General features: G+C 71.3%; 52 protein-coding genes and 1 pseudogene (1 of these 53 cut by a window edge). 29 read left to right on the forward strand and 24 right to left on the reverse strand.

Annotated elements, in window-relative coordinates; all coding sequences use genetic code 11:
• Positions 1–80 precede the first annotated feature (80 nt).
• Positions 81–1,019: an ABC transporter permease subunit gene (locus ABZU76_RS43260; protein WP_220242017.1), complete on the reverse strand. Its 939-nt coding sequence runs from the start codon at positions 1,017–1,019 to the stop codon at positions 81–83.
• A complete protein-coding gene (locus tag ABZU76_RS43265; protein ID WP_354881692.1) occupies positions 1,016–3,907 on the reverse strand; it encodes an alpha/beta fold hydrolase in 2,892 nt (963 codons plus the stop codon). The genes ABZU76_RS43260 and ABZU76_RS43265 overlap by 4 nt, the downstream gene beginning before the upstream one ends.
• 417 nt (positions 3,908–4,324) lie before the next feature.
• On the opposite strand from ABZU76_RS43265, the gene ABZU76_RS43270 reads away from it, so the two are divergent.
• Complete coding sequence (locus tag ABZU76_RS43270; RefSeq protein WP_354881695.1) at positions 4,325–5,290, forward strand: TerC family protein; 966 nt, start codon at positions 4,325–4,327, stop codon at positions 5,288–5,290.
• A 38-nt stretch (positions 5,291–5,328) separates the two neighbouring features.
• Positions 5,329–7,287 carry a S9 family peptidase gene (locus tag ABZU76_RS43275; RefSeq protein WP_354881698.1) on the forward strand — a complete coding sequence of 653 codons (1,959 nt, stop codon included), beginning with the start codon at positions 5,329–5,331 and terminating at the stop codon, positions 7,285–7,287.
• 4 nt (positions 7,288–7,291) lie between these two features.
• Here ABZU76_RS43275 and ABZU76_RS43280 read toward each other — a convergent pair whose 3' ends face one another.
• The 3 genes from ABZU76_RS43280 to ABZU76_RS43290 form a co-directional block, all read right to left on the reverse strand.
• The gene (locus ABZU76_RS43280; RefSeq protein ID WP_354881701.1) at positions 7,292–7,948 is read right to left on the reverse strand and encodes an RES family NAD+ phosphorylase; all 657 of its coding nucleotides are present in this window, start codon (positions 7,946–7,948) and stop codon (positions 7,292–7,294) included.
• A gap of 50 nt (positions 7,949–7,998) precedes the next feature.
• Positions 7,999–8,580: a DNA-binding protein gene (locus ABZU76_RS43285; RefSeq protein WP_220242012.1), complete on the reverse strand. Its 582-nt coding sequence runs from the start codon at positions 8,578–8,580 to the stop codon at positions 7,999–8,001.
• A gap of 408 nt (positions 8,581–8,988) precedes the next feature.
• A complete protein-coding gene (locus ABZU76_RS43290) occupies positions 8,989–9,966 on the reverse strand; it encodes a LacI family DNA-binding transcriptional regulator (protein ID WP_354881704.1) in 978 nt (325 codons plus the stop codon).
• Between the two features lie 90 nt (positions 9,967–10,056).
• On the opposite strand from ABZU76_RS43290, the gene ABZU76_RS43295 reads away from it, so the two are divergent.
• On the forward strand, positions 10,057–11,556 hold the full coding sequence (locus ABZU76_RS43295) for an FGGY-family carbohydrate kinase (RefSeq protein ID WP_354881707.1): 1,500 nt from the start codon (positions 10,057–10,059) through the stop codon (positions 11,554–11,556).
• Here ABZU76_RS43295 and ABZU76_RS43300 read toward each other — a convergent pair.
• On the reverse strand, positions 11,538–12,209 hold the full coding sequence (locus ABZU76_RS43300) for a helix-turn-helix domain-containing protein (RefSeq protein ID WP_354881710.1): 672 nt from the start codon (positions 12,207–12,209) through the stop codon (positions 11,538–11,540). The genes ABZU76_RS43295 and ABZU76_RS43300 overlap by 19 nt on opposite strands.
• A gap of 39 nt (positions 12,210–12,248) precedes the next feature.
• Between ABZU76_RS43300 and ABZU76_RS43305 the strand changes: the two genes are divergently transcribed.
• The 3 genes from ABZU76_RS43305 (at position 12,249) to ABZU76_RS43315 (ending at position 14,195) form a co-directional block, all read left to right on the forward strand.
• Positions 12,249–12,647: an NUDIX domain-containing protein gene (locus ABZU76_RS43305; protein WP_354881713.1), complete on the forward strand. Its 399-nt coding sequence runs from the start codon at positions 12,249–12,251 to the stop codon at positions 12,645–12,647.
• A 194-nt stretch (positions 12,648–12,841) separates the two neighbouring features.
• Entirely contained in the window at positions 12,842–13,339 is a 498-nt protein-coding gene (locus ABZU76_RS43310) for an MmpS family transport accessory protein (RefSeq protein WP_354881716.1), read from the forward strand.
• Between the two features lie 49 nt (positions 13,340–13,388).
• Complete coding sequence (locus ABZU76_RS43315) at positions 13,389–14,195, forward strand: ABC transporter permease (protein WP_354881718.1); 807 nt, start codon at positions 13,389–13,391, stop codon at positions 14,193–14,195.
• Here the strand turns inward: ABZU76_RS43315 and ABZU76_RS43320 are convergent.
• Entirely contained in the window at positions 14,171–14,857 is a 687-nt protein-coding gene (locus ABZU76_RS43320) for a histidine phosphatase family protein (RefSeq protein WP_354881720.1), read from the reverse strand. The two genes, ABZU76_RS43315 and ABZU76_RS43320, sit on opposite strands and share 25 nt — an antisense overlap.
• Positions 14,858–14,897: 40 nt before the next feature.
• A complete protein-coding gene (locus ABZU76_RS43325) occupies positions 14,898–16,772 on the reverse strand; it encodes a Na+/H+ antiporter (RefSeq protein WP_354881723.1) in 1,875 nt (624 codons plus the stop codon).
• A 96-nt stretch (positions 16,773–16,868) separates the two neighbouring features.
• Here ABZU76_RS43325 and ABZU76_RS43330 point away from each other — a divergent pair, with 96 nt between their 5' ends.
• Positions 16,869–18,287, forward strand: a complete 1,419-nt coding sequence (locus tag ABZU76_RS43330) for a carboxylesterase family protein (RefSeq protein ID WP_354881726.1) — start codon at positions 16,869–16,871, stop codon at positions 18,285–18,287.
• 46 nt (positions 18,288–18,333) lie between these two features.
• On the opposite strand, the gene ABZU76_RS43335 is transcribed toward ABZU76_RS43330, so the two are convergent.
• The 4 genes from ABZU76_RS43335 to ABZU76_RS43350 all read right to left on the reverse strand — a co-directional run bounded on the left by ABZU76_RS43335 (position 18,334) and on the right by ABZU76_RS43350 (position 21,674).
• On the reverse strand, positions 18,334–18,717 hold the full coding sequence (locus ABZU76_RS43335; protein ID WP_354881729.1) for a YchJ family metal-binding protein: 384 nt from the start codon (positions 18,715–18,717) through the stop codon (positions 18,334–18,336).
• Entirely contained in the window at positions 18,704–19,174 is a 471-nt protein-coding gene (gene rnhA, locus ABZU76_RS43340) for a ribonuclease HI (protein WP_354881732.1), read from the reverse strand. The genes ABZU76_RS43335 and rnhA overlap by 14 nt, the downstream gene beginning before the upstream one ends.
• Positions 19,175–19,195: 21 nt before the next feature.
• The gene (locus tag ABZU76_RS43345) at positions 19,196–20,671 is read right to left on the reverse strand and encodes a glycosyltransferase family 39 protein (protein ID WP_354881735.1); all 1,476 of its coding nucleotides are present in this window, start codon (positions 20,669–20,671) and stop codon (positions 19,196–19,198) included.
• An 88-nt stretch (positions 20,672–20,759) separates the two neighbouring features.
• Positions 20,760–21,674: an alpha/beta hydrolase gene (locus ABZU76_RS43350; RefSeq protein ID WP_354881738.1), complete on the reverse strand. Its 915-nt coding sequence runs from the start codon at positions 21,672–21,674 to the stop codon at positions 20,760–20,762.
• 120 nt (positions 21,675–21,794) lie between these two features.
• On the opposite strand from ABZU76_RS43350, the gene ABZU76_RS43355 reads away from it, so the two are divergent.
• On the forward strand, positions 21,795–22,589 hold the full coding sequence (locus ABZU76_RS43355; protein WP_354881740.1) for a DUF1684 domain-containing protein: 795 nt from the start codon (positions 21,795–21,797) through the stop codon (positions 22,587–22,589).
• A 3-nt stretch (positions 22,590–22,592) separates the two neighbouring features.
• Here ABZU76_RS43355 and ABZU76_RS43360 read toward each other — a convergent pair whose 3' ends face one another.
• Genes ABZU76_RS43360 through ABZU76_RS43370 form a run of 3 tightly spaced genes read right to left on the reverse strand, consistent with a single transcriptional unit; the run spans position 22,593 to position 25,966 of the window.
• The gene (locus tag ABZU76_RS43360) at positions 22,593–23,354 is read right to left on the reverse strand and encodes an enoyl-CoA hydratase-related protein (protein WP_354881743.1); all 762 of its coding nucleotides are present in this window, start codon (positions 23,352–23,354) and stop codon (positions 22,593–22,595) included.
• A 37-nt stretch (positions 23,355–23,391) separates the two neighbouring features.
• Entirely contained in the window at positions 23,392–24,780 is a 1,389-nt protein-coding gene (locus ABZU76_RS43365) for a 4-hydroxyphenylacetate 3-hydroxylase N-terminal domain-containing protein (RefSeq protein ID WP_354881746.1), read from the reverse strand.
• 31 nt (positions 24,781–24,811) lie between these two features.
• Positions 24,812–25,966: an acyl-CoA dehydrogenase family protein gene (locus tag ABZU76_RS43370; RefSeq protein WP_354881749.1), complete on the reverse strand. Its 1,155-nt coding sequence runs from the start codon at positions 25,964–25,966 to the stop codon at positions 24,812–24,814.
• Positions 25,967–26,121: 155 nt separating this feature from the next.
• On the opposite strand from ABZU76_RS43370, the gene ABZU76_RS43375 reads away from it, so the two are divergent.
• The 3 genes from ABZU76_RS43375 to ABZU76_RS43385 are packed head-to-tail and all read left to right on the forward strand — an operon-like array spanning position 26,122 to position 28,566.
• Positions 26,122–27,093, forward strand: coding sequence for a nitronate monooxygenase family protein (locus tag ABZU76_RS43375; protein WP_354881751.1), 972 nt, complete (start codon positions 26,122–26,124; stop codon positions 27,091–27,093).
• An 11-nt stretch (positions 27,094–27,104) separates the two neighbouring features.
• The gene (locus tag ABZU76_RS43380; protein ID WP_354881754.1) at positions 27,105–27,860 is read left to right on the forward strand and encodes a 3-hydroxyacyl-CoA dehydrogenase; all 756 of its coding nucleotides are present in this window, start codon (positions 27,105–27,107) and stop codon (positions 27,858–27,860) included.
• A gap of 43 nt (positions 27,861–27,903) precedes the next feature.
• Positions 27,904–28,566: a TetR/AcrR family transcriptional regulator gene (locus ABZU76_RS43385; RefSeq protein WP_354881757.1), complete on the forward strand. Its 663-nt coding sequence runs from the start codon at positions 27,904–27,906 to the stop codon at positions 28,564–28,566.
• A gap of 6 nt (positions 28,567–28,572) precedes the next feature.
• On the opposite strand, the gene ABZU76_RS43390 is transcribed toward ABZU76_RS43385, so the two are convergent.
• Positions 28,573–29,211 carry a TetR/AcrR family transcriptional regulator gene (locus ABZU76_RS43390; RefSeq protein ID WP_354881760.1) on the reverse strand — a complete coding sequence of 213 codons (639 nt, stop codon included), beginning with the start codon at positions 29,209–29,211 and terminating at the stop codon, positions 28,573–28,575.
• 211 nt (positions 29,212–29,422) lie between these two features.
• On the opposite strand from ABZU76_RS43390, the gene ABZU76_RS43395 reads away from it, so the two are divergent.
• The 9 genes and pseudogenes from ABZU76_RS43395 to ABZU76_RS43435 all read left to right on the forward strand — a co-directional run bounded on the left by ABZU76_RS43395 (position 29,423) and on the right by ABZU76_RS43435 (position 38,214).
• A complete protein-coding gene (locus tag ABZU76_RS43395) occupies positions 29,423–30,934 on the forward strand; it encodes an acyl-CoA synthetase (protein ID WP_354881763.1) in 1,512 nt (503 codons plus the stop codon).
• A gap of 35 nt (positions 30,935–30,969) precedes the next feature.
• Positions 30,970–32,073 (forward strand): NAD(P)-dependent alcohol dehydrogenase, encoded by a 1,104-nt coding sequence (locus tag ABZU76_RS43400; RefSeq protein ID WP_354881766.1) that lies wholly within the window; start codon positions 30,970–30,972, stop codon positions 32,071–32,073.
• Positions 32,074–32,077: 4 nt separating this feature from the next.
• The gene (locus ABZU76_RS43405) at positions 32,078–32,269 is read left to right on the forward strand and encodes a ferredoxin (protein ID WP_354881769.1); all 192 of its coding nucleotides are present in this window, start codon (positions 32,078–32,080) and stop codon (positions 32,267–32,269) included.
• Positions 32,266–33,480, forward strand: coding sequence for an FAD-dependent oxidoreductase (locus ABZU76_RS43410; RefSeq protein ID WP_354881772.1), 1,215 nt, complete (start codon positions 32,266–32,268; stop codon positions 33,478–33,480). Before ABZU76_RS43405 ends, ABZU76_RS43410 begins: the two co-directional genes overlap by 4 nt.
• The gene (locus tag ABZU76_RS43415) at positions 33,480–34,928 is read left to right on the forward strand and encodes an aldehyde dehydrogenase (protein WP_354881775.1); all 1,449 of its coding nucleotides are present in this window, start codon (positions 33,480–33,482) and stop codon (positions 34,926–34,928) included. The genes ABZU76_RS43410 and ABZU76_RS43415 overlap by 1 nt, the downstream gene beginning before the upstream one ends.
• Positions 34,925–36,187, forward strand: coding sequence for a cytochrome P450 (locus ABZU76_RS43420; RefSeq protein WP_354881777.1), 1,263 nt, complete (start codon positions 34,925–34,927; stop codon positions 36,185–36,187). Before ABZU76_RS43415 ends, ABZU76_RS43420 begins: the two co-directional genes overlap by 4 nt.
• A 42-nt stretch (positions 36,188–36,229) precedes the next feature.
• Entirely contained in the window at positions 36,230–36,637 is a 408-nt protein-coding gene (locus ABZU76_RS43425; RefSeq protein ID WP_354881780.1) for an SCP2 sterol-binding domain-containing protein, read from the forward strand.
• Positions 36,638–36,659: 22 nt separating this feature from the next.
• A pseudogene (locus ABZU76_RS43430) lies at positions 36,660–37,726 on the forward strand (ATP-binding cassette domain-containing protein).
• On the forward strand, positions 37,723–38,214 hold the full coding sequence (locus ABZU76_RS43435; RefSeq protein WP_354881783.1) for a hypothetical protein: 492 nt from the start codon (positions 37,723–37,725) through the stop codon (positions 38,212–38,214). The pseudogene ABZU76_RS43430 and the gene ABZU76_RS43435 overlap by 4 nt, the downstream one beginning before the upstream one ends.
• A 623-nt stretch (positions 38,215–38,837) precedes the next feature.
• On the opposite strand, the gene ABZU76_RS43440 is transcribed toward ABZU76_RS43435, so the two are convergent.
• On the reverse strand, positions 38,838–39,515 hold the full coding sequence (locus tag ABZU76_RS43440) for an MBL fold metallo-hydrolase (protein ID WP_220241986.1): 678 nt from the start codon (positions 39,513–39,515) through the stop codon (positions 38,838–38,840).
• Positions 39,516–39,602: 87 nt separating this feature from the next.
• On the opposite strand from ABZU76_RS43440, the gene ABZU76_RS43445 reads away from it, so the two are divergent.
• Positions 39,603–40,832, forward strand: coding sequence for an acyltransferase (locus ABZU76_RS43445; RefSeq protein WP_354881786.1), 1,230 nt, complete (start codon positions 39,603–39,605; stop codon positions 40,830–40,832).
• A gap of 76 nt (positions 40,833–40,908) precedes the next feature.
• A complete protein-coding gene (gene uvrA, locus ABZU76_RS43450; RefSeq protein WP_354881789.1) occupies positions 40,909–43,770 on the forward strand; it encodes an excinuclease ABC subunit UvrA in 2,862 nt (953 codons plus the stop codon).
• Positions 43,771–43,820: 50 nt separating this feature from the next.
• On the opposite strand, the gene ABZU76_RS43455 is transcribed toward uvrA, so the two are convergent.
• A complete protein-coding gene (locus ABZU76_RS43455) occupies positions 43,821–44,507 on the reverse strand; it encodes a fibronectin type III domain-containing protein (protein ID WP_354881792.1) in 687 nt (228 codons plus the stop codon).
• A gap of 351 nt (positions 44,508–44,858) precedes the next feature.
• Here ABZU76_RS43455 and ABZU76_RS43460 point away from each other — a divergent pair, with 351 nt between their 5' ends.
• Genes ABZU76_RS43460 through ABZU76_RS43470 form a run of 3 tightly spaced genes read left to right on the forward strand, consistent with a single transcriptional unit; the run spans position 44,859 to position 46,567 of the window.
• Positions 44,859–45,407 carry a sigma-70 family RNA polymerase sigma factor gene (locus tag ABZU76_RS43460; RefSeq protein ID WP_220241983.1) on the forward strand — a complete coding sequence of 183 codons (549 nt, stop codon included), beginning with the start codon at positions 44,859–44,861 and terminating at the stop codon, positions 45,405–45,407.
• Positions 45,404–46,120 (forward strand): zf-HC2 domain-containing protein, encoded by a 717-nt coding sequence (locus ABZU76_RS43465; protein ID WP_354881795.1) that lies wholly within the window; start codon positions 45,404–45,406, stop codon positions 46,118–46,120. Before ABZU76_RS43460 ends, ABZU76_RS43465 begins: the two co-directional genes overlap by 4 nt.
• 3 nt (positions 46,121–46,123) lie before the next feature.
• Positions 46,124–46,567 (forward strand): SRPBCC family protein, encoded by a 444-nt coding sequence (locus tag ABZU76_RS43470; protein ID WP_354881798.1) that lies wholly within the window; start codon positions 46,124–46,126, stop codon positions 46,565–46,567.
• On the opposite strand, the gene ABZU76_RS43475 is transcribed toward ABZU76_RS43470, so the two are convergent.
• Positions 46,555–47,967 carry an MFS transporter gene (locus ABZU76_RS43475; protein ID WP_354881801.1) on the reverse strand — a complete coding sequence of 471 codons (1,413 nt, stop codon included), beginning with the start codon at positions 47,965–47,967 and terminating at the stop codon, positions 46,555–46,557. The two genes, ABZU76_RS43470 and ABZU76_RS43475, sit on opposite strands and share 13 nt — an antisense overlap.
• Positions 47,968–48,080: 113 nt before the next feature.
• On the opposite strand from ABZU76_RS43475, the gene ABZU76_RS43480 reads away from it, so the two are divergent.
• A complete protein-coding gene (locus ABZU76_RS43480; RefSeq protein ID WP_354881804.1) occupies positions 48,081–48,473 on the forward strand; it encodes a helix-turn-helix domain-containing protein in 393 nt (130 codons plus the stop codon).
• A 116-nt stretch (positions 48,474–48,589) separates the two neighbouring features.
• On the opposite strand, the gene ABZU76_RS43485 is transcribed toward ABZU76_RS43480, so the two are convergent.
• Complete coding sequence (locus tag ABZU76_RS43485; protein WP_354881807.1) at positions 48,590–49,975, reverse strand: cation:dicarboxylase symporter family transporter; 1,386 nt, start codon at positions 49,973–49,975, stop codon at positions 48,590–48,592.
• Positions 49,976–50,155: 180 nt separating this feature from the next.
• On the opposite strand from ABZU76_RS43485, the gene ABZU76_RS43490 reads away from it, so the two are divergent.
• From ABZU76_RS43490 to ABZU76_RS43500, 3 genes are all read left to right on the forward strand, one after another.
• On the forward strand, positions 50,156–51,760 hold the full coding sequence (locus ABZU76_RS43490; protein ID WP_354881810.1) for a sensor histidine kinase: 1,605 nt from the start codon (positions 50,156–50,158) through the stop codon (positions 51,758–51,760).
• A complete protein-coding gene (locus tag ABZU76_RS43495; protein WP_354881813.1) occupies positions 51,757–52,425 on the forward strand; it encodes a response regulator in 669 nt (222 codons plus the stop codon). The genes ABZU76_RS43490 and ABZU76_RS43495 overlap by 4 nt, the downstream gene beginning before the upstream one ends.
• Positions 52,426–52,625: 200 nt before the next feature.
• Positions 52,626–53,054: a hypothetical protein gene (locus tag ABZU76_RS43500; RefSeq protein WP_354881816.1), complete on the forward strand. Its 429-nt coding sequence runs from the start codon at positions 52,626–52,628 to the stop codon at positions 53,052–53,054.
• A gap of 3 nt (positions 53,055–53,057) precedes the next feature.
• On the opposite strand, the gene ABZU76_RS43505 is transcribed toward ABZU76_RS43500, so the two are convergent.
• The 4 genes in view from ABZU76_RS43505 to ABZU76_RS43520 are tightly spaced (at most 2 nt apart) and all read right to left on the reverse strand, a layout consistent with a single transcriptional unit that may run on beyond the window.
• Positions 53,058–54,446, reverse strand: a complete 1,389-nt coding sequence (locus ABZU76_RS43505) for a beta-N-acetylhexosaminidase (RefSeq protein WP_354881819.1) — start codon at positions 54,444–54,446, stop codon at positions 53,058–53,060.
• Between the two features lie 2 nt (positions 54,447–54,448).
• Positions 54,449–55,339 carry a carbohydrate ABC transporter permease gene (locus tag ABZU76_RS43510; RefSeq protein ID WP_354881822.1) on the reverse strand — a complete coding sequence of 297 codons (891 nt, stop codon included), beginning with the start codon at positions 55,337–55,339 and terminating at the stop codon, positions 54,449–54,451.
• Positions 55,330–56,286: a sugar ABC transporter permease gene (locus ABZU76_RS43515; RefSeq protein WP_354881825.1), complete on the reverse strand. Its 957-nt coding sequence runs from the start codon at positions 56,284–56,286 to the stop codon at positions 55,330–55,332. Before ABZU76_RS43515 ends, ABZU76_RS43510 begins: the two co-directional genes overlap by 10 nt.
• Positions 56,286–56,728 carry the 3' portion of an extracellular solute-binding protein gene (locus tag ABZU76_RS43520; RefSeq protein WP_354881828.1) on the reverse strand. Its footprint extends 850 nt past the window's final position, so the window shows 443 of its 1,293 coding nt (coding positions 851–1,293); its start codon lies beyond the right edge, outside the window; its stop codon occupies positions 56,286–56,288. Before ABZU76_RS43520 ends, ABZU76_RS43515 begins: the two co-directional genes overlap by 1 nt.

Raw genomic sequence — 56,728 nt, forward strand, 5'->3', positions numbered from 1 at the left:
GCGGGTCGCGGTTGGCCGCACCGATCAGGCAGGTCACGGTGCTGCCGGCCGGCCCCGCGCGGGGCGGCCGGACGCGCCCGTCAGCTCGTGATGTCCCTCGTCGCGAACCGGCGACCGGCCAGCAGCAGGAAGATCGTGGTGTAGATGAGCGACGACAGCACGCCGCTCGCCATGTCCGACCAGTCGATGTCGGTCGAGATCAGGTCGATCCAGGCGAACGAGAAGTGCGTGGGCAGGTAGTTGCGCAGCCCTTCGAGCGCGGTGATCTGGTCGAGGATCTGCGACAGGATCGCCACCAGCACCGTGCCGCCCACCGCGCCCAGCGGGGCGTCGGTGGAGACGCTCAGCAGCAGCGCCAGCCCGGCCACCCACGCCAGCTGCACGATGATGTACACAGTGGACAGCACGAGCGCGATCATGCTGTCGCCGAAGGTGACCGCGTCGCCCGTGGGGCTGATCGCGTCACCCGCGCCGTACCAGATCACGCCCACCAGCAGCGACACCAGCGGCAACAGCACCAGTGCCGCGGCGGACAGCAGGCCCGACACGATCGCCTTCTGCCGCAGCAGGCGGTGCCGCGGCACCGGGATCGCGAGCAGGTACTTCAGGCTCGACCACGACGACTCGCTCGCGATCGTGTCGCCGAAGAACAGCGCCACGATCATCGGCAGCAGGAACGTGCCGGACACGAACAGCGCGAGCACCACGAAGTTCGGCGCGCTCGCCGTCGCGAGGTCCACGAACCCGCCCGAGCGGCGGTTCGGGTTCGACTGCCCGACCTCGAACGCGATCACCAGGATGAACGGCAGGATCGCCACGAATCCCAGCACCAGCTGGGTGCGCCGCCGCTTGAACTGCCGCTTCAGCTCCACGCCGAGGCGCAGCGTGCGCTCGGCGCGGTAGCCGGCGACGGCGCCGTCCGGGCCGACCTCCGCCTGCTCGGCCGTCGCCAGCTCGCTCAGCTCCCGCAGGGCGGCGGGGTCGGTGTGGACCCCGCCCGAACCGTTGGTGTTGCTCATGAGTTGTCTCCGACCAGCTGCAGGAACGCGTCTTCCAGCCGGCGCCGAGGCCCGGCCTGCTCCACCGCGACACCCGCGCGCACGAGTGCCGCCACCGCGTCGGCGCGGGCGAGCCCGTCGAGGTTCGCGTGCACGAGGTCACCCTCGACGTCGATGTCCGTGACGCCGCCGATGCCCTTGAGCGCCGCTGAGGCCGCCGCCGGGTCGCCGACGCGGAACGTCGCCTCGCCGCTCGCGGCCGCCAGCTCGCCGACCTCGCCCGAGGCCACGAGCGTCCCGCGGTGCATCACGACCACGTGCGAACACGTCTGCTCGACCTCGGCCAGCAGGTGGCTCGAGACGACGACCGTGCGCCCGGTGGCGGCGTAGCGCTGCAGGACCTCGCGCATCTGGTGGATCTGGGGCGGGTCGAGCCCGTTGGTGGGTTCGTCGAGCACCATGAGCTCCGGCAGGCCGAGCATCGCCTGCGCGATGGCGAGGCGCTGGCGCATGCCCTGGCTGTAGTTCTTCACGCGGCGGTTCACCGCGTCGCCCAGGCCCGCGATCTCGAGCGCTTCCGAGAAGTGGGCCTTCTCGGCGGGCCGCCCGGTCGCCGCCCAGTACAGCTCGAGGTTCGCCTTGCCCGACAGGTGCGGCAGGAACCCGGATCCCTCCACGAAGGACCCGATGCGCGACAGCACGGGTGCGCCGGGGGAGATCTTGTGGCCGAACACCCGGATCTCTCCCGCGGTCGGCGTGATCAGGCCCATCAGCATGCGCAGCGTCGTCGTCTTGCCGGCGCCGTTCGGGCCGAGCAGGCCGAGCACCTGGCCCGGCTCGACGCGGAAGGACAGGTCCTTCACGGCCACGAACCCGCCCGCGTACTGCTTGCGCAGCCCCTTGATCACGAGCGGCGTACTCGCCAGGTCCGGGTCGACGTCGTGCGCGCGCCGGCGGCGGATCGCGGCGAACACCAGCGCGAGGATGCCCACGAGCAGCGTCACGGCGATGCCGATCAGCTGGCCCTTCGGCGCCGGCGTGCCCACCGACGTCCCCGGCACGATCGGCACGGCGAGCGACGAACCCGACGCCAGCGCGATGCGGAACACTCCCGGCGCGGTCGGCGTCGAGAACGACTGGTCCGTGGTGCCGACCACGAGCCGCAGCGAGTGCCCGGCCTCGATCGGGCGCACGATGCCCGGCAGCGTCACCGTCACGTCCACCGGGGTGCCGTTCGCGGGCAGGTTCGCCACGCGGAACGGCGCGACGGCGTTGGCCGGCAGCACTCGGGTGCCGTCGGGGCCGACGTCGTAGAGCTTCGCGAACAGCACCGCCTCCGGCAGCGGGTGCGCCGGGTCGGTCGCGACCTGCAGCCGCACGGTGCTGGAACCCGCGATCAGGACCTGGCTGTCGAACGGCGCGCTGCGGAACTGCGCGGCCTGGCCCGGCGGGTCGGTGCTGAACAACGGCGCGAGCCGTGACGAACCCGCCGCCAGCCCGTTGAGGCCGGGGATGCCGCTCACGGCCGCGGGGTTGGCGCCCGCGGGCCGCACGGCGGGCTGCGGCGGACCGGCGAGCGCGACCTGGCGGCGTTCGGTGCCCGCGCCCGCGAGACCCGGGTACGCGTCGGTGCTGACCGTCCGGACGGACGGCGCGCCGTTGGCCCGCAGCGTGCCCTGCACGTCGTAGCTGAAGCCGGTGCCCGGGTCGCCGTCGCCGGTCAACGCCGCCCACAGGAAGTCGCCGATCTTCGCCCGCAGCTGCGGGCCGGGGACGCCGCCGTCGTGGCCGCCGGTGTACCAGATGGTGCGGACCTTGCCGCCCGCCGCGGCGATCTGCCGCGCGGTGGCGTCGGACTGGTCCAGACCGAACAGCGTGTCGCTCTCACCCTGCACGAGCAGTGTCGGCACGGTGATCTTGTCCGTGACGGACACAGGCGAGACGCGGTGCAGCAGCGCGACGGTCTGCGCGCTCACCTTCCCGGTGGTCGCCAGCTCCGTGTACGCCTGGCAGACCTGGGCGGTGAAGCGGCCGCACGGGTCCGCGGCCGGCGCCTGACGCGGCTGTGCCTGTCCGGCGACCGGGGCGGTGGCGGCCTCCGGATCGGTGCCGCCACCGGTGCCTCCGGTGCCGCCGACCGAGCCGCCGCTGCCGTCGGTCTCCTGCCCCGCCTCGGGAGCCTCGGCCGAGGAGGACGCACCCGCGCTCGGCGCGCCCGAACCGGAGGAGAAGAAGATGCCCGCCCAGCTCTTCTTGAACACGCCGTCGGGCGCGAACTCGCCCGCCGCCGGGGTCTTCGCCGCGGGCGGCGCGGTGGCGCCGGCGTTGGGGATCAGGCCCTGGGCCAGGTCGTTGTAGGTGATCACCGGGGCGACGGCGGCCACGCGCTTGTCGGTGCCGGCGAGCAGCAGCGACAGCGCGCCGCCGTAGGACGCGCCGGTGACGGCGATCTCCGGCGCGCCGCCCGCGCGGGTGGCGACGTCGTGGCTCGCGACGAGGTGGTCGATGAGCCGGCTCGCGTCGGCGACCTCCGCGTCGGGGTCGTTGAGGCCGATCTTGCCGGTGCTGCGGCCGAAACCGCGCGCCGACCAGGTCAGCACGACGAACCCGCGCTCGGCCAGCTCACGGGCCTGGGGGTCCACGCTGGACTTGTCGCCGCCGAAACCGTGGGCCAGCAGCACGGCGGGGGCGGGGGTCTTCTCGGGGTAGTAGGTGGTGGTGTCGATGCGGACCTGCTCGGCCGAGCCGGGCGCGGCCGGCATCTGCAGGAAGGCGTCCTGGGTCCGGACGGGCGAGGGCTGCGAGCCGCTCGTGGTCCAGACGGCCACGACGGCGGCGACGACCACCACGACCGCGGCCAGCGCGGTCAGCCGGGCACCGCGCGTGCGCGGCAACGGGATTCGGGGCACGTGCTGACGTTATTTGAGCTTCGCTGAGAGCCGCGCGCGGGGCTCACACGGATCAGACATCTTTTTTACTGATCCGACCAAAAGCAGGCCGACCCCACGCAGCACGTAACGCTGCTACGAGGCCATTCGGCCGTGACTGTGGTCGGATCAGTAACGATCGGCACAGTCACGCGAGCACCGGTGATCTTCGGTCCCGGTGACGGAGGTAACACCGCCGGTTCGGTGACGAGGGCAACCTCCGCTGGCGTTCGCGCGCCGTAACCGGCAAACTGGACGCGCTGTGAGGGGAGTATTCCTTCGCGGCGGTGTCGTCAGCACGGTGGCGTGGCCCCCGGCACCGTCGGCCGGTAGAAAGGAACCGGCGGAAGAGACCTCCGGTTAGTTGCTGCTACGCGCTATCCGGAGGTATGTGCTGTGATGACTGTTCCCTTGTGGTTATGGATCGCGACGGTCGGTGGCCTGCTGGCCCTGATCGCACTCGATCTGGTGATCGTCGACCACAAGCCCCACGCGATCAAACCGGCCGAGGCCGCGCGGTGGGTGATCTTCTACATCGCCTGCGCCGTCGTGTTCGGCATCGGGATCTGGGTCTTCGCCGGGCACGACCCGGGCGTCGAATTCTTCACCGGGTACATCACCGAGTACTCGCTGAGCGTCGACAACCTGTTCATCTTCATGATCATCATGGCGTCGTTCAAGGTGCCGGCCATCCACCAGCACCGCGTGCTGCTCGTGGGTATCCTGCTCGCGCTCGCGATGCGCAGTGTGTTCATCGCGGTGGGCGCGGCGCTGATCGCGCAGTTCGTGTGGGTGTTCTTCCTCTTCGGCGCGGTGCTGATCTGGACCGCGATCAGCATGCTGCGCAAGAAGGACGAGGAAGAGGAGTACCACGAGAACGCCGTGACCCGCTGGGTCCGCAAGGTCGCCCCGGTGACCAACGACTTCCACGGCCACAAGTACACGGTCAAGGTCGACGGCAAGCGGATGATCACGCCGATGCTCGTGGTGATCGTCGCCATCGGCTCGGCCGACCTGCTGTTCGCGGTGGACTCGATCCCGGCCATCTTCGGGATCACCCAGGAGGCCTTCCTGGTGTTCACCGCCAACGCGTTCGCGCTGATGGGTCTGCGCCAGCTGTACTTCCTGCTCGGCGGGCTCGTCGAGAAGCTGGTGTACCTGTCCTACGGCCTCGCGGTGATCCTCGCGTTCATCGGTGCGAAGCTGGTGGTGCACGCACTGCACGAGTACCACGTGGCGCCCGACTGGCTGGACATCAACAACTGGGTGTCCCTCGGCGTGATCGTGGTCGTGCTGGCGATCACCACCGTGGCGAGCCTCGCCAAGGCGAAAAAGGACGAGCGGGCGCGCGTACCGGCGGAATAAGTCTTTCGCTTAGCTAATGATCCGGTACGGTCGTCGGCATGCGACCAGCCGACATCGAAGCCCTCGTCGTCCCCGGCCGCCCCGCACTCCGGGGTGACCTGCTCCTGACCGCGGTCAAGCACCCCGACCTCGAGTCCAACTCCAACCACAGCGCGCTGCGGCGGGTGGGGCTCGGGGGAGGGGACACCTCGTGGACGCAAGGCCCGCACGACGCGGCCCCGGCGATCTCGCCCGACGGGCGCTGGGTCGCGTTCCTGCGGGCCGGCGACGGTCAAGGCGCCGAAGGCAGTGCGCAGGTGCACGTGATGCCGGCCGCGGGCGGCGAGGCCAAGCGGCTGACGGCGCTGCACCTGGGCGCCGACGCGCCGGTGTGGGCGCCGGACTCGCGGCGGCTCGCGTTCACGGCGCGCCTGCCGGAGGCGGGCCGCTACGGCACCGAGGACGCTGACGGCGAGAAGCCGGAGCCGCCCGCCGAGGCGCCGCGTCGGATCACCCGCTTCGACTACCGCATCGACGACGTCGGTTTCCTGCGCGACCGGATGAAGCGGCTGTTCGTGCTCGACGCCGTCGCGGCGCTGGAGGCAGCCGAACTCGCCGCGCTAGAGCCGATCTCGCCGGTCACCTACGACGTCGACAATCCCGTGTGGACGCCCGACGGCGAGCGCGTGGTCGTCGTGGTGCCGCAGGACTGGGACCGCGTGGAGACCGACTACCGCGACCTGGTCGCGTTCCCGGCCGGCGGCGGGGAGCCCGAGCTGCTCGTGGCGTGCCACGGCTACGCGGAGCAGCCCGTGTTCGGTCCCGACGGCACCCTGTTCTTCTACGGTTCGTCCTACGAGGACGGCCACCGCGAGGCCTGCAACGCCGGCCTGTACGCCGCCACGATCGGCACCGGCGGTCCCGTGAAGGCGCGGCGGCTGACCGACATCGAGACCGTCGACGTGGAGAGCGGTTCCGGCCCCGCCATTCCCGTGAACGGCGAGGTGCTCGTGGCCGTGCGCAACCGCGGCGCCGTGGAGCTGCGCGCGGTCCCGGCTTCCGCCGACGCGGCCGTGCTGGCCGACCTGCGCGTGCTGCACGACGGCCACGTGGTGGTCCGCGGGTTCGCGGCCGACGGCGACACGATCGTCGCCGTGGTCGCCACGCCGGAGTCCTCGGGCGACGTGGTCGTGCTCGACGCCGGCGGCCCGCGCGTGCTCACCGACTACTCGAAGCCGTTGCGGGACAAGGGGTTGCGCCCCGTCGAGGAACTCGCCACGACCTCGCCCGACGGCCACCCCGTGCACGGCTGGCTCGTGCTGCCCGAGGGCGAGGGCCCGCACCCGGTGCTTCGGGTCGTGCATGGCGGGCCGTTCGCGCAGCAGGACTGGGCCGTGTTCGACGAGGCCCAGGTCTACGCCGCGGCCGGCTACGCCGTGGTGCTCGGCAACCCGCGCGGTTCGGCGGGCTACGGGCAGAGCCACGGCCGCGCGATCACCTTCGGGTTCGGCACGGTCGACGTCGACGACGTGCTCGCGCTGCTGGACAAGGCGCTGGAACGGCCCGACCTCGACTCTTCACGCGTCGGCATCATGGGCGGTTCGTACGGCGGGTTCATGACCAGCTGGGTCGCCTCGCACCACCCGGAGCGGTTCAAGGCGGCGTGGAGCGAGCGCGCGGTCAACGCGTGGGACTCGATGGTCGGCAGCTCCGACATCGGCTACTTCTTCGTCGACTCCTACATCGGCACCGACCCGGAGGTGCTGCGCGACCGCAGCCCGCTGACCTACGCGGCCGACATCACCATCCCGTTCGCGGTCGTGCACTCCGAACAGGACTGGCGTTGCCCACTGGAGCAGGCGCAGCGCATGTTCGTGGCGCTGCGCCGCGCGGGTGCCGATGCGGAGTTCCTGCTGTTCCCGGGCGAAGGCCACGAGCTGTCGCGCGCGGGGCGCCCTCGCCACCGCGTGCAGCGCTTCGACGCGGTGCTGGAGTGGTGGTCGCGCCACCTGGGCTGAGTGCTCAGTTGAGGAGCATGTAGTTCAGCTCTTCGCAGACCCGGCCGAGCGGGACGTCGAGCCCCGGGTGGTCCAGCGGCAGCAGGACATCCGGGGCGATCGGCAGCGCGGCGCCCGCCGGCGGGTCCCACAGGCACACGGCCGGGTCGCCGGAGTCCATCGACGAGCGGTACCAGAGACCGTCGAGGTCGGGCAGCGCGCTGCGGATCGCGCGCGCCCAGGCCTGGGTGATCTTCTTCGGCCCGCTGGAGATCTCCTGCGACGCGCCCACGCGCGTGGGCCACAACCCGGTGAGGTCGAGCAGCCGCAACGGGCGCATCGGGCGCACGACCACGAGCCGCGGCCCGCGCGTCTTGCGGTCGACCGTCGAGCTCGTCTGGAACACCTCGGCGACGCTCGTGCGCACGGTCAGGCCGAAGTACAGCACGCCGTTGCCCGGGTCGGTCACGGGCTGGCCGCCGCGGCCGGGCGGCTGCTGGTCGAACCGGCCGTGCGGGAGCGGGCCGGTGTAGCGGAACGAGTTCCACTGCTGCGGGTGGTTGCCGTGCGCGGTGAAGATGCGGACCAGCCTGGTCTCGGGCTGCACAGCCACCACGTCGTGGGCGCGGTCCAGCTCCTTGACCAGCACGGATCGCGCGGGCGGCAAGGGGAGCCGGGCCATGCGTCGGGGGTCGTCCGTCCTGTGTCGGTGATCTTGGGCGTCGGGACAGCCTAGAACGGCGAGCCGAGCGTGGCGACGAGGCGCGCGACCTGCTCGGGATCTCCACCCGAGAGGAGCCACTGGCGCGGGGTCGCGGGCCGGTCGCTGATCACCAGGTCGTCCTGCGGGGTGTTCATGAACGCGGCGACGACGAGCGCGGGCTGGTCCTCGGGGATCGCGTGCAGCACCACCTCGAGGCCGGGCAACACGCCTGGGCCGTTGAACTGCCACGACGGCAGCCGCCAGCCCTGGTCCTTCCAGCCCGTGAGCCGGCCTTCCTTGAGGCGGTGTCGGATGCGGCTGTCGTCGATCTTCAGCGCCTTCGCGGCCTGGGTGACGGTGAGCGCGGAGTCGGCGAGCACGGCGTGGGCGGCCACGGTGCGCGCGCGGAAGTCGGGCTCGTCGTCGCCGTGGGGCGTGAGGTCGAGCCCCACGTCCGCCAGCGCGGCCTGCTGGTCGGGCGAGAAGTAGTGCGACGGGTCCGGGTTCGGCGGCGACAGCCTGCGCGCCGCGTCCTCGACGAGCGTGAGGAACTCCGTGGCGTCGGCCTTGAGCCCCGCCTTGGCGAGGACGTTCTCGAGCGCGACTGACATGCGCTCAGACTAGCTCGCATGTGCGGGTTCGTGCGGTTCGTCACCGGATTTGCGGGTGAATTCACCAGAGATCGACACGTAGTGCACAGAAACCAACACGGAGTGTAGGCGATTTCGTGTCAGTCTGCCGGGCCGGTGCCGGTGTGTCCAGGCTTTCGTGCCCTTGACACTCCGCTGCGGCCCCTTTACGTTCGGTTGGTAATCGATTTCCCGCCTCGTGCTGTTGCGGGCTCCGGTGGTTTCGGCCGCCGGTGCTGGGGGGACAGGGGGTGGGACGTGCCTGGTGGACCGGTACTGGCCGGTCCACCAGGCACGTCGTCTTTTCGGGGTTTTCCGCGCAGTTTCACGCCGCCTTGGGCGCAATTCGGGGCCATGGGCGCGAATTGCGCGACGTGATTTCCGCGCGCCTCAGCGGCGCGAGCTCTGCCGTTCGATGAGCCGCGCTTCCAGTGTCGTCGTGGTGGGGCGGCGGGTGCTGTCGGTGATGCGGGCGAGCAGGAGCTGCGCGGCGACCCGGCCGACTTCGTAGGCGGGCTGCGCGACGACCGTCAGCGGCGGGTCGATCAGGGTTGTCCAGGGGGCGTCGTCGAAGGAGACGATGCCGACGTCGCGGCCGGGGCGCACGCCGCGGCGCGCGAGGGTTTCCAGGACGCCGATCGTCATGGTGCTGTTGGCCACCAGTAGCGCGTCCGGGGGGCCGGGCAGCTCGAGCAGCTCGGTGGCGGCCACCCGCGCGCCCTCGGCGCGGTACTCGGCGCGGCGGAAGAGCGCGTTCTCCTCGCCGACGGCGTCGAAGTAGCCGGCGAGGCGGTCGTCGGCCGTGCGGACGCCGGCGGGGCCGGTCAGGCACGCGATGCGGCGGTAGCCGCCGGCCACGAGGTGGCGGGTCGCGTCGCGCGCGGCGCGGCGGGTGTCCACGAGGACCTGGTCGCCGTCCGGGCCGGTGAGCGGCCGGTCGACCGCGACCACGGGCGTGCCCTGGCGGCGCAAGCGGTCGACGTTGGTGGAGCGGCCAGTGGGGGAGAGCACGACGCCGGCGACGCGTTCCTGGAGCGCGACGTCGATGTAGCGGCGCTCCTTGTCCTCGTTCTCGTCGGAGTTGCACAGCACGACGGAGTAGCCCGACACCTGCGCGAGGTCCTCGACGCCGCGCGCGATCGCCGTGAAGAAGGGGTTCTCAATGTCGGAGATGATCAGCGCCAGCACGGCCGTCTCCTGGCGGCGCAGGTTCCGGGCCAGGCCGTTGGGGTGGTAGCCCAGCTCCTCGGCCGCCACGAGCACCCGCGCGGCGAGCTCCGGGTCCACTGTGGACTTGCCGTTGAGGGCCCGGGACACCGTGGCGGTGGAGACGCCGGCGCGCGCGGCGACGTCGCTGATCGTGGCCACCGTGACCTCCTCCAGCCGTCCTTGACACCCTCGTCCCCCGAAGAATAGCGTCCCGGGTAATCGTTTACCGTCCGCATACGGGGAGTCGCGGTGGATCCGGGCCTGCTGCTCGGCATCGACATCGGCACGTCCAGCTCGAAGGGCGTCCTCGTCGGTGTCGACGGGACGATACTGGCGCGCGCCGACCGTGCGCACACCACCTCCCGCCCGCGGCCAGGATGGTTCGAGCATGACGCGGAAACGGTGTGGTGGGCCGACTTCACCGCCCTGGTGCGCGAGCTCACCGCGGCGGCGGGCGATCGGCCGCTCGCCGGGCTGGCCGTAAGCGGTATCGGGCCGGTGCTGCTGCCCGCCGACGCCGACGGCCGGCCCCTGCGCCCGGCGATCCTCTACGGCGTCGACACGCGCGCGGGCACGGAGATCGCCGAGCTGACGGCGGAGCTGGGTGAAGAGTCCATTGTGGAGCGTGGTGGCAGTGCACTGTCCAGTCAGGCCGTGGGACCCAAGTGGCGCTGGCTGTTCCGGCACGAGCCCGAGGTCGCGGAGCGCGCCGAACTGTTCCTCATGGCGAGCTCGTACCTCGTGCTGCGGCTGACCGGCGAGTACGTGCTCGACCACCACTCGGCGAGCCAGTGCGACCCGATGTACGACCTGCGCGCCGGTGCGTGGGCCGAGGACTGGGCCCGGCTGGTCGCGCCCGGCGTGCGGCTGCCGCGGTTGGCGTGGCCAACGGAAGTGGCCGGCACGGTTTCCGCCGCGGCGGCCGCGGCGACCGGGCTGCCCACGGGCCTGCCCGTCACGTGCGGCACGGTCGACGCGTGGGCCGAGGCGGCGAGCGCCGGCGTGCGAGCGGCCGGCGACACGATGCTCATGTACGGCACCACGATGTTCCTCGTGCAGACCGCCGCCGAGCCGCGACCGGTGCCGGGCCTGTGGGCCACGCGCGGCGCGTTCGAAGGCACGTTCTCGCTCGCCGCCGGCATGGCCACGTCCGGTGCGATCACCGACTGGCTGCGCGACCTCGTCGGCGGCGAGTTCGCCGACCTGGTCGCCGAGGCGGGCGACGTGCCCGCCGGGAGCCGCGGACTGCTGATGCTGCCGTACTTCGCCGGCGAACGCACCCCGGTGCCGGACCCGGCCGCGCGCGGGGTGCTCGCCGGGCTGACGCTCTCGCACACCAAGGCCGACCTCTACCGCGCCGCGCTGGAAGGCACCGCGTACGGCGTGCGGCACAACCTCGAGACGATGGGCTCCGCTGAAGGCCGCCGCCTCGTCGCGGTCGGCGGCGGCACGCAGGGTCGCGTGTGGACGCAGATCGTGAGCGACGTGACGCGCGCCGAGCAACACGTGCCCACCGAAACGATCGGCGCGGCTTTCGGGGATGCGTTGCTGGCCGCGTTCGCCGTGGGGCTCGAGCCCGACATCGACGCGTGGAACCCGGTCGCCGCCGTCGTGCGGCCTGATCCCGCGCGCGCCGACGTCTACGACGAGTTCTACGCCCGCTACCGCGCCCTGTACCCCGCGACGGTCGACATCGCGCACTTCCTTGCCGTGCAACAGGAACGCGCGGCTCAGGCTCCGGAGAAGTAGGCGCTCGGCGTGAGGCCGGTCAGCGCCCGGCACTCCCGCGACAGGTGGGCCTGGTCGGCGTACCCGGCGCCGGCGGCGAGGTCGGCCAGCCCGGGCGCGCGCGGCGCGAGAGCGATGGCGCGTTGCAACCGCAGCACGCGCAGGTAGGTCGCGGGTCCGTAGCCGACGGCGACGGTGAAGCGGCGCCGCAGCTGCCGTTCACTCACGGCCGTCGGCGGGGTGCCCACGCGGGCCGGCGCGGTGTGCAGGTGCGACAGCAGCGCGGCCACGGCCGGGTCGGGGTCGGCTTCCCGGCCGGCCACGACGTCGGTGAGGCAACGCGCACCGCTGAGCACCGCGTCGGTCAGCAGCTCCCCGCGGCGGCCCCACACCTCGGCCAGCGGGAGCCGGCGGTCGCGCAGCTCGTCGGCCGCGACGCCGAGCACGGCGGGCGCAGCGCCGGGGTGGAAGCGCAAGCCGTGCAGCGGGGTGCCGGGCGAGGTGACCGACGACCACGCCTCGGTGTCCGGGCCCGCGACGAAGACCTCGCCGTCGCCGGCGACGAGGTCGACGCAGCCGTCGGGCACGATCCGCTCCGGGCCCGCCGGGACCGACCGCCACAGGCAGCGGACCACGGCGCGCAGCGGCTCGGGCGCGAGCGTCTCCGAGTACACCCCCCGATCATCCCCTCCGGGTACGACAGAATGCGACCCATGACCCCGATCGACGCGCTGGCCTGGGTCCATGTCCGCGACCGGCGGCTGCTGTCGGTGCGTACGCGGGGCAAGGCGAAGTTTTACCTGCCGGGCGGCAAACGCGAGCCGGGCGAGGGCGACGTCGCGGGGCTGTGCCGCGAGATCCGCGAAGAGCTGGGGGTGGAGCTCGACCCGCTGACCTTCCGCTTCTTCGCGCTGCTCGACGAGCAGGCCGACGGGTTCGCCGACGGTCGCCGCGTGCGCATGACCTGCTACACGGCCGAACACACGGGCGAGCCGGCGCCGTCGGCCGAGATTGCCGAGGCGGCGTGGCTGGGCTTCGCCGACGCCGCAGCGTGTCCGCCGGCCGGGCAGCGCGTCCTGCGGATGTTGGCCGAGCAGGGCGTCGTGGACTGACTCTCCGTGACCGGCTATCACGACGGTGTTATCGGCATCGTCCGTGGTGACCACACCGGTGACTGGTCCACGGGGGCACCCGTAAGGGTGAAGTTTCACCAACTTTGTGCGGTTGGCTAACGCCGAGTGACGTTCGGACGAGAACCAGACGTCGTACTCGTCAGAAGTGCGCTCGAACGAGAGAAGACCTCTCCATGAGTGTTCCTGCCGCGACCCCTCCGGCATCGCCGCCGGGCGCGGGTGGTCCGGGCCGGCTCAAGCCGCTCGGCAGCGTGGTCGTCGTGGTCGGCGTCATCGCCGTCGCGATCGCTGTGGCCTCGTACGTCACGCCCAAAGCGGCGCCGACGGCCGGTGAACCCGGCCAGGTGTCCCCGACCGAGGTCGCGCAGGCCGAGCCCGTGGCCGTCAAGAACGTCACCCGCACCATCGTCTACTCGCTCGAGGGCGAAGGCGGTGCCCGCAACCTCACCTACGTCGCGGCCGACGCGGGCCTCGAGCAGCAGACCGAGGTCACCACGCCGTGGTCGGTCACCGTCACGCGCACCGCGCCGGCCGGCGAAGCCGAGTTCGCGAGCCTCGCCGCGCAGAGCGCCGGGCCGGGCGCGCTGACCTGCCGCATCACCGTGGACGGCGCCGTCGTCGCCGAGAAGTCCGTGGCGGAGGAGGGCGCGCAGCTCAGCTGCACCGCGTGAACCACGACGTGCGCCTCGGGTAGGCCGTTCCTGCGGCAGGATCACAGGCGTGAACGGTGCGATCGGGTTCGGGCCCGCCTTGGTGATCGTCCTGGCGTTGCTCACGCTGGCGGGGGCCGGGGTGGTGCGCTTCGGCGGGCTGGGTCAGGGCCGGGCGGTGCTGCTGGCGGCGGTCCGCGCGGTCGCGCAGCTCGCGCTCGTGTCCCTGGTGATCACGCTGATCCTGCGGTCGGGCTGGCTCACCGGCCTGTTCGTGCTGCTGATGTTCTCGATCGCGGCGGTCACGTCGGCTTCCCGCATCGGCGTGCCACGCCGGATCGGCTGGGTGGCGCTGGCACTGGCCTCGGGCGTCGCGCCCGTGCTGGCCCTGGTGCTCGCTTCCGGAGTCGTGCCGCCGGAACCGATCACGGTCGTGCCGATCGCCGGCATCGTGATCGGCGGGACGATGACCGCGACGTCGCAGTCGGCACGCCGCGCGCTCGACGAGCTCGCCCAGCGCCACGGCGAGTACGAAGCCGCGCTGGCACTGGGTTTCCTGCCCCGGCTGGCCGCGCTGGAGATCTGTCGTCCCTCGGCCGGGCAGGCACTGATCCCGGCGCTCGACCAGACGCGCACGGTCGGGTTGGTGACGCTGCCGGGTGCGTACGTGGGTCTGCTGCTCGGAGGTGCGGGCCCGATCCAGGCGGGTATCGCGCAGGCGCTCGTTCTGATCGCGCTGCTGGCCGCGGAGGCCGTGGCCGTGCTGACGACGGTGCAGCTCGTCGCGGCGGGGTTCATCCGCCGCGACGAGCCGGTGCGCCGCCGGTGGACCTTCGCGTGGGTGCCGCGGCGTCAGCCGAGCGGGGCCGCCAGGTGAGCGGTGTCGTTGAAACGCCGCACGAGCCAGCGGTCGCCCTGCACCACGAGGTGGGAGATGGATCCGTTGTCCGCGCCCAGGAACGCGAAGCGGTCGACCGCGCGGCTCGCCTGCGCGAAGACTTCGCCGATCACGCCGCCGTGGGTGAACACCGCGACACGGCGGTCGGGGTTGGCCGCGGCGATCCGCATGAGCGCCCGGCGGATGCGCCGGCCGAACGCCTCGTCGGACTCCGCGCCCGGGATCACCGCCCAGCGCTGCTCGGTCCAGAGCCGGTCGACGATCGGGTGGCCTTCGGTCGTGTACTGGCGGAAGAGCCCGTTTTCCCAGTCGCCCAGGTGGATTTCGCGCAGCTCGGGCACGACCTCGAGCGTGAGGCCCAGCTTCTCGGCGAGCGGCGCGGCGGTCTGCACCGTGCGCCGCAGCGTGGTGACGTAGAGCGCTTCGATGCGCTCGCCGACGAGCCGTTCGCCGATGCGGAGGGCGTGGTCGCGGCCTTCGGGTGCGAGGTCGGGGTCGGCCTGGCCGCCGACGAGGTCGAACGGCGCGCTGATCCGCGCGGGCGCGGATTCTCCGTGGCGCACCAAGAAGATCTCGGTCGCTCCCGGCGGGGGGCTGAACCGGTGCTGGCGGTATTCGACTTCCTGCTCGGGCGTGCTCATGGCCCCGACCCTAGCCGGGCCGGGTTGCGAGCCGGGGTCCTCAGCCCAGCTGTTTGTCCACGAAACACCACCGCCACGTCTCACCCGGTTCGAAGCTGCGCATGACGGGGTGGCGCTCGTCGTGGAAGTGGCGCGTCGCGTGTTTGCGCGGCGAGGAGTCGCAGCACGCGACGTTGCCGCACTTGACGCACATGCGCAGGTGCACCCAGGTCGTGCCTTCCGCGATGCACGCGGCGCAGACGTCTTGGGAGCTCGGGTCCACGTCGCGCCACGGGTGGGCCAGGTGTTTGCAGGAGCGCGCCGTGACGGCCGGGGTGCTCAGCTCGCGTGCGACGACCGGCGCTTCTTCTTCGACGCGGTCGAGCAGCGACTCCTCGATGTCGAGCCGGGCGAGCACGCGGCGCAGCACGGTGTCGTCGGCCGTGCCGTTGTCGCGCGCCAGCAGGAACTGCTCGCGGTCGACCTCCAGCAGCTGCAGGCGCAGCCGCCGGTAGGCGTCGCTCGGGGTCTCGGCGAGCGCGCTCTGGCGGCCGAGCTGCTCCCACGCCGAGTCGGCGCGGTACTGGAGGCGGTCGCGTAGCCGTTCGATGATGTCCGGCGGGTCGTCCGGGGTGCTGATCTCCTCGAGCTTCGCGAGCGAAGCGCGGGTCATGTCGTTGACCACGGCGGCTTCCTGCAGCGCGTCCTCGGCCGGGTCGGGCCGCGGCAGGCGCAGGCGGCGGATCAGCGTCGGCAACGTCATGCCCTGCACCACGAGCGTGCCCGCCACGACCACGAACGCGGCCAGCACCAGCACGGCGCGCTGCGGGGTGTCGGCCGGGAGCACGAACGCCGCGGCGAGCGTGACGACACCGCGCATGCCGGCCCACGCGATCACCGCGGAGTAACGCCAGGGCCAGATCTTCGGCTTCTTGACGAAGCGGGCGGTGAGGCGCTTCTGCACGCCGATGCCGACCAGCCACAGCACGCGCGTGAGGATCACCGTGCCGAGCACCGCAGTGCAGATGCCGACGAGCTCCCATACCGACAGGCCCGTCTTGGAGACCTCGATGAGGATCCCGCGCAGCTGCAGGCCGATCAGCAGGAAGACCATGTTCTCCAGCAGGAACTGCACCGTCTGCCAGTTGAGCCGCGACGCGAGCCGCGTGGAGCCGGAGAGGATGCGCGGCGACTCGTGGCCGAGCATCAGGCCGCAGACGACCACCGCGAGCACCCCGGAGCCGTGCGCGACCTCGGCCAGCAGGTAGGCGACGAACGGCACGGCGAAGGAAAGCGCCGTGTCCGTGACCGGTTCCTCCAGGCGCTTGCGCAGCTGGGTCGCGACAAGGCCGACCAGGAGGCCGACCACGATCCCGCCGAACGCGGCGAGCAGGAAGTCGAGCCCGACCTGCCAGAGGCTGATCGACCCGGCGATGGCCGCGATCGCGGTGCGCAGGGTGACCAGCGCGGCGGCGTCGTTGAACAGGCTCTCGCCCTCCAGCAGCCGCACGAGTTTGCGCGGCATGCCGACCCGGCGCGCGACCACACTCGCCGCCACCGCGTCGGGAGGCGCGACCACCGCGCCGAGCGCGATCCCCGCGGCGAGCGGCAGGCCCGGCACCACGGCCCAGGCGACCACGCCGACGCCGAACGCGGTGAACACGACCAGGCCCACCGACAGCACGAGGATCGGCCCGCGCAGCTTGTTGAACGCGACCAGCGACGTCTGGATCGACGCCGAGTACAGCAGTGGGGGCAGGAGCCCGATCAGCACGACCTCGGGGTCGAGCTGGTAGTCGGGCAAGCTCGGGATGAACGACGCCGCGACCCCCACCGCGACCAGACACAGGGGCGCCGACCAGTCCAGACGCCTCGCGATGACCGTGACGACGAGGACCGTCACGACCAGCGCCACCAATTCCGCCGCGATGTGCACGGGGGTAATCATGACCCGCGCACGGCCGCGGGTGCTCGCGGGACACGGAACTCGCCACCGGCCCGGGTGTCCGCCGTGGTCACTAGGCTGGTCCACGTGACGACGGTGGAGACGCGAGCCGGTGCGGTGCGTGGCGAAGTGCGCGACGGAGTGGGGTATTTCCTGGGCGTGCCCTATGCCGAGCCGCCCGTGGGTCCGCTGCGGTTCCGGCCGCCGCGGCCGATCGGAAGCTGGACCGGCGTCCGCGACGCGAGGCGGTTCGCCGCGCGGGCTCCGCAGCCGGAGGTGACCGGGCGTGGGTTCACCGGCGAGGAGGACTGCCTCCACGTCAACGTCTACGCGCCGGCCTCACCCGGGCCGTACCCGGTGCTGGTGTGGATCCACGGCGGTGGCGGGGTGATGGGCTCGCCGCACCAGTTCGACGCGTCGGCCTACGCGCGCCGTGGCGTGGTCGTGGTGACCGTCGGCTATCGCCTCGGGGTGCTGGGCATGTTGCGGCTGCCCGGCGTGTCCGAGGGCAATCTTTCACTGCACGACCAGGTGCTCGCGCTGGAATGGGTGCGCGACAACGTGGCCGCGTTCGGCGGCGACCCGGACCGGATCACGCTCGCCGGACAGTCGAACGGCGGGCGCACGGTCGGCACGTTGCTGGCGGTGCCGCGGACGCGGGGGCTTTTCCACCAGGCGATCGTGCAGAGCGGCACGGGCGTCGGCTCGGTCGTGCACACGCCGGCCGAGGGCGAGGCCGTGGCGGCGGCGCTGCTGGCCGACCTCGGCGTGCCCTCGGGCGAGCTCGCCACGCTGCCGGTGACGCGGATCCTCGAGGCGCAGCAACGGGTCGCGGCCGCTTCGGGGAAGCTCGTGACCTACCGCGTGATCGTGGACGGAGATCTGCTGCCCCGGTTTCCGGGTGAGGCCGTGGCCGACGGGGCCGCGCGCGACGTTCGGGTCCTCGCCGGCACGACGGCCGACGAGCAGGACCTGTTCTCCTGGCTGCAGACCGGCGCGAAGCTGCTCGGCACCGGCTCGACGATGCTCGACGACGAGACGATCGCCAAGGGCGTCGCCGCCTACCGCGAGCTGCTGCCGGACTGGCCCGAGGACCAGCTGCGCAACCGTGTGCGGACGGCCGGCGACTGGTGGCTGCCCGCCATCCGGCTGGCGGAGGCGCAGCACGCCGCCGGCGGCACCGCGTGGATGTACCGGCTCGACTGGCGGATTGCGCCGCGCGGCAAGGGGCTCGGCGCCGTGCACGGGCTCGACCTGCCGCTGATGTTCGACGACATCGGCAACAAGAACTGGCGCTTCCTGTTCGCGCTGGCGAAACCGGATCCGGCTCGGCTGCAGGCGATGGCGGCGCACATGTTCGACGTGTGGGTCCGCTTTGTCGCAACGGGCGACCCGGGCTGGGCGCCGTACGAGCCTGGCGCACGGATCACGCGGCTGTTCGACGACGTGAGCACGACCGTGTCCGATCCGGACGCCGAGCAGCGCCGGCTGTGGGATTCCTTGTGAGCGCCAGTCAGAGCGCAGTTTCAGAGGGCAGTTTCAGAGGGCAGTTCTAGAGGGCACTGACGTAGAACCATTGGCCGGCTTCGCGGACGAAGCGGCTGTTCTCGTGCAGTGCGTCTTCGTTGCCGCGGAAGCGGTAGTGCGCGCGGAACTCGACGGTGCCCTCGTTCTGCAGCAGCCCGCCGCCTGTGCCGCCGAGGATGTCGAGGCCGGTCCACTCCTGGCCGTCGTCGAGGCGCAACCGCTTCGGGCGGGTGTCCGGGTGCCAGGTCGCCAGCAGATACGCGGGATCGGCGACGGCGAACGCGCTGTAGCGCGAGCGCATGAGCAGCTCGGCGGTCGGCGCGGTCTGGCGGCCGTCGTGGAAGCGGCCGCAGCACTCGGCGTAGGGCTGCGGCAGGCCGCAGGGACAGCGTGGGTCAGACGCGGGCACGCTTGACCCCGGCCTGGGCGGATTCCTGCGCGCCCTTCACGGCCAGCCGGTCGGCGCGCTCGTTCTCGGGCAGGCCGGCGTGGCCCTTGACCCACAGCCACTCGACCTCGTGGCGCTCGCCCGCGGCGTCGAGGCGCTGCCACAGGTCGGCGTTTTTCACGGGCTGCTTCGCCGCGGTCTGCCAGCCGTTCTTCTTCCAGCGCGGCATCCACTGCATCACGCCGTTGCGGACGTAGGTGCTGTCGGTGTAGATCCGCACGACCGAAGGTCGCGTGAGACTTTCCAGCGCGCGGATCGGCGCCATCAGCTCCATGCGGTTGTTGGTGGTCACGGTGTCCTCGCCGCCGTAGAGCTCGCGCTCGTGGCGGCCGTAGCGCAGGAAGGCGCCCCAGCCGCCCGGGCCGGGGTTGCCGCTGCACGCTCCGTCGGTGTAGATCTCCACGGCCTCTTCGCTCACGCAGCGACCCTACCGAGCGCGTCAGGCGAAGTGGCGGAGGCTCGGCCAGAGTGCCGACCACGCGGCCGTGGTCCCGGTGCACAGGGCGACCGGGGTGCCCTGCTCGTCGTTGTCGATCCCGGCGTCCTGCACGGCGACCTGGCGGCAGCCGGTGAACGCGCGGGCCGGGCGGTCGAACGTGCCGACGAGCACCACGGCCCCGTCCATCCGGTCGGGCGGCGGGCCCCAGTCGGCGTACGACATGTGGCCCGAGTACGGCGTGGGCAAGTCGTGAGCCGGGCCGTAGCGCTCGATCGCGCCGGCTTCGCCGTAGTTGCTGGTGAAAACGACGGCGTCGGCCTTCTCGGGGATCTGCCGCCAGACGTCGGCGACGGTCGTGACGAACCCCGGCCAGCCGATCTGCTCGCCCTGCTCCTTGTTCAGCGCGAGCACCGGACCGAGGGCTTGCGCCGGCACGATCGGCAGCCCGATGGCGAGGGAGACGGCCGCCCCGAGCGCCGCGGCGACCAGCCACCACCGCCTCGCCCGGCGGCGCGCGAACCACTCCAGTGCGGGTTGCACGCCGGCGGCGGTGAGCAGCATCAGCAGCGGCAGCGAGTAGTACGGCTTGCCACCGAGCGCGAGCAGGATGACGCAGAGAATCGGGTAGGCCAGCGAGAGCGAGCGCAGCCGCGGCGTCTTCCACAGCCGTACGATCCCGGCGATCCACACGGGCACCAGGGCGGGGGACAGGTACGCGATCTGCAGCGGGACGAACATCAGGCGGTTCTCGGCGCCGTCGTTCTCGCTGATGCCGCCGGCGAACGCGACCATGGGCCAGCCGTTGCGCGCCTCCCAGACGAGCACGGGCGCGACCGCCGCGAGCGCGATGGCCGCGCCGGCCGCCAGCCACCACGTCCGGAACACCTTGCGGGGCCCCGTGACGAACACGCTGACCGCCAGCGCGACGAGCAGCAGGGGCACGAGCCACTTGTTGAGCAGCCCGACGCCCGTCGCCGCGCCGATCGCGAGCCACCAGCGGCCGTCGCCGGTCTTGAGCAGCTTGACGGTGAACAGCCCCAGCGCCGACCAGACGAGCATGTCGATCGTGGTGGTGGACAGCATGTGCGAGACGACGAGGACGTAGCCGGACAGGGCCGTGACCACGGCGGTGATCACCTGACCCGCGTATCCGGCCCCGAACTCCCGCGCGACCAACGCCAGGACGATCACGGTCGCCACCCCGGCGAGCGTCGCGACCACCCTCAGCCCGGGCGGCGTGTCCCCGAACAGGCTCGTCGCGAGCCTCGCCAACGCCGGCGTCAACGGCGGCTGGTCCACGTACCCCCACGCCAGCCTGTTCCCGGCGGCGACGTAGTAGAACTCGTCGCGGTGGAAGCCGTACCCGCCGGACAACACCGTGAGCACCGCGGCCTGCACCAGCACCACGACCCCGACCCCGCCCGCCGCGAACGGCGCTCTGGTCTTCGTGGCTGTCTCCGAAGCGGTTTCCCCCATGGCTCCCCCTCACCCGGAAGGCGGATCGTAACGCCGTTCCGAGATCGACAGGGCCCACGTTTCCGACCCGAGACTCGACGGGGCCGGGTCAGCGCGGCGACACGTCACGGATTGCCTGGACCACGGCGTCTGGCCGGAGCCAGGCGAGGCCCGAGTGCCCGGCATCGTCCAGGCGGCGGACTTTTGCTTGGGGGAGTGCGGCGGTCAGGTCGGTGTACAGCCGGTGCTTGGCTTGATTGGACTCGACCAGCGACGCGCGTGCTTCGGGCGGCAGCAGCTCCTCGGCGAACGTGTCGATCCCCATGGCGGACACGAAGATCAGCGGCACGTCGGGATCAGGCCCGGCGTCGCGGACCTCGCCGAACAGCTGCGGCAGGTTCATCGGCTCCCGCAGGGACTGCCGGTAGCGCTCGCGGCTGAACCCCTGATCCAGCAGCGGTTCGCGGATCTCGGCGGGCCAGCCGGCGAGCGCCCGGCCGAAGGTGGCCCGGTACGCGGTCCGCATCGCGTCCAGCTGCTCGGGCGAGAACAGGTCCTCGGTGCTCGAGTTCCGCAGCAGCCGGGCCTTCTCCTCCGGCAGGTAACCGACGATGTCCTCGTGTGTCGGGTCGAGCAGGACCAAGCCCGCGACCTCGCCGGGGAACCGCTTCGCGTAGAGCCGGGCGTACAGGCCGCCGAGTGAATGCCCGACCAGTACATACGGGCCGGACACAGCCGCGGTGCGCAACAGCTCGTGCAGGTCGTCGGTCACCTGCGTGCCGCTGCGGGGGAGCTCCACCACGTCGCTCCAGCCCGTGCCGAGCCGGTCGTAGAGCACGCTCGTGGTGAACTCCGCGACGAGGTCGTGCACGTTCCAGTAGTAGAGGCCGAACATCCCGCCGCCGGCCAGGAAGACCACGGGCGGCCCACCGGTGCCGGACCGGTGCAGCAGCATCGCTCCGCCCGGGACCTCGTAACGCTTCCCCAGCGGGGGCTCGGCCCCGCTTCCGGTGTTGTTCGACATGCCCTGTGCTCCTGTCGCCGTCGGCATCCACCCGAAGATATCGGCGCCCGCATGATGGGACGCGGAACAACGCCCGCGGCGAGGCGTTGTCCCCAGCACGGGTCGACGGAAGGGGCAAGCATGACGGCGAGCACCAGGGACTTCACCCAAGCCCGGCAGGACTGGAAGCTCCAGCGCGAGAAGGAGCTGGCCGACCCCTACGGCTGGCTGGCGCTCGTGTCCCTCGACTGGCTGGACGACGAGCCGCGCAGCTACGGGGACCTGCCCGGGAAGTGGTGGCAGGACGAGGAAGCCGCGTACGTCGATCCGGACGGTGCGGACCTCGAGCACGAGGGCGAGAAGGTCACCGGTGTCAAGCGGATCGAGCTGGTGAACAGCGGCGCCGGGACGAGGGTGAGGGCCGGGGCCGTCGAGGTGGAGATCGCGAGGCGGTCGGGGTACCTGATTCGGGTGCACGATCCCGAGGCGCCGGTGCTCGCCGGGTTCCGCGGTGTGCCGGCGTATGAACCGGATGAGAGCTGGGCCGTCGAAGGGCGGTTCGAGGCGTTCGAGGAACCGCGGCCGGTCACGGTGGGGGCCGTGGTCGAGGGGCTGTCGCACGTCTACACCGCGCCCGGCAAGGTCCGGTTCACCCACGATGGTGCCGAGTACACGCTCACCGCCTTCAACGGGCGCGAAGGCGGGTTCACGATCCTTTTCACCGACGCCACCAGCGGCGTCACCACCTATGCTGCCAACCGGTCGGTGTCGGTGGACAAGCCGGACGAGCGCGGCCGCGTCACGGTGGACTTCACGAGGGCCCGCAACCTGCCCTGCGCGTTCACCGACTTCGCGACGTGCCCGCTGCCGCCCGAGGGCAACCGGCTCCCGTTCGCCGTGGAGGCGGGGGAGAAGCTGCCCTACGAGCGGCAGTAGACCTCACTCGCCGCGGAACTCGGGGCGACGCTTGGCGCGGAAGGCGGCCAGGCCTTCGGCGAAGTCCTTGGTGGCGAACAACGACGACTGGCCGGTCCGCTCCAGCTCGAACGCGCCGTCGAGCTGGGCCAGCGACGAAGCGGCCAACGCCCGCTTCGTCTGCGCGAACGAAGCCGTGGGGCCCTCGGCGAGCTGCTGGGTGAGGCGAGCGACCTCCGCGTCGAAGTCGGTGTCCGGCACGACGTGGGAGATCATGCCCCACTCCAGGGCCTGCGGAGCCGGCACACGCTCGGCCAGCATCGCCATCCGCGCCGCCCGGGCGCGGCCGATGGCGGCGGGCACCAAAGCGGTGGAGCCGCCGTCGGGCATGAGACCGACGGCGGCGAACGCCAGCAGGAAGTACGCCGACTCCCGCGCCACGCACAGGTCCGCGGCCAGCGCGAACGAGCAGCCCACGCCCACGGCCGGGCCGTTCACCGCGGCCACCACCGGCTTCGGGATGTCGCGGAACAGGCGCGTGAGCCGGTTGGCGGCGTCGATCGTGCCCGTGTCCGGGTCGGCTTCGATGTCGCTGCCGGCGAGATCGGCGCCGGCGCAGAAGGCGCGCCCGGCGCCGGTCAGCACGACCACCCGCACGCTCGCGTCCGCCAGTGCTTCCTCCACGGCGTCGCCCGCGCGCACGAGCATCGCGGTCGTCACGGCGTTGAGCCGGTCGGGCCGGTCGAACTCGATGCGCAGCGCGGCACCGTCCTGCTCGATCTTCACTGGCACATCAACTGGCGCGGTCAAGGAAGGGCCCCTTTCAGGCGAGTCCGGCGTGGCGGCTGACGTACGCCCGGGCGCGCGTCGGGTCGTAGGTGCGGGCGATCTGCAGTTTCTCCGCCTCCAGCGAACCTTCCGCGTGCGTGGCGAGCACGGCCTGGTAGCCACCGTAGTCGCGGGCGGTGAGGTCGGCGATGAGGTTCAGCAACCGCAGCCGGGGCTCGGCCGGCACGGCGGCCGCGTAGTACTTCTCCAGCACCGCGCGGATCTCCGGGTTCGCCCAGTCCTCACCGCCGGGGCCGGTGGCGAGCAGACCACCGGCGAGGTCCATGAGCTTCGCCGCCGCGTCGTGGAAGCCGTGCGCGAAGGTGTACTTCGCCGTGTTCACGGCGACGGGGTCGGGCTGCTGGATGCCGTCCTGCCCGGGCCGCGACCGCAGCGCGGCCAGCTCCGCGAGCCCGCGCACCGTCTCGGCGTACGCGATGAGCTGCGTGATCTTGTCCTTCACATGTCCGGCGCGCGCGATGCCGTTGTACTCGGCGATCAGCGACGCCGAACCCACGAGCAGGTCGAGCAGCGGCAGCTTGTAGTTGATCGCGGTGAACCGGTGGTAGTCCACGAACGCGATCGCCAGCGGCCCCGCGAGTTCCGGGCGCCGGTTCAGGAACACGCGCTCCTTCGGCACCCGCACATCGTTGAACACCGTGAGGCTCTCGAGCATCTTGTGCTTCGACGACAACGGGAACTCGAACTCGTTGCGCTCACCGGCGAGGTAGGGCGACACGTAGATGTCCAGACCCGGCGTGTCGACCGGGATCGCGAACGACACCGCGTAGTCCGCGTCCTCGGGTCCCATCGCGCGCGTCGGCAGCACGATCAGCTCGTCGGCGTTGGCCGAGTACGACGTGTGGCACTTCGCACCGCGCACGGTGATCGAGTCGGCGTCCTCGTCGACGATCCGCAGGTACAGGTCCGGGTCGGCCTGCTGGTGCGGCGCGAGCGAACGGTCGCCCTTCACGTCCGTCTGCGCCACGGCCAGCGCCAGGTCGTCGCGGCACACGCGCTCGTGGAACGCCTTGGCACGCTCCAGCTCCTCACCTTCGAGCGTGCGCAGCAGCGCGAACATTGCGTCGCTGCCCACCTCCTTGAGCACGATGATCCCGCCGCCCAGCCGGGAGACGGTCTCGATCAGCTCACCGCGTGCCCGAAGCTGTTCGGCCGAACGCGGCACCCGGTAGAACGCCGAGTACCCCTCGGCCACGGCCAGCTCGGGGTGCGACTGCGCGATGTCGAAGCAGTGCGCGGAGTGGTCCACCGCGAGCGTCAGCTCCGGGTGGTCGCCCACGCTCGTCACCCGCTGGCCGCGATAGAACACGCGACGGCCGTCGCGCAGCCCGTCCCGGTACTCCTTCGCCGTGCGCAAACCCATGTAACGCCTGCCTTTTCGTGAGAGAGGGTGGTCAGTTGCCCGCGGCGAGATCGCGACCGATGATCTCTTTCATGATCTCGGTGGTGCCGCCGTAGATCGTCTGGATGCGGGAGTCCACAAAGGCCCTCGCGACGGGGTACTCCAGCATGTAGCCGTAGCCGCCATGCAGCTGCACGCAGCGGTCGATCACGCGCTTCTGCAGCTCGCTGGCCCACCACTTCGCCTTCGCCGCGTCGACCGCGGTGAGGGTGCCGGCGTTGAGCTCGTGCACGCACACGTCGAGGTACGCGGCCGTCACATCGCGTTCGGTGGCGATCTCCGCGAGCACGAAGCGGGTGTTCTGGAAGTCGCCGATCGCCTTGCCGAACGCCTTGCGGCTGAAGCAGTACTCGCGCGTCTCGGCGAACACCGCGTCGACGCTCGCGAGGCTGCCGACGGCGATCGACATGCGCTCGCGCGGCAGCCGTTCCATCAGGTGCGCGAACCCGCGGCCCTCGGTGCCGAGCAGGTTCGCCACCGGCACGCGTACCTGTTCGAAGAACAGCTCCGCGGTGTCCTGGGCGTGCAGGCCGACCTTGTCGAGCTTGCGTCCGCGCGTGAAGCCGGGGGTGCCGTCCTCGACCACGATCAGGCTGAACCCGCGCGAACCCGCCGCCGGGTCCGTGCGCGCCACCACGATCACGAAATCGGCGTTGATGCCGCTGGTGATGAACGTCTTCTGTCCATTGAGGACCCATTCGTCACCGTCGCGCACCGCCGTGGTGCGCACACCCTGCAGATCGCTGCCCGCGCCGGGCTCGGTCATCGCGATGGCGCCGATCAGCTCGCCCGAAGCCATGCCCGGCAGCCACTTCCGCCACTGCTCATCGGTGCCGAGGTCCTGCACGTAGGGAATGACGATGTCGTCCTGCAGCCCGAAACTCGAGTGCAGTGAGGCCGCCCCGACCCGCGCCAGTTCCTCGGCCACGACCACGCGGTAGCGGTAGTCCGGCTGCCCGGCGCCGCCGTACTCCTCCGGCACGGCCAGCCCGATCACGCCCTGCTTGCCGGCGGCGCGCCAGACCTCGCGGTCGATCAGCCGGTCGGCGTCCCACCGGCCGAGGTTCGGCACGACTTCGCGTGCGGTGAACTCCCGGACCAGTTCGCGGTAGGCCTCGTGGTCGGCGGTGAAGAGCTGGCGCTGCACGGTGCCCCCTGCGTCGTCGAAAGTTATCTAACGATCGTTAAACACGCCCGCCGCTGTCAAGAGACACGGGTCACTGTATATCTAACGATCGCTAAGTTACCTTCAGTGGCGAAACAGAGTCCCGAACCGAACGTAGGCCGAACGAGGGAGTCCGGATGCTGCGCACGCGCTTCTGTGAGGTTTTCGGGGTGGCGCACCCCATCGTCCAAGGCGGCATGCAGTGGGTGGGCCGCGCGGAGCTCGTGGCCGCTGTGGCCAACGCGGGCGCGCTCGGGTTCCTCACCGCGCTCACGCAGCCGACGCCGGAGGACCTGGCGAAGGAGATCGTCCGCTGCCGGGAGCTCACGGACAAACCCTTCGGGGTGAACCTCACGATCCTGCCGTCGATCAACCCGCCGCCGTACGTCGAGTACCGCGACGTGATCACCAGTTCCGGCGTGCCCGTCGTCGAGACCGCCGGGTTCAACCCCGCCGAGCACCTGCCCGCCTTCCGCGCGGCCGGGGTGAAGGTGCTGCACAAGTGCACCAGCGTCCGCCACGCGGTGAAGGCGCAGGCCCTCGGTGTGGACGGCGTTTCCATCGACGGGTTCGAGTGCGCGGGGCACCCGGGCGAGGACGATGTCCCGGGCCTGGTGCTGATCCCCGCCGCGGCCGAGCAGGTCACCATCCCGATGATCGCCTCCGGCGGGTTCGCCGACGGCCGCGGCCTCGTCGCCGCGCTTGCGCTCGGCGCCGACGGCGTCAACATGGGCACCCGGTTCCTCGCCACGGCCGAGGCGCCGGTGCACGACAACGTGAAGCAGCGCCTCGTCGAGGCGACCGAGCGCGACACGGAGCTGATCTTCCGGTCGCTGCGCAACACCGCCCGGGTGGCGTCCAACGCCACGAGCCGAGAGGTGGTCGGCATCCTGGCCGGCGGCGGTGGCTTCGACGACGTGCGCGACCTGGTGGCGGGCAGCCGCGGCCGCAAGGTGTACGAGACCGGCGACGTCGACCTCGGCGTCTGGTCCGCGGGTGTGGTGCAGGGACTCGTCCACGACGTGCCGACGGTGGCGGAGCTCGTTTCCCGCGTCGTCGCCGAGGCACACGAGATCATCGCCGGCCGCCTGGCCGGCGTGCTGGCCTGAGGAGGACACGGATGGACATCGCGAACACGGTCGCGCTCGTGACCGGCGGGGCGTCGGGGCTGGGCCTGGCCACCGTGAAGGAGCTGCACAAGCGCGGCGCGAAAGTGGTGGTGGTCGATCTGCCCACTTCGGACGGTGCCGCGGTCGCCGCGGAGCTGGACGGCGTGTTCGCCCCGGCCGACGTGACGAGCGAGGCCGACGTGCAGGCCGCCGTCGACACCGCCGCGTCGCTGGGCGACCTGCGGGTGGTCGTGAACTGCGCGGGCATCGGCAACGCGGTGAAGACCGTCGGGAAGAAGGGGGCGTTCCCGCTGGACGCGTTCACGAAGGTCGTTTCGGTCAACCTGATCGGCACGTTCAACGTGCTCCGGCTGGCCGCCGAGCGCATCGCGGGCGTGGACCCGGTGGCCGACGAGCGCGGGGTCATCGTGAACACCGCGTCCGTGGCGGCGTTCGACGGTCAGGTCGGGCAGGCGGCGTACTCGGCGTCGAAGGGCGGGATCGTCGGCATGACGCTGCCGATCGCGCGCGACCTGGCGAGCCTCAAGATCCGCGTGATGACCATCGCGCCGGGGCTGTTCCGCACGCCGCTGTTCGCGACGCTGCCCGAGGAGGCCGTCGAGTCGCTGGGCGCGCAGGTGCCGCACCCGTCCCGGCTGGGTGATCCGGCGGAGTACGCGGCGCTGGCCTGCCACATCGTGGAGAACCCGATGCTCAACGGCGAGACCATCCGGCTCGACGGCGCCATCCGCATGGCCCCGCGCTGAGCCTAGACTCGGCGGGGAAGCTTCCGGACTCGATGGGTGGAACATGGTGCGTGCGCGGGAGGCGGTGGCGTCGGCTTCGGTCTCGATCGAGGTCGAGCCGGGGGCCGGCTGGCGGCACTACGAGGAGCTGGAGCTGACGCCTCTGCTCGCCGCCGCGCTCGACGCGTTCTACGAGCACGGTTTTCACGGCACCTCGGTGCGCGACATCGTCCGCCGGGTCGGGCAGACCGTGCCTTCGCTGTACTACCACCACGACAGCAAGGAAGGTGCGTTCGCCGCGTTGCTCGACCTGGGCACCGGCGAAGCAGTCAGCCGGGTCAACGCCGCGGCGGCCGACGCGGCCGGCCCGCGCGAGCAGCTGGTCAACGTCGTCGAAGCCGTGGTGCTGCACATGACGCACCGCACGCGGCTGGCGGCGCTGGACCTCGAGCTACGGCACCTCTCGCCGGACTCGCGCAAGCGTTACGCCGCGCGCCGCAAGGAGATCGAGACCGTCCTGACCGGCGTCATCGAGGACGGCGCGCGCGAGGGTGTGTTCACGGTGGCCCACGCCGAGGAGACGGTGCGGGCCGTGCTGGGCATGTGCCAGTCGATCGCGCGCTGGTACCAGCCCGGTGGCCCGCTGAAGCCCGAAGAGCTCGCCGAGCGGTACGTGGACCTCGCGCTGCGCACGGTCGGCGCGCGGCCGGTGAAGCGCAAGCGCTGAGGCGCGTCACGGACGCGGCGCCGGCTCCAGATAGAGGGTGCGCCAGATGACCTCGGTCATGGAGTCGGCCAGCGTGTCGTCCTCGGACTCCGGGGTGAAGCGCAGCGTCTGGTGGCACGTGCGCTCGACCATCCAGGTGAGCGCGGAAGCCGTGGCGCGCACGGGCATCGGGGCGATCGTGCCGGCGGCCTGACCGCGTTCGATGATCGCCGCGATGGCGTCGGCGATGCCCTCCATGATGCCGCGGTAGAGCTCGTCGACCTCGGAGTCGTAGGCCGCCATCTCGATCACGGCGTAGAGCACCGAACGGTGGTTGCGGTAGCGGGCGATGATCTCCGTGAGCGCCGCCCGCAGGTCCTCAGGATCGCGCGCGTCGGCGCTGTCCCACCAGCGTTGCGCGGCCTCGGTGAGGTCGGCGAACACGTGCTGGGCGAACAGCCGCAGCAGCTGGCCCTTGTCCTCGAAGTAGACGTAGAAGGTGGCGCGCGAGATGCCGCCCTCGGACGCCAGGCGGTCGACGCTCAGCTCGGTGAACGTGAGTCCCTCGCCCATGAGGCGCTCGGTGGCCTCCAGCAACTGGCGGCCGAGCGTCTCCCGGCGCTGCTGCTTGCGAGCGGTCTGGGGCTTGCGGGTCACCGACGGCATCCAGCCTCCTTTTCTTCGGTATCACCCTACCGGCTCGCCGCTCGAATTGACTGGACAGAGAATCCAGACATACTGTCTTGACAACATGTGAGCTGGGCCATACGCTCAACTTAACGAACGCTAGATAGCTCTCCGAGGTCACAGCCGACCGATTCGGGCGCCCGCGGCGCACCGGTCGGCTCCCCGTCCGGTTCCCCTGCCAGGAGTGCCCATGTACCCCGGTGTCCACGCCGAGCAGTTCCCCGACAAACCCGCCGTCATCGTGGCGGGCGGCGAGGTGCTCACGTACGGGCAGCTGGAGGAGCGTTCCGCGCGCCTGGCGCGCTACCTGCACGACGCGGGCCTGCGGCGCGGCGACCACATCGCGCTCCTTTCGGGAAATGACCCGAAAGTGTTCGAGGTCTACTGGGCCGCGCTGCGCTCGGGCCTCTACATCACCGCCGTGAACCGGCACCTGTCGCCGGCCGAGGTCGCCTACATCGTCGAGGATTGCGGCGCCGAGGCGCTGATCGTGTCGGCCGGGCTCGCCGACGTGGCCGAGGCCGTCGTCGCGGACACGCCGAAGGTGCGCATCCGCCTGGCGTACCGGGCAAGCGTGGCCGGGTACGAGTCCTATGAGGACGCGCTGGCGAGCACGTCGGCCGAGCCGCTGCCGGAGCAGCCGCGGGGCATGGACATGCTCTACTCGTCCGGCACCACCGGCCGGCCCAAGGGGATCAAGCCGCCGCTGCCCGAGCGCCGGGTCGACGAGTCGGGTGACGTCTACGCCGCGGTTTTCGGGCCCCTGTACGGGTTCGGCCCCGACACGGTCTACCTCTCGCCCGCGCCGGTCTACCACGCGGCGCCGCTGCGCTTCGGCGGTGTGGTGCAGGCGCTGGGCGGCACGGTGGTGCTGATGGAGAAGTTCGACGCGGAGCAAGCGCTTTCCGCGATCGAGACCCACCGCGTGACGCACAGCCAGTGGGTGCCGACGATGTTCGTCCGGATGCTCAAGCTCCCCGAAGCCACGCGCGCGAAGTACGACCTGTCGAGCCAGCGCGCGGCCATCCACGCCGCGGCGCCGTGTCCGGTCGACGTCAAGCGCGCCATGATCGACTGGTGGGGCCCGGTCCTGCACGAGTACTACTCGTCCACCGAGGGCAGCGGCATCACGTTCATCGACAGCGAGCAGTGGCTGCGCAAGCCCGGCTCGGTCGGGCCGGCCGGCGTCGGCGTGCTCCGGATCTGCGGCGAGGACGGCGAAGAGCTGCCGGCGGGCGGCATCGGCACCGTCTACTTCGAACGCGACGCGCTGCCGTTCGCCTACCACAACGACCCGGGCAAGACCGCCGAAGCGCAGCACCCGGAGCACCCGACGTGGACCACCACCGGCGACGTCGGCTACGTCGACGAGGACGGCTTCCTGTTCCTCACCGACCGCAAGGCCTTCATGATCATCTCCGGCGGGGTGAACATCTATCCGCAGGAGATCGAGAACGCGCTGACGCTGCACCCGAAGGTGCTCGACGTCGCCGTGGTCGGCGTGCCCGATCCGGAGATGGGCGAGGCGGTGCAGGCGTTCGTCGAACCCGCGGGCGAGGCCGCGCCCGGGCTCGGCGACGAGCTGCGCGAGTACCTGCGCGAACGCATCGCGCACTACAAGGTCCCGCGGGCGTTCACCTTCGTGGACCGGCTGCCCCGCACTCCCACCGGGAAGCTCGTCAAGGGCGAGCTCACCCGCTGACCGACCACCTCGGACTCACCAGGAGCGAGAAGATCATGCAGATCAAGGCCGCGGTGCTGCGCGCCGCCGACGGGCCCTACCGGATCGAGGACGTCGAGCTGCCCGCGCCGGGCGCGGGCCAGGTGCTGGTGCGCATCGCCGGTGCCGGGCTCTGTCACACGGACCTGCTGCCGCGCGCGCCGGGTTTCCTGGCCGCGCCGCCGATCATCACCGGGCACGAGGGCTCGGGGATCGTCGAGGCCGTGGGCGCCGAAGTGACGAGCCTGGCGCCGGGTGACCACGTGGTGCTCTCGTTCGACTTCTGCGGCCACTGCGCCAACTGCGTCGCCGGGCACCCGTCGTACTGCGAGACCTTCTTCCCGCGCAACCTCACCGGCCACGACCCGGACGGCGAGCAGCCGGTGCTCGACGTCGCCGGCGAGGCCGTGGCCGCACGCTGGTTCGGGCAGTCGTCGTTCGCCTCGCACTCGGTGGTCGCCGCGCGCAACGCGGTGAAGGTCGACCCGGAGCTGCCGCTGGAGCTGCTCGGCCCGCTCGGCTGCGGCATCCAGACCGGCGCGGCCTCGGTGTTCAGCGCGCTCGGCGTGGCGCCCGGCACGAGTTTCGTCGTGTTCGGCGCCGGCGGCGTGGGCCTGTCCGCGGTGATGGCCGCGCGGGTGGCCGGTGCCGCGCGGATCGTCGCCGTGGACCTCAACCCGCGCCGACTGGAGCTGGCGAAGGAGCTCGGCGCCACGCACGTCGTCGACGGCGCCGCGGCCGACCTGGTCGAGCAGCTGCTCGCGGCGACGGGCGGCGCTCAGTACACGCTGGACACCACCGGGGTGCCGTCGGTGATCACCACGGCGATCGCGGTGCTGCGCCCGACCGGCACCTGCGGGCTCGTCGGGGTGCAGCAGGGCGACCTGGTGCTCGACCCGACGGCGCTCGCCGTGGGCCGCAACGTGATGGGAATCCTCGAGGGCGACGCCGTGCCGCAGGTGATGATCCCGCGGTTGATCGAGCTGTGGCGCCAGGGCCGGTTCCCGTTCGACCGGCTCGTGGAGACGTTCCCGTTCGAGGAGATCAACGAAGCCGAGCAGGCGAGCCTGAAGGGCGAGGTCGTGAAGCCCGTCCTGGTTCCCTCCGCGCGGAAGGAGTGAGCACGTGAAGATCGTCGTGGACCGCGCCCGCTGCACCGGGCTGGGCATCTGCGAGTCGTTCGCGCCCGAGGTGTTCGAGGTGGACGACAACGGTGACCTGGTCCTGTCGTCCGAGACCGTGCCCGACGGGCTGGAGTCCGAAGTGGAGCAAGCCGTGACGGGGTGCCCGACCGAAGCACTGAGGCTTGTGCAGTGACGCGTCTCGTGGTGGTCGGTGCCTCCCTGGCCGGGTTGCGGGCCGTGGAGGGCGCGCGCAAGGCCGGGTTCACCGGGCCCGTCACGCTCGTCGGCGCCGAGGAACACCTGCCCTACGACCGGCCGCCGCTGTCGAAGGCGTTCCTCGACGGGCCGGTCGCCGCGCCGGTGTTCCGCGAGGAGCAGGTGCTGCGGGACGAGCTCGGCGTCGAGCTCGTGCTCGGCACCCGGGCGCACGCGCTCGACCCGGCCGAGCGCGTGGTGCACGCGGGCGAGAAGGAGATCCCGTACGACGGCCTCGTGATCGCCACCGGCGCGACCGCCCGGACGCTGCCCGGCACGAGCCACCTGACCGGCGTGCACACGCTGCGCACCCTCGACGACGCGCTCGCCGTGCGCGCGGCCCTCGACGCCGGCGCGCGCACGGTGGTGATCGGCGCCGGGTTCATCGGCTCGGAAGTCGCTTCGGCGGCGCGCAAACGCGGTCTCCCGGTGACCGTGGTGGAGGCCGCGCCGACGCCGTTGATGCGCGCGATCGGCGCCATGGGCGAACCGTGCTCGGCGCTGCACCGCGCGAACGGCACGGACCTGCGCTGCGGCGTCGCCGTGACTGGTGTCGAAGGCCACGACCGTGTCGAACGCGTGCGGCTGGCCGACGGCACGACGCTGGACGCCGACCTCGTCGTGGTCGGCGCCGGCGCGGTCCCGGCCACGGACTGGCTCGCGGGCAGCGGCCTCACGCTGGAGGACGGCGTGGTGTGCGACGAGACGCTCGCGACCGGGCTGCCCGGCGTGTACGCCGCGGGTGACGTCGCCCGGTGGGCCAACCCGTTGTTCGGCCGGGCCATGCGCCTGGAGCACTGGAGCAGCGCCGCGGAGCAGGGGGCGGCGGCGGGCGTTGCCGCCGCGTTGCCGGGGGCGGCCGAGCCGTACGAGACCGTGCCCTACTTCTGGTCCGACTGGTACGACAGCCGCATCCAGTTCGCCGGCGTGCCCGACGCCGACGAGACCCAGGTGGTGCTCGGCGATCCGGACGCGGGCCGGTTCGTCGCGCTGTACCGCTCCGGCGATCGCCTCACCGGCGTGCTCGCGGTGAACAAACAGCGGGAGATCATGAAGTTCCGGGCCCTCATCGCCCGCCGCACCGACTGGTCCGGCGCGCTCGACTTCGCCGCCCGGCGGCGGGAACCCGTGTCCGAAGGAGTGCGCTGATGCACGAACACGAAGCCCTGTACATCGACGGCGCGTGGGTGCGCCCGGCCGGCGGTGCCACGCTCGCCGTGATCTCGCCGGACACCGAGGAACGCATCGGCACGGTGCCGCTCGCCGGAGAGTCCGAAGTGGACTCCGCCGTCGCCGCTGCCGGCCGCGCGCTGCGGTCCGCGGAGTGGGGCGGGCTCACGCCGGAGGCCCGGTCCGGGCTGCTGATGGCGTTCGCCGAGGAGCTGGGCAAGAACCTGGCCCAGCGCGCCGAGCTCACCACGATCCAGAACGGCATGCCGATCACCGTCGCCACCGCCGCGGAGGGCGCCGGCCCGGTCGGGATCCTGCAGTACTACGCCGCGCTCGGGGCCGCGCCCGCCGAGGAGCGCCGGCCGCGGCTGGACGGGCAGGGCGTCACCGTGGTGCGCAAGGAGCCGGTCGGCGTGGTCGCGCTCGTGGTGCCGTGGAACTTCCCGCAGGTGCTCACGATGTTCAAGCTCGCGCCGGCACTGGCCGCGGGCTGCACCGTGGTGCTCAAGCCCTCGCCCGAGACCACTTTGGACGCTTTGGAGCTGGCGGCCACCGCGGAGCGCGCCGGCCTGCCCGCGGGCGTGCTGAACGTGATCTCCGGCGGCGCCGACATCGGCGAGTACCTCGTGACGCACCCGGGCGTGCGGAAGGTCGCGTTCACCGGGTCCACGCCCGTGGGCCGCAAGATCGGCGAGGCCTGCGGCCGCCTGCTGCGTCCCGTCACGCTGGAGCTGGGCGGGAAGTCGGCGGCGATCGTGCTCGACGACGCCGACCTGGCGGCCACCGTGCAGGGCCTGGCCACCGCGAGCCTGCTCAACAACGGCCAGACCTGCTACCTCTCCACGCGCATCCTCGCCCCGCGCTCACGCCACGACAAGGTCGTCGCCGCGCTGTCCGGGCTGGCGTCCGCGCTGACCGTCGGCGACCCGCTCGACCCGGGCACGCACATCGGCCCGCTCGTCAGCGACAAGCAGCGGCGCAAGGTCGAGGAGTACGTGGCCGTGGGTCGAGAGTCCGGTGCGACGCTCGCCGCCGGCGGTGGACGGCCCGACCGTGACCGCGGCTGGTACGTGCAGCCGACCGTGTTCGGCGGCGTCGACAACGGCAGCCGGATCGCGCGGGAGGAGATCTTCGGCCCGGTGCTCACGGTGATCCCGTACGGCGAGGTCGACGAAGCGGTCTCGATCGCCAACGACTCCGACTACGGCCTCGGCGGCACCATCTGGACCTCCGACGTGGAGAAGGGCCTCGACGTGGCGCGCCGCGTCGAGACCGGCAGCGTCGGCGTGAACTTCTACGACCTCGACCTGGGCGCTCCGTTCGGCGGTGTGAAGGCCAGCGGCGTCGGCCGCGAGCTCGGGCCCGAGGGCCTGGCCGCCTACCAGCAGCTCAAGTCCGTCTACTTGGGACAGGAGATTCCCGCATGACCGCCATCGTGACCCCGCAGCAGCGCGAGTACGACGAGATCGACCTTTCGTCGCGGGCTTTCTGGTCGACCCGCGCCGCCGACCGCGAACGCAGTTTCGCGGCGCTGCGCCAGGAGCGTCCGGTGTCGTGGCACCGGCCGGTCGAGGACGCGCTGATGGAGGACCCCGAGGACCCCGGCTACTGGGCCGTGGTCCGCCACGCCGACATCGTCGAGGTGAGCCGCCGCAACGACGTGTTCGTGTCCGGCCAGGGCGTGATGTTCGAGAACATCCCTGAGGAGATGCTCGAGGCGTCGCAGTCGTTCCTGGCGATGGACCCGCCGCGGCACACGAAGATCCGCAAGCTCGTCAGCGCCGCGTTCACCCCGAAGCAGGTGCGCCGCATCGAGGAGCAGATCAAGGCCAACGCGGCCGACATCGTCCGTGAGCTGGCCGACGCGGGCAGCGGCGCCGACTTCGTTCGCCAGTGTTCGGGGCAGCTGCCGATCCGGACGTTGTCGGACATGGTCGGCATCCCCCAGGCCCACCGCGAGAGCGTGGCCCACGCCGCCGACGCGTCGGTGTCCTGGGCCGACCCGGTCTACCTGGCCGGGCGCGACCCGATCGACATGATCTTCGAGGCCCAGATGACGCTGCACGGCGTGGCGTTCGAGATGGCCGAGCGCCGCCGCGCCCACCCGGCCGAGGACCTGATGACGAACCTCGTGCAGGCCGAAGTGGACGGTGAGCGCCTCACCGACGAGGAGATCGCGGCGTTCTTCGTGCTGCTGTCGGTGGCCGGCAACGACACCACCCGCCAGACCACCAGCCACACCCTGCGCGCGCTCACCGACTTCCCGGAGCAGCGCGAGTGGCTGATGGCCGACTTCGACGGTCGCATCGGCAGCGCGCTCGAGGAGTTCGTCCGCTGGGCCTCTCCGGTGATGACCTTCCGCCGCACGGCCGTCGCGGACTTCGAGCTGGGCGGGCAGCGGATCAGCACCGGCGAAAAAGTGGTGATGTTCTACGCGTCGGGCAACTTCGACCCCGAGGTGTTCGACGAGCCGGGCCGTTTCGACTTGCGCCGCAGCCCCAACCCGCACGTGAGCTTCGGCGGGGGCGGCGCCCACTTCTGCCTGGGCAACCAGGTCGCCAAGGCCCAGCTGCGCGCCCTGTTCGGCGAGCTGCTGCGCACCCTGCCGACCATCACCGCCGGCGAGCCCGACTACCTGGCCGGCAACTTCGTGCACGCCGTGCGTGCCATGCCCTGTCACTTCTGAGCAGCAGTTCCTCCAGCAGCCCGAACAGACCGGAGACCAGCCATGCCCGCGTTCAGCAAGCCCGAAGAGATCTACCAGTACATCGGCGGCATCTTCGAGACCGCGTTCGCCGACGCCGACCTCGCCGCCAAGCTCGCCGGCACCGGCCTGGTGCTGAAGATGGTGTGCACCAACCCCGAGTCCGCGCTGCTGATCGACACGCAGAACCGCCGTGTGGTCGGCGACGCGTTCGACGCCCCGGCCGACGCGACCATGACGATGGACAGCGAGGTCGCCAACGGCTATTGGCAGGGCAAGGTGAACCTCACGTTCGCCATGGCCCGCGGCAAGGTCAAGGTGGACGGTCCGGTGTCGAAGTTGATCAAGCTCGCCCCGCTGTCGAAGAGGCTCTTCCCCGTGTACGTCGAAAAGCTGCGCGCCGACGGGCGCGAGGACCTGATCGTCGGCTGAGTCGAGAAGGGCGAGCACAACGGTGGGTGCGGAAGTCGTCGTCGAGGGCCCGACGAAGTCGTTCGGGCGCCAGACGATCTGGCGGGACGTGACCCTCACCCTGCCCCCGGGTGAGGTGTCCGTCCTGCTGGGTCCCTCGGGAACCGGGAAGTCGGTGTTCCTCAAGTCGCTGATCGGGCTGCTCAAGCCCGACCGCGGCCGCTGCGTGGTCGACGGCGTGGACGTGGTCACGTGCTCGGAGCACCGCCTCTACGAGGTGCGCAAGCTGTTCGGGGTGCTGTTCCAGGACGGCGCGCTGTTCGGCTCCATGACCTTGTTCGACAACATCGCGTTCCCGCTGCGCGAGCACACGCGTAAGTCGGAGACGGAGATCCGGCGGATCGTGCACGAGAAGCTGGAGCTCACGGGCCTGGCCGGTGCCGACGGCAAGCTGCCCGGCGAGATCTCCGGGAGGCATGCGCAAACGCGCCGGGCTGGCGCGCGCGCTCGTGCTCGACCCGGAGATCGGGCTCGTCGACGAGCCCGATCTCCGGGCTGGACCCGGTGCGCACCGCCTACATCCCGCAGCTGTTCCTCGACGTCAACGCTCACAGCGACGCGACGTTCCTCATCGTCACGCACAACATCAACCTCGCCCGGACCGTGCCCGACAACCTCGGCATGCTCTTCCGCCGCGAGCTCGTGATGTTCGGGCCGCGGGAAGTGCTGCTGACCAGTGAGGAGCCGGTGGTGCGCCAGTTCCTCAACGGCCGCATGGACGGCCCGATCGGCATGAGCGAGGAGAAGGACTCGGCGACCATGTCCGCGGAACGCGCGAAGTTCGCCGCCGGGCACGGCCTCGGACATGACGCCTTCGGCGTCGACGAGGTCGCCGGCATCCCGCGGCAGATGCGGCCCGCGCCCGGTCTGCCGGCGCGGCCGAGTGAGGCGCGGCGCAAGGAACGCGCGCTGCGGCTCCTGCCGACACTGCCCGAGGCGGCACAGGACGGGATTCTCGCGTCGCTCACCCCCGAGGAACGCCGCCGCTACGGCGTGGACCGCCTGGACCGCGTGGACCAGGGCCGCCACCGCGTCGAGGAGGTCTCGTGAGCACCGCGTGGACGTTTCCCGGCTCGCGCGCGTTCGGCCACACCGGCCGGTTCGCCTTCGAGGCCCACCAGTCCACGACCTCCGGCCCGGCCGCCGACACCGCCTTCTCCGACAGCGCCGCCACCTCCGCCGTCGCCGGCCAGCTCAGCGCCGCTTTCGAAGCCGTCTTCTCCCTCGACTACCAGGACGTCGCCAAAACCGACCGCGCCGCCGACCAGTACCTCACCGGCAACGCCGTCACCCAGTACCGGCAGCTGCTTTCGGCGGTCCAGCAGCAGGCCGTCCCCAACCACCTCACGCTCACCAGCCGCGTCCGCACCATCGGCATCAAGGACATCACCGGCACCACCGCCCACGTCCTCGTCTTCGCCGACCAGACGACCTCCCGCGCCGGCACCCCCGACACCTCCAGCGGCGGCGCGCAGGTCCGCCTGACCGCCACGGAAGACAACGGCCACTGGCGCATCAGCGACATCGCCGTCTTGTAAGCCAAAATTGGCCGTTCGGTTCGCCGCGACGACCCGTTCGGCCACCGCGCCGGCCCGCGCGTCCGGCGAAGTTGACCTTGGTACCGCCGGCTTCTTACGTTCGGAGCAGAAACCGGGCGAGGGGAGCGTCGATGGACATCCGCGGGTACGAGCCGGGGCTGATCTCAGCGGAAGCCGCTTTCACCTCCGATTTCGCGCTCCCCGGTCAGCTTCGGGGTGCGGCAGATTTCGGACCTGGTGGAGGCCGACCGGCCCGCCATGGACGTCCGCCCCGGGATGCGGCACAAGTACCTGCCGTCGCGGTTCGACCCCGTCGCCGCAGTCCCTCAGGTCGGTGCCGATACTTGTTCGACACGTGGTCGCACGCGCTGGACTACGAGCGGTTCACCACCGAGGAGCTGGAGTTCGAGCCGGGGGTGAAGTTCTGGGACCGCCCGTTCTTCCACGGCGTCGTGCGCCACGTCTGGCAGGTGATCGGAGCGCACGACCTCACCCCGCTCGCGAGCACCCATCACGTCAACCGGTTCGAAAGTGGCATCTCGGCGAGCCGAGTCCGTTACGGCGAAACAAAACTGGGCTGCCTGGAAACCAGGCAGCCCAGTCCGGGTAGGTCAATCCTCAGCTCACCAGCCGCGCGAACGCCACTCCGCGAGCTTCGGCCGCTCAGCCCCCAACGTCGAGTCATCCCCGTGCCCCGGGTAGAACCACGTGTCGTCCGGCAGCTCGTCGAAGATCCGCGCCGAAACATCGTCCAGCAGCGACGCGAAGTCCTCCGGCGACGACGTCTTCCCCACGCCGCCCGGGAAAAGCGAGTCACCCGTGAACAGGTGCGGGTGCCCGGCCGGGTCGCGGTACAGCAAGGCGATCGACCCCGGGGTGTGGCCGCGAAGGTGGATCACTTCGAGCGTGACCTGGCCCACCTGGAGCGTGTCGCCGTGTTCGACCAGGAAGTCGGGCGGCACGGGCAGCGGCGAGGCGTCCAGTGGGTGCGCGGCGGTGTTCGAGCCGTTGGCGCCCGCCACGGCGCCCAGGGCCTGCCAGTGGTCCTGGTGCTGGTGGGTGGTCACGACGGTGCGCAGCGCGGGCCGGTCGGGGCCGTGGCCGATGAGGTCGGAGATGCGCTCGGGGTCGTTGGCGGCGTCGATCAGCAGCGCCTCGTTCTCGGCGCGGCAGACGAGCAGGTACGCGTTGTTGTCCATCGGCCCCACGGAGAGCTTGGTGATGGTCAGCGCGTCCAGCGTGCGGCGGGCGGCGTCGCCGCCCGGTTCGACGTGCCCGGTGTAGGTGTCGGCGATGTTCACGTCCACACGGTAGCCGGGGCAACGCGGTCTGTCCCACCCCCGCGCACGTAGGCTCGGCGCGACCAGCCGGGCGACCCCAGGGAACCAGTGCCGAACACCGCGACACCGCACCACTCCACCCGACGGATCAGCTGGGACCTGCTCAGAGTCATCGCGATCGTTTCGGTCGTGCTCGGCCACGTCACGCACCAGGGCGCGCTGCTGCACGGCGAGCTGACCGGCTACCCGTTCCGCGTGCCCGCGCAGTTCGGGGCCGCCGGTCTGATGGTGATCTCCGGGTACTTCGTGTGCGTGAGCGTCCGCAAGCCGGACACGGGCCGGTGGCTGTGGAGCCGCGTCGCGCGGCTCGTGCCGGCGTACCTCGTCGCGGTGCTCGTCACCTATGTCGTCACGCGCTACGCCGCCATCCGCTTCAGTGGCCTGCCCGTGCCCGACGGTTTCAGCGGCTTCCTGTTCGGAGTGCTGCAGGGCCCGCCGGCGGACCCGTTCCCGTGGTACATCCCGACCTGGCAGGACCTGCTCACGAACCTGGGGATGATCCAGGCGTGGGACTACTACGGGTTCCACTACCTCGACGGTTCGTGGTGGACGCTGCCGGTCCAGCTGTTCGCGTTCTGCGCCGCCGCGTGGTTGTTCCCGCGGCGGTGGCGTACCGATCGAGTGATGATGTGGCTCGTCTGGATGTTGATGGTCGCGCCCGCGGTGGTCCGGTTCGGGATCTTCGACCCCGGCAGCACGCCGATCCAGGTCGTCAACGTCTTCTTCGGGCTCGGCCTGCAGCGCACGCACCTGTTCGCCATGGGGATCGCGCTGTGGCTCTGGAGCGGGAAGCGGCTGAAGTCCTGGCACCTCGGACTGCTCGTCGCGGCCTGTATCGTGGTACAGGACCTGCACGTCTTCCCGTTCCACCGGGCGATGGCCCAGGACCCCGCGCGCTGGCCCTCCACGATCGGCTTCGCCGTGCTGCTGCTGGTGATCTGCCTCGCGGCACGCGGCGCCGACTGGCGGTTCCCGGGTCTCGCGCGGGTCGCCCCGGCGCTCACCTGGCTCGCCGGGATCTCGTATGGTCTCTACCTGGTGCACCAGGAACTGGGTTACGTCCTGGCGCGCGCCCTGCTGGACATCGGTGTCCCCGGCTGGCTGCGGCTCCCCGCGGTGCTGGCCGGCGCCGTGCTGGCCGGCTGGGCGCTCACCGCGTGGGTGGAACGGCCGCTGCACCGGCGCCTGACCGCCCGGCGGGCGGGCAAACCCGCCCAGGAACCCGCAAAAGCCCAGGTCGAAGAGCCGGAGCCCGTTTCTGTCGGTGGTGCGTCCTAGCATGGACGCGGCCGCCCGTGCAGGACTTCCACCGGGCCGGCCTCCGAGCCGAGATTTGAATTGAAGGGACGTGGGCGTGGCTGATCGCCTCGTTGTTCGCGGGGCCCGCGAGCACAACCTCCGCGGTGTCGACCTCGATCTGCCCCGCGACAGTTTGATCGTGTTCACAGGCCTGTCCGGGTCGGGCAAGTCGAGCCTCGCTTTCGACACCATCTTCGCCGAGGGGCAGCGCCGTTACGTCGAGTCGCTCTCGGCTTACGCGCGGCAGTTCCTCGGGCAGATGGACAAGCCCGACGTCGACTTCATCGAGGGCCTCTCGCCCGCGGTGTCGATCGACCAGAAGTCCACCTCGCGCAACCCGCGCTCCACGGTGGGCACGATCACCGAGGTCTACGACTACCTGCGGCTGCTCTACGCCCGCGCGGGCAAGGCGCACTGCCCCCAGTGCGGTGAGCTGATCAGCAAGCAGACGCCGCAGCAGATCGTGGACCAGGTGCTCGACATGGACGAGGGCACGCGTTTCCAGGTGCTCGCGCCGGTCGTGCGCGGGCGCAAGGGCGAGTACCTCGACCTGTTCCAGAACCTGCAGCAGCAGGGCTATGCGCGCGTGGTCGTCGACGGGAAGGTGCACCCGCTCACCGACCCGCCGAAGCTGAAGAAGCAGGAGAAGCACGAGATCGGTGTGGTCATCGACCGCCTGAGCGTGAAGACGAGCTCGCGCCAGCGGCTCACCGACTCGGTCGAGACGGCGCTGCGGCTGGCCGACGGGCTGGTCGAGCTGGAGTTCGTCGACCTGCCTGAGAACGACCCGCACCGCGTGCGCGGATTCTCCGAGAACCTGGCGTGCCCCAACGGGCACCCGCTGGCGATCGAGGACCTCGAGCCGCGGTCGTTCTCGTTCAACTCGCCCTACGGCGCGTGCCCCGTGTGCACCGGCATCGGCATCCGCAAGGAGGTCGACCCGGAGCTGGTGGTCCCGGACGACGAGCTGTCGCTGGGCGAGGGCGCCATCGCGCCATGGGCCGGCGGGCAGAGTGCCGATTACTTCATCCGGCTGCTGGAGTCGCTGTCGGAGGCCATCGGGTTCCGCATGGACACGCCGTGGCGCCAGCTGCCGGCGAAGGTCCAGAAGGCGGTGCTGCACGGTGTCGACGAGCAGGTCCACGTGCGCTACCGCAACCGCTACGGCCGGCAGCGCTCGTACTACGCCAACTTCGAGGGCGTGATCCCGTTCCTCGAGCGGCGCCAGGAGCAGACCGAGTCCGAGTACATGCGCGAGCGGTACGAGGGCTACATGCGCGAGGTGCCGTGCCCCACGTGCCAGGGCACGCGGCTCAAGCCGGAGATCCTCGCGGTCACTCTGGAGCACGCGACGCAGGGTGAGCGTTCGATCGCCGAGGTCTGCGCCCTGTCGATCGACGAGGCGTCGAAGTTCCTCGACGAGCTGGTGCTCGGACAGCGCGAGTCGATGATCGCCGGCGCGGTGCTCAAGGAGATCCAGGCGCGCCTGCGCTTCCTGCTCGACGTCGGCCTCACCTACCTCTCGCTCGACCGCGCGTCGGGCACGCTCTCGGGCGGCGAGGCGCAGCGCATCCGGCTGGCCACGCAGATCGGCTCGGGCCTGGTGGGTGTGCTCTACGTGCTCGACGAGCCGTCGATCGGCCTGCACCAGCGCGACAACCACCGCCTGATCGAGACCCTTACGCGCCTGCGCGACCTCGGCAACACGCTGATCGTGGTGGAGCACGACGAGGACACGATCCGTGCGAGCGACTGGGTCGTCGACATCGGCCCGGGCGCAGGCGAGCGCGGCGGGCACATCGTCCACAGTGGACCGTACAAGAAGATGCTGAAGAGCAAGGAGTCGCTCACCGGCGCCTACCTGTCGGGCCGCCGTGCGATCGAGGTGCCGGCGATCCGGCGCCCGGTCGACAAGAAGCGGCAGCTCACGGTCGTGGGCGCCCGCGAGCACAACCTGCGCGGCATCGACGTGTCGTTCCCCCTGGGCTGCCTCGTGTCCGTCACCGGCGTGTCCGGCTCGGGCAAGTCCACCCTCGTCAACGACATCCTCGCCCAGGTGCTGGCCAACAAGCTCAACGGCGCGCGCCAGGTGCCGGGCCGCCACACGCGGGTCAACGGGCTGAACACGGTCGACAAGCTGGTCCGCGTGGACCAGTCGCCGATCGGCCGCACCCCGCGGTCCAACCCGGCCACCTACACCGGCGTGTGGGACCACGTGCGCAAGCTGTTCGCGGCCACCACCGAGGCCAAGGTGCGCGGCTACCAGCAGGGCCGGTTCTCGTTCAACGTCAAGGGCGGCCGCTGCGAGGCGTGCGCCGGCGACGGCACGATCAAGATCGAGATGAACTTCCTGCCCGACGTCTACGTGCCGTGCGAGGTCTGCAAGGGCGCCCGCTACAACCGCGAGACGCTCGAGGTGCACTACAAGGGCAAGACGGTGTCCGACGTGCTGGACATGCCGATCGAGGAGGCGGCCGAGTTCTTCGAGCCGATCAAGGCCATCCACCGGCACCTGCAGACGCTCGTCGACGTCGGCCTCGGCTACGTGCGCCTCGGCCAGCCCGCGCCGACCCTGTCGGGCGGTGAGGCCCAGCGTGTGAAGCTCGCGAGCGAGCTGCAGAAGCGCTCGACCGGCAAGACCGTGTACATCCTCGACGAGCCGACCACGGGCCTGCACTTCGAGGACATCAGCAAGCTGATCGGCGTGATCAACGGGCTGGTGGACAAGGGCAACACGGTGATCGTGATCGAGCACAACCTCGACGTGATCAAGACGTCCGACTGGATCATCGACATGGGCCCGGAGGGCGGTTCCGGCGGCGGCATGGTCGTCGCGGAGGGCACGCCCGAGCACATCGCGTCGGTGCCGGAGAGCTACACCGGCGAGTTCCTCGGCCACGTCCTCAACCCGGCCTGACCCCGTCCTGGCGTGGTGGCCCGGAAACCGGGTCACCGCGCCGGCGGGAGTCAGTCCTTGCCGGTCGTGCGGTCGACCACCGGCGAGAGCGGTCCGAAGTACAGCGCGCGCATGCGGAAGGCGGAGCCCTGCTCGTCGGGCAGCAGCGACAGCGCGCAGGTCGTCGTGTCGGGGTCGGTGATCTCGACCGGGGCGAAGTCCGCCATGCCCGGCTTGCGGAGCTCCACGAGGAACCCCGCCTCGTCGCTTGAGCGGTCCGCCCAGGTGAAGTGCACGGACGCGTCCTCGGCCGGGACCACGGTGACGTCGGCCGGAGCAGCAGCGTCCCCCGGCGTCCGCACCGGCACGGCCGCGGCCGGGGGAGTGGCGTGCCCCGCGGAGCCAGGTCGGTCATCGGAGCCCGGCTGCACGACCGCCGACACGGGACCGTAGAAGTCCCGCACGCGGTAGTAGAACGGTGTCTCCGGGATCAGGTCCGGGTGCCGGTAGGTGGTCTGTGAGCGCGGCAAGTACTGCAGCGCCGTCCACGGGCCGTCGGCGGAGTTCGCGTATTCGAGCAGGTGCCCGGCCGCGGCGGGGTCGCCCGCGGGCCAGCGCAGGTCGATGTCCGTCGGGGTCGTGAGCGTCGCCGTGAGGCCGTGGGGCGGTGGCGCCGGAGCGGCGGCCGGGGCCGCGGAGCAGCCGGCGGCGACCAGCACGGCCAGCGCCGCGAGCGCGAGGCGGGTTTTCACGGGCACGGCGAAGCCTCCGGGACGTCCAGGCGGCGGCGGTGCCGCGTCAGCTTAGGAACCCGTGCCGGTGATCGACAAGGCGCGTCCCGGCCACCGGCACCACCCATCCGCCCGGCCTCGGGCGACGAATTCCTCCGGCGAACTTTCTGAATTCGCGGTGAACCGCGTGGCGCCCGCATCCGTGTGAGGGGTGTCGGGGGCTCTCACCGGCGGCGGCACCACCCACTCTCACCTCGGAAGGGGGGCGATCTCACGGTGGACACGGCGGCAGTGCTGGGCGTGCGGCGACGACCGGCGTTCACGCCGCGGTTTGCAGTACTGTCCTCGCCTACCCAGAACACCGTCGGGAGGTCGAGGGTGGCGATCGGACGCGGGCGGCCGAAACGGGCCGCCGCCGAGCGGCTCGTGGAGCAGCTCTACGCGGAACACGGCAGGAGCCTGGTGGCTTACGCGACCAGGCTCACGGGTGACCGCGCGGCCGCCGAGGACGTGGTCCAGGAGACGCTCGTGCGCGCCTGGAAACACGCCGACGACCTGAGCGGCGACCGCCAGGGGTCCGTGCGCGGCTGGCTGCTCACCGTGGTGCGCAACCTCGTCACGGACCGGGCGCGGGCTCGCGCTTCGCGGCCACCCGAAGTCGCCGAGGGCCCGGAGACGCTCGCGGCGCCGGTGGAACGCGACCACGCCCAGGGGGTGGTCGACTCGATGACGGTGCTGGGAGCCCTCGAAGGGTTGTCGCAAGAGCATCGCGACGTGCTCGTGGAGATCTACTATCGAGGGAGATCGGTGGCGGAGGCAGCCGAGATGCTGGGGGTCGCTCCCGGCACCGTGAAATCCCGGTCCTACTACGCGCTGCGCGCCCTGCGCGCGGCGATGGTGAGCGGTGGAACGGAGGCGGTGAGATGAGCGCGGTCGAGCAGGAACACGCGCAGCTCGGCGCCTATGTCCTCGGCGCGCTGGACCCGGCCGAGGCGGTCGAGTTCGAACGCCACCTGGCCACGTGCGCGCAGTGCCGCTTCGAGCTCAAGGACTTCGGCGCCCTGCGGGAGGCGCTCGACGAGGTGCCGCCCGAGGCGTTCCTCGACGGCCCGCCCGAGGGCGGTGACCTGTTGCTGCAGCGCACGCTGCGCCGGATCCGGGCCGAGGAGGAGCAGTCCGCCCCCGCCCCATCCACCGCGGCACCGAGCCGCTCCGGTTCACGCCGGGGGCTCGCGATCGCGGCCGCGGCGGTGGTCGCCGCTGTGGCGCTCGGCGGCGGGGTCTTCATCGGCCGTCAGACAGCGCCCGAGCCCGCCCAGCAGGTGGCCGTGCCCGGCACCCGAGACGTGGCCGCCACCAACGCGGCGACGGGCGCGAGCCTCACCGCGTCGGTGATCCCGGCGGCCGGCTGGGTCAAGGTGCACGTGGCCGTGAAGGGGATCCCCGCGGGCGAGAAGTGCAAGCTCGTGGTCACGGACAAGACCGGCGCGAAGTGGGACGCCGGCAGCTGGCTCGTGTCGGAGAAGTGGAGCACGCAGGGCTTCGGCCTCGACGGTTCGGCGCTGGTGGCGCCGGCGGACGTCGCCTCGGTCGGCATCGTCACCCTCGACGGCCGGGACCTGGTCTCGGCGCAGGTGTAGGCCGTGGCGGGAGCGGAGTACCGGTTCTCCAGTACCTGGTGGCTCCCGGCCGCCCCGGCCCGCCGGGTCTTCGACGCCGTCGTGGACCTCGAGGCGTATCCGAACTGGTGGCATGACGTGCGCTCGGTCCGCCGCCTCGACGACGACACCGCCGAGGTCGTCTGCCGCTCGCGCTTGCCCTACCACCTCGTGATCGCCATGCGCCGCGAGGAAGAGGACCCCGTCACGGGCCACGTCCGAGTCGGCCTGAGCGGCGACCTCGAAGGGTTCCTCGCCGGCGCGCTGCACGCCGTCGGCGAGGGCACGCGGCTGGAGATCACGCAGCACGTGCGGGCCTGCAAACCCTTGCTGCGCAAGCTGGACACGGTGGCCCGGCCGTTCTTCCACGCCAACCACGCGTGGATGATGCGCCGGGGCCACCGCGGTCTGGCCGCCTACCTGGCCTGACCCGCCACGCACAGCTCGGGCTCCGCGACCGAGCGCGGGCGGCGCACCAGCACGAGCGCAGCCGCCACCGCGGCGAGTGCCACGAAGCCCGCGCTCAGCCCGTACGCGAGCCGGTAACCCGAAGCGAGTGCGGCGCGGGCCCCCTCCGACGCCAGCCCTGCTGTGCGCGCCGCCGCGGCCGTGGCGAGCACCGCGGTGCCGATGGCCGCGCCGACCTGCTGCGTGGTGGTGATCAGGCCCGACGCCACCCCCGCGTCGGCCGGGTCGGTCCCGGACATCGCCAGCCCCATCACGGCCGGGATGGCCGCGCCCGCACCGGAACCCATGAGCACCAGCGCCGGGAACACGTGCAGGAAGTAGCTGCCGTCCGTGGGCACGGCGGTGAGCAACGCGAAGGCGATCACGACCACCACGAGCCCGCCCAGCAGCACCGCGCCCGGCGTGAAGCGCGCGCTGAGCTTCGCCGAAATCCCCAGCGAGAACACCGCGATCATCACCGGCGCCGGCAGGAACGCAAGCCCGGTGGCGAGCGCGTCGAGCCCGAGCACCTTCTGCAGGTACAACGCGGTCACGAACTGGAAGCCCATCATGCCGGCGACCATGAACACCATCGTGACGTTGGCGCCGCTGATCGCGCGAACGCGGAACAGCCGCAGCGGCAGCAACGGAGTCCGCGCGCGAGCCTGCCGGACGACGAACGCGACAAGCAGCAAAGCCGCGCCTGCCAAGGGAAGCGCTGCGCCGGTCTCGACGATCCCGTACACCAGCAGCATCACGCCGCCCGTCACGAGGACCGCGCCCAGCGCGTCGATCCCGGTGCGCAGTCCCCGGCCGCGATCGGCGTCCATGACCAGCGGCGCCAGCACCAGCGCGGCGACGCCGATCGGCAGGTTCACGTAGAAGGTCCAGTGCCAGTCGAGCGCCTGCGTGAGCGCGCCGCCGGCGATGAGCCCGATCGACGCGCCCGAGGCCTGCGTGAAGCTGAAGACGCCGATCGCCCGGGCCTGCGCCCGGGGTTCGGGGTACATCGTCACGATCATGCCCAGCACCACGGCCGACGCGAGCGCGCCGCCGATACCCTGCACGAACCGGGCGGCCACCAGTACCGCCGCGTCGGTCGAGAGCCCGGCCAGGAGCGACGACGCGGTGAAGACCACGAGCCCGGCGAGGAACACCCGCCGCCGGCCCAGCAGGTCACCGAGCCGGCCCGAGAGCAGGAGCAGCCCGCCGAACGCGACGAGGTAGGCGTTGACGACCCAGGCCAGCCCCGCGGACGTGAAGCCAAGCTCGGCCTGGATCGAGGGCAGCGCGACGGCGACGATGGTCCCGTCGAGCACCACCATGAGCGAGGCCGCGCACAGCACCACCAGTGCGACGGCCCGGCGACGGACTTCCGGCATTTCGGTCCCTCCAGAACGATCACCGAAGAGAATCCCCAGGTCGTGCCCAGGGCATCTCTTGTTACAGCGACCATCTTGTGTGACCATCGAGGAGCGAGGAAGGAGGCACTTTCATGTCCCAGGGGAACACCGGTGTGACCGACCAGGTCAGCACGATCGACCCGGAGAAACTCGAGGCGTGCACGCTGCTCGAGGTGCTCAACCGGATCAGCGGCAAGTGGGCGATCGGCATCCTGCTGGAGGCGTCGCAGGGCCCGGTGCGGTTCACGGAGCTGGAACGCTCGGTGGCGGGCATCAGCCGCCGGATGCTCACGCTGACCCTGCGCAACCTCGAACGCGACGGGCTGCTGGAGCGCACCGTCTACCCGACCGTGCCGCCGCGCGTGGAGTACGAGGCGACGCCGATGGCGCGTGAGCTCTACGGCACGCTGTCGGGGCTCGTCGACTGGGCGCAGCGCCACCGCGAGGCGATCGCCGTGGCACGCGAGGCCTACGACGCGCAGTAGAAACGCGTGTGCCGTGGTCGTGAGCACGGGGGACGCTCACGACCACGGCACACGGGGGTGTTCGCACCCCGGCGGGGGGAGTGTGGGCCGGAAGGAGCCCTGGGGTGCGAACGGCTTCAGTTGCCCGCTGAGGCTCCGACGGGTTCGCCCCGGTCGGTGGGCGGCTCAGTGGCGAGCGGTTCGGCGGGTGCGGGCGCTTCGTCGAGCAGCGTGGCTTCGTCGAACGGCGCGGAGCCCGCGAAGACCTGGCGGGACTTGTCGCGGTCGAACTCCTTCATCCACGATCCGATGAGGACGGTCGCCACGGCGTTGCCGGCGAAGTTCGTCAGGGCGCGGGCCTCGGACATGAACCGGTCGATGCCGAGGATGAACCCGACGCCGTCGACCAGCTCCGGCCGGTGCGACTGCAGGCCGCTCGCCAGGGTCGCGATGCCGGCGCCGCTGACGCCCGCCGCACCCTTCGAGGCGAGGATCATGAACAGCAACAACCCGATCTGCTCGCCCAGCGCCAGTGGCTGGTCCTGCGCCGTGGCGATGAACAGGGTCGCCATGGTCAGGTAGATCGCCGTGCCGTCGAGGTTGAACGAGTAGCCCGTGGGCACCGTGATGCCGACGACCGGCTTGCTCACCCCGAGGTGCTCCATCTTCGCGATCAGCCGCGGCAGCGCCGATTCCGACGACGAGGTGGACAGGATCAGCAGGAACTCGCGGCCGAGGTACCTGAGCAGCTGGAGGATGTTGACCCGCGCACCCAGCCACAGCACCGTGCCGAGGATGCCGAAGACGAAGATCAGGCAGGTGACGTAGAAGCCGAGCATGATCACCAGCAGGCTGCGCAGCGCGCCCCAGCCGGTGGCACCGACCACCGCCGCGATCGCGCCGAACGCGCCGACGGGCGCGGCCCACATGATCATCGACAGGATGCGGAACACCAGGCGCTGCACGTGCTCGATGCCACGCAGGATCGGCTCGCCGCGCCGGCCGAGCTTCTGCAGCGCGAACCCGGTCAGCAGCGCGATGAGCAGCGCCTGCAGGGTCTGGCCCTCGGTGAACGCCGAGACGAACGAGGTCGGGATGATCCCGAGCACGAAGTCGACGCCACCCTCGGCGCCCTTGGCCTGGTCGTGGACCTTGGTGACGTCGGCCGGGTTGAGGTGCAGACCACTGCCCGGGTGCAGGATGTTGCCGACGATGAGGCCGATCGCGAGCGCGAACGTCGACATCACGACGAAGTAGACCAGCGCGGTGATGCCCACCTTGCCGACCTTCGCCGCCTTCGCTACCGAGCCGATGCCCAGCACGATGGTGCAGAAGATGATCGGCGCGATCATCATCTTGATCAGGTTGACGAAACCGGTGCCCAGCGGTGCGAGCTGTTTGCCGACCGACGGCCAGATCAAGCCGACCGCGGCGCCGAGCACCACGGCGACGATCACGGCCAGGTAGAGGTAACGCGTGCGGTCGCGCTTGGGCGCGGCCGCTTCGGGGGTCGGTGTCGGCACCGTTGCCTCCAGTGGGGGAATGGGTGGAACGCCGGTCACTATGCGGGGAGGATATGACCAGCGTCACCGTTGTGTTCATTGAGTTCGCACGATAGGTCCGGTCCGGTTCGGACGGTGGTACACGAGGGTCGTAGCACCACCCGGGTGTTGCCCCGCGCCCGCGTGTGCTGGTATGAGCACGTGCCTGCCCCCACCCGGACCCGGACGAGCCGCTGGAGCCTCGCCCGCCAGCTGCTGGTGCTCCAGCTGGCGGTGCTGCTGGTGCTCGTGGGCGGCGGGATCACCATCGCGTACCTCGACGCCGGCCACACGACGACCGACCGGGCGCGCGACCAGTCGCTGGCGGTCGCCCACGCGATCGCCGACTCGCCGAGTGTGGCCCGAGCGGTGTCCACACCGGACCCGACGACCGTGCTGCAGCCTTACGCAGTGCGGGTGCAGACCGACGCCGACGTCGACTTCGTCACGATCATGACCCCGCAAGGGATCCGCTACACCCACCCGAACCCGGCGTTGATCGGGCAGCCGTTCCTCGGCCACATCGCCGCCGCCCAGCAGGGTGGTGTGGTCACCGAGACCTACACGGGTTCGCTCGGGCCTTCGGTCCGGGCCGTGGTGCCGGTGTTCGACGCGAACCACCGCGTCGTCGCCCTCGTGGCGGTGGGCATCACGATCGCCGCGATCTCCGCCGAGCTGCGCGACCGCGTGTGGCCGCTCGCCGGCGTCGCGGCCGCGGTGCTGCTCGTCGGCGCGTGCGGCGGCTGGCTCGTGAGCGCCCGGCTCAAGCGGCAGACGCGCGGGATCGCGCCCGGTGAGCTCAGCAACCTGTTCGAGTACCACGAAGCGGTGCTGCATTCCGTGCGCGAGGGCGTGCTGCTGGTCGGGCGCGACGGCCGCGTCGGCCTGTGCAACGACGGTGCGCGCACGCTCCTGGGCCTGACCGCGGATCCGGTCGGGCAGCCGCTGGTCGAGCTGGGGCTGCCGCCGGAACTGGTGGCCGCGTTCGTCTCCGCCGAGACGCGCACCGAGGAGCTGCACCTCACCGACACGCGCGTGCTGGTGGTGAGTACCACGGTCGTGCGCTCCGGCGGACGCGCGCAGGGCACCGTGGTGATCCTGCGTGACCACACGGAACTGCAGACGCTGACGGGCGAGCTCACCACCGCCCGCAGCCTCGCGGAGGCGCTGCGGTCGCAGGCGCACGAGGCGGCGAACCGGCTGCACACCGTCGTTTCCCTGGTGGAGCTCGGCCGGCCCGAGGACGCGGTGGAGTTCGCGACGGCCGAGCTCGCCCTGGCCCAGGAGCTCACCGACCGCGTGATGAGCGCGGTGTCCGAGCCCGTGCTGGCGGCCCTGTTGCTCGGCAAGGCCGCGGAGGCCAGCGAACGTGGCGTCGAGTTCACGATCACCCCCGACACGGTGATCGAGGACCTCGGCCCGGAGATCGTCGGCCGGGACCTCGTGACGATCCTGGGCAACCTCGTCGACAACGGCATCGACGCCGCCGCGCGCGGGGCGAGCGGCCGGCCCGCGGTGGTCGTGACCGCGCGGACCGACGAGGACGGGCTGCTGCTACGGGTCGCCGACAACGGCCCGGGCGTACCGGAGGAAGCTGTGGAGGACATGTTCCGCCGCGGCTGGTCCACGAAGGCGGGCGAGGGCCACGGGCTCGGGCTCGCGCTGGTGGTCCAGGCCGTGCGCCGCTACGGCGGCGGCGTGGACGTCGGCCGAGACGGCGGCGCGGTGTTCACGGTCCGGTTGCCGAGGCAGGAGGCGCTGCGGTGATCCGCGTGCTGGTGGTGGAGGACGAGCCCGTGGCCGCCGAGGCCCACCGGCTCTACGTGGAGCGCTTGCCCGGCTTCAGCGTCGCCGGCGTGGTCCACTCCGGCGGCGACGCGCTGCGCTTCTGCGAACGCGAACCCGTCGACCTCGTGCTGCTCGACTTCTACCTGCCCGACACCCACGGCCTCGCCGTGTGCCGCTCCCTGCGCGCGGCCGGCCTGCCCATCGACGTCATCGCGGTGACCTCGGCGCGCGACCTCGCGCTGGTGAAGGCGGCGGTGTCGGTGGGCGTGGTGCAGTACCTGCTGAAACCGTTCACTTTCGCTTCACTGCGAGAAAAGCTCGAGCGCTACGCCGAGTTCCACCAGGCTTCGGGCGAGGTCACCGGCCAGGCCGAGATCGACCGCGCCCTCGCCACGCTGCGCACGAGCGAGCAGCACGCCCTGCCGAAGGGCATGAGCGCCGAGACGCTCGAAGCCATCACCGCCGCCCTCGCCGCCGCCTCCGAAGGCCTCTCCGCCGCCGGCGCGGCGAGCGCGATCGGCGCTTCGCGCGTCACGGCCCGCCGCTACCTGGAGTACTTGGCGGACAATGGCTTGGCCCACCGCGAGCCCCGCTACGGCCAGGTCGGCCGGCCCGAGGTCTGGTACCGCCACGGCCCGGCTTAGCGCCGTACGGGCCGCTGCCGTCACGCGAGCCGCGCTGAACGCCGCGGGTCAGCCGCTGCTCGGTCGTACCCGGATGCGTGGGGCGAATCGCCCGGTTTCACCCGGATGGTTGTTCGCTCACTGTTCTGTATAACGCTCTACACAGCTCGGCGGGGCGCGCGGTACGGTCGCCGCGAACCAGCCCGACGAAGGGGAAACCGGTGGAGCGAGACCCGCGCCCACGGCTGCGACTGCGGCACCTCGCGCACGAGCGGAGTGCCGAAGGCGGCGAACGTACCTCGCCGCTCACCGTCCGGCGCCCCGCGACCGGGTATGCCTCGGCGACCGCCGTCTGCGGTTGGTGCGGCGCCGAACTTCGGCTGCGTGTCGCGGCCGCCCGGAAGGTGAGGCAGTCGCTGCTGGCGTGGGCGCTGGTGTATTTCGCCGGGGTGCTGGCCGTGGTCGGGGGCATGGCCGCGCTGTCGGCGTCGGTCGTGTGGCTCGCCGTCGTCCTGATGGTGGGCGGGCTGCTGGTGGCGGTGGTCGGAGCGGCGTTCTGGTGGTGGGCCACGGGTGTCCGTCCGATGAGCGCGCTGCCGGACGGGAAGCCCGGGCCCCACGTGGTCAGGCCGGACCGCGGGCAGCGCTAGGACTCAGCGCGGCCGCCCCGGCACGCCTGGCCGGGTCTGCCACGGGTGCGGCCCGTCGAGCGGCCGGTATTCCACCCCCAGCGCGTCGAGCCGCGGCAGATGGTGCTCGCGCAGCCGCGGCAGGAACTCGGCGAAGTCGCGGGGCCCGGTGCTCCACGCCAGCTCCGCGAACGCGCTCAGCCGGGGGAAAGCCGCGTAGTCCACGCGCCGGGCGGTGTCGAGGTGTTCGGTCCAGACCTGGGCCTGGGCGCCGCGCAGGTGGGGACCGGTCAACGCCGGATCGTAGGTGTAGACGTCCTCCAGCGTGCGCAGGTAGCCGACGGGGATGGGCTCGTCCGGGTGGTCGGACTGGCGGTGGTCGAGGTACACGCGGTCTTCCGGGCACAGCACCACGTCGTGACCCCGCGACGCGGCCAGCTCGCCGCGCGCCTCGTCCTGCCAGGCGCCGATCATCATGGGCGGGAGGTCGTCGATGTCGAGCACTTCGTCCCAGCCGAGCGCCTGCCGGCCGCGCGAAGCCAGGTGCGCGGCGATGTCGCGGACGAACCGGCCGTGGGACTCGGTCGCGCCCGGCACCTCGTCGCCGCCGAGGCCGATGACCGGCGAGGGGAAGATGTCCAGCACGTGGTCGAACACCGTGCGGAAGAAGTCCAATGTGGACTCCGACGGATCCAGCAGCGAGGTGCTGATGCCCCAGGACGTCCACACCTCCCAGTCCGCGTCGGGATCGGGGCCGAGCGTCGGGTACGCGGCGATGGCCGCGCGGGCGTGGCCCGGCACGTCGATCTCCGGCACCACCGTCACAGCCCGCGAAGCGGCGTACGCGACGATCTCCCGCAGGTCGTCGGTGGTGTAGAACCCGCCGTGGGGACGGCCGTCGCGCTCGGGGCCGTCGTGGCGCCCGACCATCGACGAACGCCGCCAGCCGCCGACCGAGGTCAGGCGCGGGAACCGCGGCACCTCGATCCGCCAGCCCTGGTCGTCGGTCAGGTGCAGGTTCAGCACGTTGAGCTTGTGCGCCGCCAGCAGGTCGACGAACCGCAGCACCTCGGCCTTCGTGCGGAAGTGCCGCGCCACGTCGAGCAGGCAGCCGCGCCAGCCGAACCGCGGGTGGTCCTCCACCACGCCGCACTGCAGCGTCAGCCCAGTGCGGATCGACGCCGCCCGGAACGCGTCCGGCCCGGCGAGCTGGCGCAGCGTCTGCCGGCCGTACACCTCACCCGCCGCGTCGGCGACCGCCAGCGTGACGCCGCGCGGCGTGATCGTCAGGCGGTAGCCCTCGGCGGGCAGCGCCGGCGCCGGCCGCACGGTGACCGGCGCCGGCCAGGGGCACGTGCCCGGGGCCTCGGTGACGGAGACGGGACGGGGGAGCAGGGTGTCGAACCCGGGCATGATCAGCCTTTCACCGCGCCGGACATCCCGGAGACGAGCCGGCGTTGCATCAGCACGAAGAACACCAGCACCGGGATCGTCATGAGGGTGGATGACGCCATCACCGCGCCCCAGTCGGTGTCCTCCGGTTTGAAGAACACCAGGATTGCCTGCGGCAGCGTCTGGTTCTCGGTCTTCGAGATGATGAACGTCTTCGCGAACAGGAAGTCGTTCCACGCGTGGATGAACGCCAGCACGCTCACGGCGACCAAGCCGGGCGCCACCAGCGGGAACAGGATCTGCCAGGTGAAGCGCATCCGTGACGCGCCGTCCAGCTTCGCCGCTTCCTCCAGCTCCACCGGCACCGCCGCGACGAATCCGCGCAGCATCCAGATCGCGAACGGCAGGCTGAACGCCAGGTGCACCAGCACGAGCGAGCCCAGCTCGTTGAGCCCGAACGCCGGCGCGACCGCGCCGATCTGGCGCATCAGGAAGAACAGCGGGATCGTCAGTGCCTCCACCGGCACCATCTGCGCCACGAGGATCATCACCAGCAGCACCGTGCGCCCACGGAAGCGGAACCGCGTGAGCGCCACCGCGGACAGGAAGGACAGCAGCAGCGACAGCACCACCACGGCGAGCGCGACCACGAGGCTGTTCACGAAGAACCGGCCGAAGCCCGACACGGTGAGCACCCGCTGGAAGCTGTCGAGCGAAGGTGCGAGCGTCCACGGTTTCGGGTTGGCCGTCTGGATCTCACCCGCCGGCTTGAACGCCGAGAGCACCATCCAGTAGAGCGGGAACGCCACGATCCCGGCCACCACGACCGTGATGATCTCCGCGACGAGCCGGCCCGGCCGTCGCACCCGGCGGCCCGTGCTTTTCGAGGGGGACCGCGCACTGATCACAGCCATGCCGTGCTCCGGCGCTGGGACCGGACGTACAGCCCGGTGATCGACAGGAGCAGCACCGTCATCACGACTCCGATCGCCGAGCCGAGGCCGTACTCCTGCCCGGCGAAAGCCTGCTGGTAGGCGTAGACGTTGAGCACGAGGTTGCGCCCCGCCACGCCGCCGCCGTTGGTCATCACGTAGATCTGCGTGAACACCTTGAAGTCCCAGATGATCGACTGGATCGTCGCGATCATCAGCAGTGGCCGCACCATCGGCAGCACGACCGTCCACGTGCTGCGCCACATCGACGCGCCGTCGAGCGACGCGGCCTCGAGGACCTCGTCGGAGATCGCCTTGATCCCGGCGTACATCGTGACCAGCACGAACGGGAACGAGCACCAGATCACCTCGGCCGCGACGAGCCCGAACGCGCCGAAGGTGCCGAACGTCCAGGAGTGGTGCGCCATACCCGTGAAGCCGATGCCCGAGAGCACCTCGTTCACGAGACCGAAGTCGGTGTCGAAGAGAAACAGCCACACGTACGAGCCGGCGATCGCGGGCGTCGACCACGCGCCGAGCGCCGCGAGGAACAGCAGCGTGCGCGGCACCCCGCGTACCCTCGACGCCAGTACCGCCAGCGCCGTGCCGACCACGAGGCTGCCGATCACGCACGCGGCGGCGAACCCGACGGTCTTCGCGAGCACCGTCCAGAACTGCACGTCCTGCAGGAGCGCCGCGTAGTTGTCGAAACCGAGGAACACCAGCGGCGCCGCGCCCGCGGCCTGAGGCTGCCCGTAGTCGTAGAACGAGATCAGCACCAGCTGGTAGATCGGGTACACCAGCAGCGCCGCGAGCAGGATGCCCGCGGGCAGCAGGTACATCAGGGCCGCCCGGCCGTCCCGGCGCCGGCGCGCGCGTCGGGGCGCGACCGGAGCCGGGACGGAGACGGGCAGCTGCTGGGTGACCATCAGCCGAAGTTCTTGTTCATCGCCGCCGTGGCGTCGGCGAGCGCCCCGTCCACGTCCTTGCCGCCGGTCGCGATCTGCTGGACGGCGGTGGGCAGCACGTTCTGGCTGTCGATCTTCGACCAGCCGGGCGTGCTCGGCACGAACTTCGTGCCGGCGGCGAGGGTGTCCACGAACGGCTTGAGCGTCGGGTCGCTCGCCGCGAGCTTCTTCTGCACGCTCTCCAGCGTGGCCAGGTTGCCCATGGCGTTGTACATCTTCTCCTGGTACTTCGCCCCGGCCAGCAGCTCCGCGAACTGCACGGCGAGCCCGTGGCGCTTGCTCGCGCCGAACACACCCAGCAGGTTGCCGCCGGCGAACGCGGGCGCGACCGAGCCCGGGGTGGTGCCCGGCAGCGGGACCACGGCGTACTTGCCCTTCACCGCGCCCTGCTCCACGGCCTTGC

Origin of the sequence: Amycolatopsis sp. NPDC005232 (genome assembly GCF_040607795.1) — a bacterium.
Lineage (GTDB): Bacteria > Actinomycetota > Actinomycetes > Mycobacteriales > Pseudonocardiaceae > Amycolatopsis.

Bases quoted from the DNA above. Each gene is read 5' to 3' on its own strand.
- ABZU76_RS43355 (WP_354881740.1), top strand. From the start codon at position 21,795: ATGACGGCGAGCACCAGGGACTTCACCCAAGCCCGGCAGGACTGGAAG.
- ABZU76_RS43505 (WP_354881819.1), bottom strand. From the start codon at position 54,446: ATGCCCGGGTTCGACACCCTGCTCCCCCGTCCCGTCTCCGTCACCGAG.
- ABZU76_RS43390 (WP_354881760.1), bottom strand. From the start codon at position 29,211: ATGCCGTCGGTGACCCGCAAGCCCCAGACCGCTCGCAAGCAGCAGCGC.
- ABZU76_RS43320 (WP_354881720.1), bottom strand. From the start codon at position 14,857: ATGAGCACGCCCGAGCAGGAAGTCGAATACCGCCAGCACCGGTTCAGC.
- ABZU76_RS43270 (WP_354881695.1), top strand. From the start codon at position 4,325: ATGACTGTTCCCTTGTGGTTATGGATCGCGACGGTCGGTGGCCTGCTG.
- ABZU76_RS43425 (WP_354881780.1), top strand. From the start codon at position 36,230: ATGCCCGCGTTCAGCAAGCCCGAAGAGATCTACCAGTACATCGGCGGC.
- ABZU76_RS43275 (WP_354881698.1), top strand. From the start codon at position 5,329: ATGCGACCAGCCGACATCGAAGCCCTCGTCGTCCCCGGCCGCCCCGCA.
- ABZU76_RS43280 (WP_354881701.1), bottom strand. From the start codon at position 7,948: ATGGCCCGGCTCCCCTTGCCGCCCGCGCGATCCGTGCTGGTCAAGGAG.
- ABZU76_RS43400 (WP_354881766.1), top strand. From the start codon at position 30,970: ATGCAGATCAAGGCCGCGGTGCTGCGCGCCGCCGACGGGCCCTACCGG.
- ABZU76_RS43415 (WP_354881775.1), top strand. From the start codon at position 33,480: ATGCACGAACACGAAGCCCTGTACATCGACGGCGCGTGGGTGCGCCCG.
- ABZU76_RS43345 (WP_354881735.1), bottom strand. From the start codon at position 20,671: ATGGGGGAAACCGCTTCGGAGACAGCCACGAAGACCAGAGCGCCGTTC.
- ABZU76_RS43285 (WP_220242012.1), bottom strand. From the start codon at position 8,580: ATGTCAGTCGCGCTCGAGAACGTCCTCGCCAAGGCGGGGCTCAAGGCC.
- ABZU76_RS43305 (WP_354881713.1), top strand. From the start codon at position 12,249: ATGACCCCGATCGACGCGCTGGCCTGGGTCCATGTCCGCGACCGGCGG.
- ABZU76_RS43465 (WP_354881795.1), top strand. From the start codon at position 45,404: ATGAGCGCGGTCGAGCAGGAACACGCGCAGCTCGGCGCCTATGTCCTC.
- ABZU76_RS43375 (WP_354881751.1), top strand. From the start codon at position 26,122: ATGCTGCGCACGCGCTTCTGTGAGGTTTTCGGGGTGGCGCACCCCATC.
- ABZU76_RS43350 (WP_354881738.1), bottom strand. From the start codon at position 21,674: ATGTCGAACAACACCGGAAGCGGGGCCGAGCCCCCGCTGGGGAAGCGT.
- ABZU76_RS43395 (WP_354881763.1), top strand. From the start codon at position 29,423: ATGTACCCCGGTGTCCACGCCGAGCAGTTCCCCGACAAACCCGCCGTC.
- ABZU76_RS43510 (WP_354881822.1), bottom strand. From the start codon at position 55,339: ATGGCTGTGATCAGTGCGCGGTCCCCCTCGAAAAGCACGGGCCGCCGG.
- ABZU76_RS43260 (WP_220242017.1), bottom strand. From the start codon at position 1,019: ATGAGCAACACCAACGGTTCGGGCGGGGTCCACACCGACCCCGCCGCC.
- ABZU76_RS43385 (WP_354881757.1), top strand. From the start codon at position 27,904: ATGGTGCGTGCGCGGGAGGCGGTGGCGTCGGCTTCGGTCTCGATCGAG.
- ABZU76_RS43515 (WP_354881825.1), bottom strand. From the start codon at position 56,286: ATGGTCACCCAGCAGCTGCCCGTCTCCGTCCCGGCTCCGGTCGCGCCC.
- ABZU76_RS43475 (WP_354881801.1), bottom strand. From the start codon at position 47,967: ATGCCGGAAGTCCGTCGCCGGGCCGTCGCACTGGTGGTGCTGTGCGCG.
- ABZU76_RS43420 (WP_354881777.1), top strand. From the start codon at position 34,925: ATGACCGCCATCGTGACCCCGCAGCAGCGCGAGTACGACGAGATCGAC.
- ABZU76_RS43480 (WP_354881804.1), top strand. From the start codon at position 48,081: ATGTCCCAGGGGAACACCGGTGTGACCGACCAGGTCAGCACGATCGAC.
- ABZU76_RS43380 (WP_354881754.1), top strand. From the start codon at position 27,105: ATGGACATCGCGAACACGGTCGCGCTCGTGACCGGCGGGGCGTCGGGG.
- ABZU76_RS43365 (WP_354881746.1), bottom strand. From the start codon at position 24,780: ATGGGTTTGCGCACGGCGAAGGAGTACCGGGACGGGCTGCGCGACGGC.
- ABZU76_RS43310 (WP_354881716.1), top strand. From the start codon at position 12,842: ATGAGTGTTCCTGCCGCGACCCCTCCGGCATCGCCGCCGGGCGCGGGT.